We start from the raw sequence: 54946 nt of genomic DNA, 5'->3' as shown, positions 1-54946 counted from the left end.
CCCGATCCTGCGCGCCTATCAGATCGACCCGGTGTTCTTCGGCGTACTGCTGACGGTCAACCTCGCCATCGGCGCCAACACGCCGCCGCTCGGCATCGACCTGATGGCGGCCTGCCGGGTCGGCGGCATCCCGATGTCGGCTTCGTTCCGCTATCTGCTGCCGTTCATCGGCTCGATGGTGGCGGTGCTGCTGCTGATGGTGCTGTTCCCCGGCATCGTGCTCGGTCCGGCGCGCCTGTTCGGCCACTGAAAATATCTAGATAGTCAGGAGAGTGTGATGGCACTGCCAGCATCTGCGCGCGTCGATATCGAGCGCTATTGGGCGACCCTCGCGCGTTCGGCCGAGATCGGCCCCGGGCGGCCGGGCGGCCTCTCGCGTCTCGCGCTCGGCGATGCCGACAAGCAGATGCGCGACGAATTCGTCGGCTGGTGCCGCGAGGCCGGGCTGACGGTCCGCATCGACGGCATGGGCAATATCTTCGCCCGCCGCTCCGGCCTCGACGACAGCCTGCCGCCGGTGGTGATGGGCAGCCATCTCGACACCCAGGTCAATGGCGGGCGCTTCGACGGCATCGCCGGCGTGCTCGGCGGGCTCGAGGTTTGCCTGGCGCTCGACGCGCTCGGCCACCGCACCCGCCGGCCGCTCGAAGTGGTCAACTGGACCAATGAGGAAGGCAGCCGCTTCTCGCCGCCGATGGTCGGCTCCGGCTGCTTCGTCGGCGCCTATGGGCTCGACTGGGCGCGCGAGCGCCGCGACGATGACGGCAAGTCGATCGGCGAGGAGCTGGCGCGGATCGGCTATCTCGGCGAGATGGAAGAGAAGCCGCACGCCTTCGACGCCTATTTCGAGTTCCATATCGAGCAGGGCTATTATCTCGATCGCGACGGCATGCAGGTCGGTGTCGTCACCGGCGGCTTCCCGAGCACCGGCATGCTGGTCGAGTTCCGCGGCGAGACCGCCCATACCGGTCCCTGGCCGATGGAGCGGCGCAAAAACGCGCTGATCGCCGGCGCGCGCCTGCTGGTCGCCGTCGACGAGCTCGGCTGGGAATATGCTGGCAGCGGCGGCAAGGCGACGGCGGCACGGCTGATCGCCTGGCCGAACAAGCCCGGCATTCTCTCCGACTGGGCTCAGACCGTCTGTGACGTCCGCCATCCCGACCCGGAAACCGCGCTGGTGATGGCCGAGCGGATGCGCCGTGCGGTCGGCGAGGCGGCTGCGCGGGCAGGGTGCACTGCCGAAATCCTCGATGTCTGGAACTGGGGTGGGGCGATCTTCGCTCCGGAGCTGATCGATCAGGTGCGCAGCGCCTCGCTCGCCATGGGTTACCGGACGCAGGACATCCTCAGCCAGGCCGGGCACGACGCCTATTTCGTCGCCCGCCATGCGCCGACCACGATGATCTTCGCGCCCTGCAAGGGCGGCATCACCCACAACAACGCCGAAGACTGCGACCGGGGCGATCTCGAGCCCGGCCTCAACGTGCTGCTCCAGGCGGTGGTCGCGCGCGCCGACCGCTAGAGCCTCGGTCCGAAAGGCAGAGTCCGCTTTTCGGATGAATACGGTGCCATGAGACAGAGATGGATCGCCGTGCGTCCGGAAGGACACGCGGCGATCTGAGCGTGCTGTCGTTCCCGCCGCATGGTCATGCCGGCCTCGAGGGCTCGAGCCGGAATGCCGCGCCTCCAGAGCATTTCCGCGCTTCGCTGAACCGCGAGAAATGCTCTAGCTCTTTGTTTTATCGCATTTTCTTCACGCGAACCGGTGCCCACTTCGCTCGAAAATGTTCTAAGGGCAAGCCTCCTCAGTCGAAGGCGAGCTGTACCTTCATCGCCTTCGACTTGTCGGCGGCGAGGTCGAAGGCCTCGACGGCACGCGCGATCGGGATCGAGGCGGTGAGCAGCGGCGAGAGGTCGATCCGGCCCGACGCGATCAGCGCCACCGCCCAATCGAATTCCTCATGGAAGCGGAAGGAGCCGCGCAGCTCGAATTCCTTGGCGACGACGACGTTCATCGGCAGGGTGAAATTGCCGCCGACGCCGATCTGCACGATGACGCCACCGGGGCGGACGACGTCGAAGGCGCCGGTCAGGGCGTGCTGGTTGCCGGAGGCTTCGAACATCACGTCGAAGCTGCCCTTGTCGGCGCCGTAATCGGCCTTGAGCCGGTCCGGCTCGGCCATGACGTTGATCGCGGTGGTCGCGCCCATCTTGAGGGCGATCGGCAGCGGTCCGTCGACCACGTCGGTGACGACGATCTCGCCGGCGCCGGCGGCGCGGGCCGCGACGACGGTCAGCACGCCGATCGGCCCGGAGCCGGTGACCAGCACGCGTTTGCCGAGCAGCGGGCCGGCGCGCTTGGCGGCATGCAGGCAGACCGCGAGCGGCTCGGCGAAGGCCGCTTGCGCTGCGCCGACATGGGCGGGGAGCTTCACCGCCTGGCGCTCCTCGATGACCAGCTGCTCGCGGAAGCCGCCCTGGACGTGGGGAAAGCGCATGGCGCTGCCATAGAACAGCATGTCGAGGCAGTGCTGCTGCTGGCCGGCCTGGCAATAGCGGCAGCGCCCGCAGGAGCGGCTCGGATTGACCGCGACGAGATCGCCCGGAGCGACGCGCGAGACCTCGGCGCCGACCGCCTCGACGATGCCGGCGATCTCGTGGCCGAGGATCATCGGCTCGCGCACGCGGATCGTGCCGAAGCCGCCATGCAGGTAGTAATGCAGGTCGGAGCCGCAGATGCCGCCGGCCTTGACGCGGACGCGGACGTCGAGCGGGCCGAGGTCGGGAGTGGCTGTCTCCTCGACACGGAGATCCTTCTCGGCATGGATGACGACGGCGCGCATGGAAGCTCTCCCTGTGGGACCAACGGCTATGCGGTCCCGGCGATTGTCTAATCGTTTTAAAACGCTTACCCAAGCCGGGACGAGGTGCCAAGCTACGAGACCGGGAGGATAGGATGTCGCTCAATCTGTTCAAGCTCGATGGGCGTATCGCCCTGGTCACGGGCTCCGGCCAGGGCATCGGCCTCGCCATGGCCGAGGGCTTGGCGGCGGCCGGAGCGCATGTCGTCCTGAACGGACGCGACAAGACGAAGCTCGAAGCGGCGCAGGGCGCGATCGCCGCCGCCGGGCACAAGGTTTCCATCGCCCCCTTCGACGTCACCGACCAGAAGGCGGTCGAGGCTGGCGTCGCGGCGATCGAGGCCGAAATCGGGCCGATCGGCATCCTGATCAACAATGCCGGCACGCAGAAGCGCGGCGCCTTCGTCGACTTCCCGGCAGAGGACTGGCATTTCCTCGTCGCCACCAACCTGCATTCGGTATTCTACGTCACCCAGGCGGTGGCGAAGCGCATGGCGCCACGCAATCGCGGCAAGATCGTCAGCATCGGCTCGGTGATGAGCAAGCTCGGCCGGCCGACCATCGTGCCCTATACCGCGACCAAGGGCGCGGTCGCGCTGATGACGCAGGGCCTCGCCGCCGAGCTCGGCAAGCACAACATCCAGGTCAACGCGATCGGCCCGGGCTATATCGTCACCGAGCTCAACAAGGCCCTGATTGCCGACGAGACCTTCTCGAACTGGGTCAAGAGCCGCACGCCGGTCGGGCGCTGGGGCGAGACCAGGGAGCTGATCGGCGCGGCGATCTTCCTGTCCTCGGAAGCCTCGGATTATGTCAGCGGCCATCTGCTGATGGTCGATGGCGGCCTGACCAGCGTGGTGTGAGCGGGCGCAGCAGCGCCGTCAGCGCCGCGCAGCCACATAGGGCACGAGCTCCGTCAGCGCCGAAATGGTGAGATCGGCGGGCTCGCCGAGCTGTTCGGGCTGCATGCGCAGCGCCTTGAACATCGCCGCCGGGCCGATCGCGCCGCTCGTGAGTTCGGCGCGCAGCGCGGCGGGCGTGATCCGCTCGATGCGGGCGACGGTGAGGCCATAGGCCTTGGCGCCGGCGATGTCGAAGCCGTTGGAGGAGACGAACAGAATCTCCTCTCGGGAGAGGTCGAGCCTGTCCTCGACGAGGCGGTAGCCGCGCGGATCGGGCTTGTAGGCCCTGATCTCGTCGACGCTGATCACCGTCTCAAGCAGGCCGTCGATCCCCGCCTGCCTGGTAAGGTTGGTCAGCATGGACGGGCTGCCATTGGAGAAGATGGCGAGCCGTGTCGGCGCGAGGCCTTTCAGCGCGTCCAGCGCTTCCGGGTAGAGGGCGAGCGCGTCATAGGCGGCGGCGATGCGGGCGATGAGCTCGGGCGTCGCTTCGAGCCCGAGCGTCTTCAGCGTGAAGTCGAGCGAGGCCCGGGTGACGCTCCAGAAATCCTCGTAGCGGCCCATCAGCGAGCGCAGCCAGGTGTATTCGAGCTGCTTCAGCCGCCAGATCTGCGTGATCGTGCCGCCATGGCCGGGAAAGGCCGCCTCGGTCAGTCCGGCGACGGACTGCACGTCGAAGAGCGTGCCATAGGCATCGAACACCACTGCCTTGATCGTCATACGCGCTCTCCTGCCTCCGCTTGCGCCACCTTAGCGCTCGCCTTGGCCGCGCGGAGCGTGATATCCGCACAAACACCTTTTCGCAGATGCACAGGTTGCCAAGATGTCCAGCCGTCCCGTCATGCTGATGATCCTCGATGGCTGGGGCTGGCGCGACGACGCGAACAACAACGCGGTTCGTCTGGCGAATACGCCGAATTTCGACCGGTTCTGGACGTCCTCGCCGCATGCCTTCCTGCGCACCAGCGGGCTCGATGTCGGCCTGCCAGAGGGCCAGATGGGTAATTCCGAGGTCGGCCATCTCAATCTCGGCGCCGGGCGCGTCGTGATGCAGGACCTGCCGCGCATCAACCAGGCGATCACCGACGGCACGCTGAAGCAGGCGCTCGCGGCGAGCGGCCTGATCGCGAAGCTGAAGGCGAGCGGCGGCACCTGCCATCTCATCGGCCTGGTCTCGCCCGGCGGTGTGCATGCCCATCAGGACCATGCCGTGGCGCTGGCGAAGCTGCTGGTCGAGGCCGGCATTCCGGCCGTGATCCATGTCTTCACCGATGGCCGCGATACGCCGCCGCGCTCGGCCGGCGACTATGTCGCGGCGCTTCAGGCGGCCCTGCCGGAGCAGGTCAAGGTCGCGACCCTGTCCGGGCGCTATTACGCCATGGACCGCGACAACCGCTGGGAGCGGGTCGAACTCGCCTGGAAGGCGATGGCGCTCGGCGAGGGCGAACAGATGCCCGGCGCGGCCGCGGCGATCGAGGCGGCCTATGCCGCCAATGTCAGCGACGAATTCATCAAGCCGGCGGTGATCGCGGGATTCGGCGGCATGAAGGATGGCGACGGGCTGCTCAGCTTCAATTTCCGGGCCGACCGCATCCGCGAAATTCTCGCGCCGCTGCTCTTCGCCGAGTTCAGCGGATTCCCGCGGCCGAAGGCGCCGAAGCTCGTCGCTGCGGTCGGCATGACCTCCTACAGTTCCGAGCTCGATCCGCTGATGCCGGCGCTGTTTTCCCCGCAGAGCCTGGCGAACGGGCTCGGCGAGACCGTCGCCAGGGCGGGGCTGAAGCAGATCCGCTTCGCCGAGACCGAGAAGTACCCGCACGTCACCTATTTCTTCAATGGCGGGCGCGAGGAACCCTATGAAGGCGAGGCGCGCAGCATGACGCCGTCGCCCAAGGTCGCGACCTATGACCTCCAGCCGGAGATGTCGGCGCCGGAGCTGACGGAGAAGGTCGTCGCCGCCATCGAGAGCGGGACCTATGACCTGTTCGTGCTGAACTTCGCCAATCCCGACATGGTCGGCCATACCGGCGTGCTCTCGGCCGCGGTCAAGGCGGTCGAGACCGTCGATGCCGGCCTCGGCAAGATCGCAGACGCGATCCTCGCCAAGGGCGGCGCGCTCTTCGTGACGGCTGACCACGGCAATTGCGAGCTGATGGTCGATCCGGTGACCGGCAATCCGCATACCGCCCACACCACCTTCCCGGTGCCGGCGATGGTGATCGGCAGCGGTGCCAAGGCGCTGGCCGAGGGGCGCCTCGCCGATGTCGCGCCGACGCTGCTCGCCTTGCTCGGACTGAAGCAGCCGGCAGAGATGACGGGTTCGTCGCTGCTGCGCTGAAGGCCTGGATCGCCGCGCCTCCGTTCGGACGCGGTCACGGTGATCTATCTCAGTGTTATCGCATCGGAGTTTTCCGAAAAGTGGAGTCCACATTTTCGGTCCGATGCTATGGCGCGGCTTTCTGGAGTCAGCCGGGAGCACCGGCCGCCGCATCAGGGCGGCCGCCCTGATCCTGGAAGAATGAAGCCTGGGCAGCGAGGGCGCGGCTTGCGGCGCGCAGCGATTCCGCCTCGCCGCGCCCTGCCTCGTCGAGGCGGCTCGCGAGTTCGTCCAGGGCCTGCACCGCTCTGCCGGGCTGCTCTGCCGCATTGGCGATGCGCGCCAGCGCCAGCCTGATCGCGTGCGCGGTGGCCGGGGCGAGGTCGGTTTCCGCCAGCATGGCGCGCAGGCGCAGCACCGCCATGCCGACCGCGAACACGGCGATGCCGCCATCCTCCTGCGTGCCCGCCCGCTCGCCCGCCTGTTGCGACAGGCGCACCAGCCGCAGCAGCCGGTGATTGAGCCGGGCCCGCCAGGTCGCGGCGCGCAGCGCCGCCTCGGGCGCGCTGCAGAGATCCTGCAACTCCCTCAGCATCATGCCGGCGAGCACCTGCAGGCGCTGGCGTGCATCGGTCGGGAAGATGGTGCGGAAGGCGATCAGGGTCAGGAGCGGCGCCGACACGACGGCGAGCGCGGTGAAGACGGTGCCGGCGAGGTCCCCCTTGAGCGGCAAGGCGGGCTGCGACAGCAGCAGCAGGGCCATGCAGTAGTCGATCGAGCCGAGCATCGTGCGGCGATGGGCCATCGGCAGGGCGCCGAGCATGATGAAGGGCATCAGCATCAGGACGAGCTCGAGCTCGCTCGTCGCATGCGGCCAGACCAGCCAGCGGCAGGCGAGCGCTGCGAGGGCGCCGCAGGCCTGGCCGACCAGCACCTTGCGCATGATCAGCGCCGGATTCTCCCAGGTCGAGAACAGCGTCACCATCACCGAAGTTCCGAGCAGCAGCAACGCGCCGGCCTGCCAGCCGGTGACCACCCAGAGCGTGCCCAGCCCCAGCATGATGCCGCCGGCGCGCAGGGCGGCCTGCCGGGCGCCGACCCAGTCGCGATGCAGGATGACCGGATGCTCGATGCGCGCCGGCCGGATTTCGCCGTCGCTGACGCCGATCCGCTCCTTCGCGGCGGCCTCCAGGCGCAGGATCGCATCCCGCAGGGGCGGGTGCTCGCTCGCGAGATCGGCCGCCTGTTCGAGCAGGGGCAGAATCTCGGTAACCGGGGCCGCGCCTTCCAGGGCGCCGGCCGCCTGTTCGAGCAGTTTTCCGACCGGCTCGGCTCGCAGCGTTTCCGGTGCGGTCCTGAGCCAGACAAGGGCCGAGACCAGCGCCGAGATCAGGCTGCGTATGCTGCGGGCCGAGCGGCGCGAGCGGAGCGAGCCGGCGCCGTGAGGTTCGAGCGCTTCGTCGAGCAAGGCGAGCTGTCGCAAGGTCTGCCGCTGCTCCTCGGCGCCGGGCCGCGTCCCCGAAAGCAGGCTCGTGAGCTGCCGCAGCACGCGGATGGCCAGTTGCCGCGCTTCGCCGGCGACGGCGTCCTCGCCCTCCTTCGGTGCGAAGAGAAGCCCGACGACCAGGGCCGTCACGATCCCGGTCAGCACGGTCAGCAACCGGTCCATAGCCAGAAGGAGAACATGGTCGGGGTGGCCGATATCGAGCAGCACCACCATTGCCGCCGAGAAACCGGCGATGAGGGCGCCATAGGAGACGAAGCCGCGCAGCAGATTGCCGGCAAAGGCGCAGAGCCCGACCCAGAGCGCCAGCCCGAGCATGACCGGCAGCGGCAGGCCGCCGGAGAGCAGCATCAGGACGACGCCGACCGCCGTGCCGGCGAGCGTGCCGACGCCGCGGAAGAAGGCCTTTTCCAGGAGCATGTTGCGGGCCGGCTGGGCCGAGGCGAAGACGGTCATCGCCGACCATTGCGGGTGCTCGAGCCCGAGCGCCCAGGCGGCCAGCAGCGCGAGGCAGGCGGCGAAGCAGGTGCGCAGCGTGAAGCCGAGGCGCCCGGTGTCGAAACCGAGCCTGGCGAGGGCGGGAAGCGGGTTCATGTGAGTTTTTATCAGATCGCGCGTGCCGCGGCGTGCGGCACGGTCCGCAGCGAGGCTTCTACCATCGCAGCCAGTTTGTCATCGCATGGCGGGGAAAGTCGGATTCACATTGCCGAGCGCGGGGTCAGAAATTGTAGGCGGCTTTCAGCTTCACCAGGTGCTGGCTGAAATTGCTGATGTCGAGATCGCCGGGCTGGCCCTTGGCCTTGCCGGCGAGCTGGACATTATAGGCCGCCGAGATGGCGAGCGCCTTCGTCGCCTGCCAGTAGATGCCGGGGCCGGCGAAGGTGGCGTAGCCGAGATTGTCGCCAAGGCCGAGTTCGTTCTGACGGCGCTGATGGCGGATCTCGCCGCTGAGATAGAGCCCGTCGGCGACCTGCCAGGCGAGCGAGCCGGCGAGCGTCAGGGTCGATGAGCGCTGATTGGGGCTCGGGCCGGTCCAGGTCAGATCCTGCGAAAGGTTGAGGGCGGCATAGAGCTTGCCCCGGATGAGCGCCGTGTCGGCATAGAGGCGCAGGCCGGCGTTGTAGGTGGGGAAGGGGCCGGCACCGGTCGGGTCGGTGCGATTGAAGCTGGGATCGACGACGATGGTGAGGCCGAGGCCGTGCAGGTCGCGGCCGAGCAGGCGGTATTTCATCTCCAGGCCCGCGCCGAGCCCGCGCGCATCGGCCTTCGTGCCGGCGATGGTCGCGTCGGTGAAGCCGCCGAGCAGGTAAGGGCCGATCTCGACGCAAGGCCAGAGGCCGTAGGAGCCCTGCAATTGTAGTCCGTGCACGGACTGCCGGCCATCGCGCGCGCCGAAGCCGCCGCCATAGCTCAGGCTGGCGCCGAAGGAGCCGGGGTCGGCGACCTCCGAGCCGGTGGTGAAGCCGAAGGCGTCGATCGGGATGCTGTCGCTTTCGGTGCAGGCCGAGAGCGCAGGCGGGGCGGCCGGTGCCGGCTTCCGAGCGGGCAGGTCGGCGGCTGGTGCGGGCGCCAGGGCGGCCGAAGCGGCGAGGGCGAGGAGAGCGAGCCGGAGCGGCATGCGGCGGGCGCTTTCGAAAGGGCGGCGAACCGGGCCAGCATGCGCCCGCGCATTCGCTGCCGCGAGAGGCCGGCCGGCGCGATTGCTGCATTGCGCCGGATAGTTGCCGCTGCGCAACATCGGCTCGCGCAGGGGCGGCCTCGTGGCGGCCCCGAACTCAGGCGGTCTCGGCCAGCCCCTGCAGCCGCGCGAAAGCGACCGGAGCGATCTCCGCCAGCTCCGCGACCGGTTTCCAGGCGGCGGCATGAACCTCCTCCTCCTGCGCGACCAGCGGCAAAGCGGGGTCGGCCAGGAAGAGGTATTGCAGGTCGTGATGGATATGGGCGGGTTCGCCGCGCGAGGGCTTGCCGGGAACCTCATGGCTGTCGATGGCGAAGGGCAGGTCGCCGCTGCGATGCCAGGGGTGCAGGGAAAGTCCGGCGACGCCGGTTTCCTCCACCGCCTCGCGGGCCGCCGATTCGTGGAAGCGCGGCGCCGGCTCGTAATGCCCGCCGGGCTGGAGCCAGCGGCCGATCACGACATGGTCGATCAGCAGGATGCGGGCGTGGTCCGGCGAGAGCACGAAGGCGCTGGTGGTGACGTGCCCGGGAAAGGTGTCGCGCTCGGCGAGGGCATGACGCTCGCCGATCTGCCAGCGCAACAAGGCCAGATGCTCGCGGGGCCCGGCGATCTCGGAGCGATAGCGCGTCACCAGCGGCTCGAACCGGCCGAGAAAATCGTGGACGGACATAGGGAAACCTTAGGGCAGCGGCAGGCGGTAGCGCTCGAAGCCGCCATTCTTGGCGCCGTCATAGCCGACGATGACATCCAGTCGGTTGCCACGCTGGCCGAGGATCGTCACCGCCTCCGCCTTCAGGCCGGGGCGGGCCGGCAGGTCGCCGAGCAGCCTGGTGGCCTCGGGTTTGATCGGGTCGACCAGCAGGAGCGAATAGGCGAGCGACTGCTCGGCAGCCGGCCCGACCAGGACCAGAAGTCGGCCGTCAGGCAGGGCGGCGAGGTCACGGATGCCGCGGTCGCGGTCGGCGGGAATGGCGATCACGGTCGGCGCGACCGTCGCCGGAGCGTGGCCGGGGGCGAACAGGGCATCGACAGGCGCGCCGACCAGGAAGGCCTTGCCCGCGATCGAGGGAGCGCGCAGGCCGGCCCAGAGGATCGGGCCGGTGACGGCGACGCCTTCGAGATTCATCCCGTTCTCGTCATTGAGGGCCTTGCCGAAATAGGGCGCGGCGTCTCCGGCCTGACGCAGCATGTCGCTCAGGCGATAGGTGAGCTCGATTTTCCCGGACGGAGAGCCGGCTTCGTCGACCCGGAGCCGGGCGAGATGGAAGGCCGAAAGCCGGAACTCGCCCTTCTGACGCGAGCAGCCATGCGAGCCGGCGACATAGAAGGCTCCGGCGGAGAAGGTGACCGCCTCGCCGTCGAGTTCCGCGAATTCGCCGGCTTCCTTGCAGATGCCGTCGGGCGGCGTGCCGAGCGTGGCGCTGGAGGCCGCGTCGCCGATCAGGGGCACGGTCGCGCCGGGGGTGACGCGGTTCTCGGCGATCTGGGCGAACTGCGCGAAGGAGCCTTCGTCATTGATCACGAGGCAGCGCAGCGTGCCGGTCGCCGAGGGCATGCAGGCGAGGCCGCTGAGATCGACCGCCGTCTTGCCGGGCTTCTTGCCGGCGAAATCGCCATTGCTGCGCAGGCGCTGCTCCGGCGTGAGCGTGTTGGCGTCCGCCATGGCAGGGCTGAGCAGGGCGGTGGCGAGCAGAATGGCGAGCAGGCGAGACGGCATGGCGAATCCAGGCGGCGAATCGAGCGGGCCGGACTGGCGGACGCCCGAAATTAGCTGACCCGCAGCCTCGCCGATTGCAAGGCTGCGGGTCAGCTTAGAATGAATGCATCGCTGCGGCGAGCCGCCGAATCCGGGTCATGCTGTCGAAAAGGCCCGGTTCTCCGTGATGCGTCATTAGCGTTGCCGTGGCCGGCTTGCGGGCCGGCTGCGCTAGCCGCGCTTGCGGCTCCAGTCCTCATAGAGCCCCGCCTCGTCGACGGGGCGCAAGGGCCGCAGCGGGATGGACTGGGCCTGCGGCTCCCTGGCCATCTCGGCATAGATCTTGGCGGTGGACAGGCCGAATTCCTCACCATCCTCGTTCGAATAGGCGAAGAAGGCCGCCTTGACGCCGGTCAGGTGCATGGCGGCGAGGCACATCGGACAGGGATGGCCGCTGGCATAGATGGTCGCGCCGTCGAGGCGCGGCGTGCCGAGCTCCGCGCTCGCCTGGCGGATCGCTTCGAGCTCGGCATGGGCGGTCGGGTCGTTCGTCTCGTGGGTGCGATTGACGGCGCGGGCGAGAATCTTGCCGTCGCGCACCAGCACGGCGCCGAAGGGGCGTCCGCCCTGTCCGATATTGTCGCGGGCAAGCGCCACCGCCTCGCGCATGAAGCTCTCGTCGGACATGGGCTGCCTCCGATCATCATGGCCCGGGCCGGGGACGAGCCCGGCCCGGAGCCTTTGTCAACTTACCGGCAGGCGCCAAGATGGCGGTGCCTGTCGCGGGCTTCAGCCGAGCTTGCCATAGGCGGGGACGGTGAGGAAATCCTCGAATTCCGGCGCGAGCGAGAGCTTGGCGAAGAGTTCGATCGCCTCCGGGAAGCGGCCCTTGTCATAGGCCTCGGCGCCGAGCTCGCCGCGGACGCGCTCCATTTCCTCGGCGAGGCAGCGCTTGAACAGGTCTGCGCTGACCTTGGTGCCGCCGTCGACCTCGACGCCGTACTGGACGAACTGCCAGATCTGGGCGCGGCTGATCTCGGCCGTCGCCGCATCCTCCATCATGTTGTAGATCGGCACGGCGCCGCGCCCACGCAGCCAGGCCTCGAGATATTGCACGCCGACGCGGATGTTCTCGCGGAAGCCGGCCTCGGTGCGGCTGCCCTCGTGCACTTCGAGGAGATCCGCGCGGCCGACATTCACATCCTCGCGCTTCTTGTCGAGCTGGTTCGGCTGCGGCATCAGCCGGTCGAACACCTCCATCGCGACCGGGACGAGGTCGGGATGGGCGACCCAGGTGCCGTCATGGCCGTCGCCGGCTTCGCGCTCCTTGTCGGCCTTGACCTTGGCGAAGGCGGCGGCATTGGCTTCGGGGTTGTTCTTGACCGGGATCTGCGCCGCCATGCCGCCCATGGCGAAGGCGCCGCGGCGATGGCAGGTCTTGATCAGCAAGAGCGAATAGGCGCGCAGGAAGGCCTTGGTCATCACCACCTGAGAACGGTCGGGCAGGACGAAGGCCTTGTTGCGGGCGAGCTTCTTGATGAAGGAGAAGATGTAGTCCCAGCGGCCGCAGTTCAGGCCGGCCATGTGGTCGCGCAGCTCGTAGAGGATCTCGTCCATCTCGAAGGCGGCTGGCAGGGTCTCGATCAGCACGGTCGCCTTGATCGTGCCGGTCTTGAGGCCGAGCGCGTTCTGGGCGGCGACGAAGACGTCGTTCCAGAGCCTGGCCTCGAGATGGCTCTCGAGCTTGGGCAGGTAGAAATAGGGGCCCGAGCCCTGGGCCAGCGCCGCCTTGGCGTTGTGGAAGACATAGAGGCCGAAATCGACCAGGGACCCCGAGGCGATCTCGCCGTCGATCTCGATATGGCGCTCGGGAAGATGCCAGCCGCGCGGCCGAATGATCAGGACGGCGGGCTTGTCCTTGAGCTTGTAGGCCTTGCCGGTGGTGGCGTCGGTGAAGTCGATCTTGCCGGCCCAGCGGTCCCTGAGATTGATCTGGCCTTCGACCATGTTGGCCCAGACCGGCGAGGAGGCGTCCTCGAAATCGGCCATGAAGACCTTGGCGCCGGAATTCAGCGCGTTGACGATCATCTTGCGGTCGACGGGGCCGGTGATCTCGACACGGCGATCCAGCAGATCGGCCGGGATCGGCGCCACCTTCCAGTCGCCTTCGCGAATATGCCGGGTCTCCGCCAGGAAGTCGGGCGTCTCGCCGGCGTCGAAGCGCTTCTGGCGCTCGGCCCGCAGCGCCAGCAGGCGCTTCCTGGTTTCGTTGAAGCGGCGCTGCAGATCGGCGACGAAGGCGAGCGCCTCATGGCTCAGGATCTCGTCATAGCGCGCGGCGAGCGCACCCTTGACGACGACGCCCTTCGGCAGGGACAGACTGGGCTCGGTGGCGGACATGGCGGGCTCCTCTCGGCGGACCAATGCGTGCTGGAGGCCACTATGTCCCTGGATTATTTTATCCGGTAGGCGTCAGATTGCCGAGGATTTTTGCCGCTTTGGAAACAATAAGCCGCCGCCCTTGGAAGGGCGACGGCCGGTCCGGACGCGCGGGATGCGTTCAGAACTTGTAGGTGATGCCGGTGCCGAAGATCCAGGGATCGATCTTCACCTTGCCGCTGACGGCGCCGCCATTCACCTTGACCTTGGGCTCGAGGAAGAGCTTCTTCACGTCGAAATTGATGCCCCAATGCTTGTCGAGCATGATGTCGACGCCGGCTTGCAGGGCGAAGCCGAACGAATCCTTCAGGTTGAAGCTGGTGAAGCCGCCCTTGGCCTTCTCGTCGAAGAAGACGGTGTAGTTGATGCCCGCGCCGACATAGGGCTTGAAGGCGCCGATCGGATCGAAATGATATTGCAGCGTCAGCGTCGGCGGCAGCAGCCAGGCCGAGCCGATGCGCGCGCCCGCGAGCGCGCCGGCGCCCTTCACATTGTGCGGGGTGACGCCGAGGATGAGTTCGACCGCGAGGTTGCGGGTGAAGAAGTAGGTGATGTCGAGCTCGGGCACGACCGAGGTCGAGATCGAGACGTCGCCGCCGACGATCGGCGCGCCGCCCATCCGCAGGCTGGCCGATTCCTGCGGCATCACGACGAGGGCGCGTCCGCGGATCATCCAGGGGTTCCAGGGGTCGATGGCGGTCATCGTGGGGGCGGTCTTGCGCGAAGGCAGGTCGGCGGCGGTGGCGCCGAGCGACGTCGCGCCCAGGAGCGCGGCTGCGAGCGAGGCGAGGGCGATACGAGACGTCATCGGAGAGATTCCTGCACGGAGGGGCCGCATGAGGCGGTGCAGACCGCTTCGATCATGAGCCGGGGCGGCTGATCCTTGACCTCTGTCAAAGATCTGGATGCGGGCGGGCGAACCGCGATCGACGTGGCATTTTTGTGACGGCGGCGGCGCGAGAACCGCTCTGAGGCCGACATAGGCGGAAGGCCGGCGGCCATGGACGCCGGTCGACGACCAGAAGGATGCCCTTATGACCGCCCTCCGCCTCGGACTCTTCGCTGCCGCCCTCGCTGCCGGTTTCGTCGCCGGACCGGCCATGGCGCAGAATCGTTGCGCCGTGACCGACCCGACCGGCACGCCGCTGAACATCCGCGAGACGCCCAATGGCGACATCATCGGCCGCGTCACCAACGGCGTCGGCGTCAGGGTGGTGAATTCGAGCTTCGACGAGCGCGGCCGGCCCTGGGTGCTGATTCGTCCGCGCGGCACGAGCCAGGTCGTGGGCTGGGTCTATCGGGAGTTCGTTTCTTGTTACTGAGGTGGTCGCAGGGCGACAGGCTGACGTTACAAACGCGGGGAACCCTCTCCTGTAAGGAGAGGGCAGGGAGAGGTGTAGGCCCTGTGACCAGTTCCGCGAGCGCTAACCGCGCGATTGGGTTGAAGCTAACGACATTCCTCCGAACGCCTCACCCCTACCCCTCTCCTTACAGGAGAGGGGATCCTGCGCCCTATCCTGCCAGTTCCCCGAACCGCTTCAAAAACGCTCCCTGCGCCACTTCCGTCGGCTCGGGCTTCAGCAGGTCCAGCACCTCGCGCGGCAGCGCCTGAGGCCTGCCGAAGATGCGCAGCGCCTCGGCCCGCTCGAAGCCGGCGAGTTCGGTCGCCTCCAGGAAGGCGGCGACGTGGTCGGCTTCCTTGGTCTTGCGCTTGACCAGCGCCGGGGTCGACGCCGGCAGAGAAAAACGCAGATGGATCGCGCCGAGCAGGCGCAGCTCGACGCCCTTATAGGCATCGCCCATCACCGCCTTGAACGGTGAGATCATGTCGCCGATGACGTATTCCGGCGCATCATGCAGCAGCGCCATCAGCCGCCATTCTCGCGACCAGTCCGGGTTGAGATGGCCGGCGATCGCCTCGACCAGCAGGGAATGCTGCGCGACCGAGAAGGAATGGGCGCCGCGCGTCTGGCCGTTCCAGCGAGCGACGCGGGCAAGGCCATGGGCGATGTCCTCGATCTCGACATCGAGCGGCGAGGGGTCGAGCAGATCGAGCCGCCGGCCCGACAGCATGCGCTGCCAGGCGCGCGGGGAGGCTGGGGGCTTCGCCATGGTCAGTCGGCCGGCGCTGTTTCTGTCGATGCGATGGACTGGTGCGACGCCCTGATGTCGTCAAGGCCCGCGCGCGGCCGTCCGTCCGGCAGGAAGTTGTCGTCGCTCAGCCAGGCTTCGATGGCCTGCCGGTGCAGAGGCCATTCGTCATCCAGGATCGAATGCCAGGCGATATCGCGTGGCGCTCCCTTGACGATCGCGGCGCGGCGCCAAACGCCTTCCTGACGAAAGCCATAGCGTCCGGCGGCACGTAACGAAGCCGCATTGCTCGCAGCGCAACGCCAGACCATCCGCCGGTAGCCGAGATCATCCATGGCGTGCCGGATGAGAAGGTAGATCGTTTCGGTCGCCGCGCGGGAACGCTGCAGGCGTGGAGAGAACCAGATGCTGCCGATCTCGATGGCGGCGTCGAGAGGATAGACGTCGCAAAGGGACAACCAGCCCTCTGCACGGCCGCTGGAATGCGGCCGCACAGCCCAGAATGGCTGACCATCGCGGGACGACAGATCCGTGATCAGCGCGGACAGGGCTTCGATCGTCGCAGGCGGCCCATAGCGCAGGAACGACCAGGACGCCTCGGCATCTGCCGCCGCCTCCCACAGCTCGTGCAGATGGTCCTGTCCCAGCGGCTCGAGCGTGACGTGATACCCCTGGTGCACGCAGCGCTCGGGAAGGGGCCAGTGTCGCGCTGTCTGCGCATCGTCGGACATAGTGCTTGCCCCGCCTAGCGGCTGTCGCGCGCCAGAGCCGCGCATTCCTGCCAGCGGAAACAGCCGGTGAGGTGGTCGTTGACCATGCCGCAGGCCTGCATCACCGCGTAGACGATGGTCGGGCCGCAGAAGGTGAAGCCGGCAGCCTTGAGCTCCTTTGAGATCGCCTTCGACACGGCGGTCTCCGCCGGTACGCCCTCATGGGTCCGGAAGGCGTTCTGGATCACCCGGCCGTCGAGATGTTTCCAGAGGAAGTCGGTGAAGGGCTGCTTCTCGCTGATTTCGAGATAGGCCCGTGCATTGCGGATCGTGCCCTCGATCTTGCCGCGATGGCGGACGATGCCGGCGTCGGCGAGCAGGCGCCGGACATCGGCCTCGCCGAAGCGCGCGACCTTCTCCGGCTCGAAACCGGCGAAACCGGCGCGGAAGGCGTCACGCTTGCGCAGGATGGTGATCCAGGACAGGCCGGCCTGGAAGCCGTCGAGCATCAGCTTTTCCCAGAGCGTGCGGGAATCGTATTCTGGAACGCCCCATTCGGTGTCGTGATAGGCGAGGTAGAGCGGATCGCTCCCCGGCCAGATGCAGCGATATTTGCCGTCTGCTCCCTGGACCGCCTCGCGCCCGCCGGTGAGGTCGTTCATGCCGCCGCTCCGAATTCGGGCTCGCCGGGGAAGGGGAAGCGGATGAAGGCCGGCTTCTCAAGCGTGAAGGCGAGGCCGCCGGCATCGAGTCCGTGGCCGGCGGCGAGCGCATCCGCCACTCGGTCGAGCCGGAGCAAAGCGAGGCCGCGGCCTCCCGCGCAGGAGCCGACGCGGCCGAGCAGCTTGCCGCCGGCGCTGGCCTCGACGCCGTCCTCGGGATTCAGGCCCTCGCTGAAGACCACCGGCACGACCCGCGAGCGCGCCGTGCCGCGATGCTGCATGCGCGAGACCACTTCCTGGCCGATATAGCAGCCCTTCTTGAAGGAGACGCCGCCGAGCTGGTCGAGCAGCGCCTCATGCGGAAAAGTGTCGCCATAGACGAAGTCGCGCCCGCCATCGGGAATGCCGAGGGCGATGCGGCGGGCGTGATAATCCTCCATCGCGCCGCCCGCGATCTCCTCGACACCGTCGAGATCGGTGATCGCGCGGTCGCCGAGCTCCGGCAGGCGCGGATCGGCATAGCGCAGGCCGAGATCATCGGGCAGCCGGCCGCCATCGTCCGCGACGATGACGGCGGTGCTTTCGGTGAGGTCGTCGAGCGCCACCTTGGCGCGCAGCTTGTAGAGTTTCAGGCGCTTCATCAGATCGGCGGTCTGGAGGAGCGGGCAATCGAGCAGGAAGCCGCCGCCATCCTCCTCCGGCACGGCGACGATGAGAAAATCGCCGATGATCTTGCCCTGCGGTGTCAGCAGCGCGCCATAGCCGGCGCGCTCGCTGCCGACCTCGTCCATCTCGTTGGTGACGATGTTCTGCAGGAAGTCGCGGGCATCGTCGCCGCTGACGCGGATGACGCCGCGGTCTACCAGTCTGATCGCCGGCATGTCGAACCTTACGCTTCGTGGTGGCTGCGGCTGGGCGCCGTTCGTTGGGGATAGTTAGGTCGCTTCGGCGGCATGCTCAACCGGCCGCGTGCCGACAACCGCGATGGCGAGGCGGTTTTCCCTAGACTCCGCAGGAAACGGGCGCCTGGCGGCCGGGGCGGGGCGAGCCCGACGCACCTTCGCATATTCAGCTGACAATGGCCTGTTTCCTGCCAGAATGGGCCCGCCGACGTCATGGAGCACTCGCCATGCCGAAGCCGCCCTTCGATCAAGCGGAGCTGTTCGCCGATGCGGCACGACGGGCCGCTTCGTTCCGGGAGACCTTGCCGAACCGGCTTCAGCGGCCGCTGGCCGATTATGCCGGGATGCTGCGCCGCCTTGCGGCACCGACGCCGGAAACGGGCCTGCCGGCCGACGAAGTGATCGCGGTGCTCGACGCGCAGATGCAGCCGGGGCTTCACGCGATGGCGGGCGGGCGCTTCTTCGGCTGGGTCATCGGCGCGTCGCATCCGGTCGGCGTTGCGGCAGACTGGCTGACCAGCGCCTGGGGGCAGAATGCGGGCAACCATCAGGCCTCACCGGCGGCCGCGGCAGTTGAAACGGTCGCCGCAGGCTGGCTGCTCGACCTGCTCGGACTACCGCGGGAAGCGTCCGTCGGCTTCGTCACCGGGGCGACGGTCGCCAACTTCGTCTGCCTCGCGGCGGCGCGCAGCGAGGTGCTGCGGCGCGTCGGCTGGGATGTCGAGGCCGACGGCCTGTTCGGGGCGCCGCCGATCAAGGTGGTGATCGGCGACGATGCGCACACCACGGTGTTCTCGGCGCTGCAATTGCTGGGGCTCGGCCATGACCGCGTCGTCAGGGTCGCGACCGATCCACAGGGGCGGATCGAGGCCGAGGCCTTCGCGGTGGCGCTCAAGGCCGGCGAAGGACCGGCGATCGCGGTGCTGCAGGCCGGCCAGATCAATACCGGCGCCAGCGATCCTTTCCGCCGGCTGATTCCGTTCGCACACCGGCACGGGGCCTGGGTGCATGTCGACGGCGCCTTCGGGCTCTGGGCGCGGGCCAGCACGCAGACGGCCCAACAGGTCGATGGTGTCGATGAGGCCGATTCCTGGGCGACGGACGGGCATAAATGGCTGCAGACGCCCTATGATTGCGGCTATGCGATCATCCGCCACGGAAAGGCGCATCGCCGCGCCATGACGGCGGCGGCGAGCTATCTGCCCGAGGTCGCCGATGGCGAGCGCGACCCCAGCCATTTCGTGCCGGAGTTGTCGCGGCGGGCGCGGGGCTTCGCCAGCTGGGCGATGATCCGCCATCTCGGCCGCTCCGGCATCGCGGCGATGGTCGCCCGCCACTGCGCCTTGGCGCGCCGGATGGCCGAGCGCCTCCAGGCCGAGCCGGGTATCGCGATCGTCAATCAGGTCTGCCTGAACCAGGTCGCGGTGCGCTTCGGGAGCGATCTGCCCATGGCGGAAGGCGATGCGCTGACGCAGGCCGTGATCGCCCGCCTGCAGGCCGACGGCACCTGCTTCGCCGGCGGGGCGAAATGGCGCGGCCTCGCGATCATGCGGCTCTCGGTGATCTCCTGCGCGACCGACGATGAGGATGCCGACGCCGCGGTCGCGGCGATCCTTTGCGCCTGGCGTGCCTGCCGCGGCTGAGTTTTGCGGCGGCCCTGTCGTGCTCGCCGCCTCCAATTCGACGTGCCGACGACGGCGGTTTCCGCTGCTGCAAAAAAAATGCGCCGGGCTCTGAAAAAAATTTCGGCGGCCTGTCGATCTCGCCGCGCCTCGTTCGACGTGAAGACAGAGGGCAGGAATTCTCCTGCTCCGGACATCAGGGCAAAGCGAACCCCAAGGGCAGGAGAAGACGGATGCGCGTGATGGTTCTGGTCAAGGCCGACAAGGACAGCGAAGCCGGCGTGATGCCGAGCGAAGATATGCTCACCAGGATGGGCGCCTATAACGAGGAGCTGGTGAAGGCCGGCGTGATGCTGGCGATGGACGGGCTTCATCCGAGCGCGAAGGGGCTGCGCATGCGCTTCTCGGGCGCGGAGCGGATGATCACCGACGGCCCGTTCACCGAAACCAAGGAGCTGCTCGCCGGGTTTTGGATCTGGCAGGTCCGTTCCTTCGACGAGGCGATCGAATGGCTGAAGCGCGCGCCCTTCGACGGCGGCACCGAGATCGAGCTGCGGCCGGTCTTCGAGATGGAGGATTTCGGAGAGGTGCTGACGCCGGAACTGCGCGAGCAGGAAGAGCGGGTGCGCGCCGAGGCGGCGAAGCTCGCCAGCTGAACGAGATCCCTTTTAAAAGGACGGCTGTGGCGCAGCGCGGCCGATCCATCGTCCACTTAAGGAGAAGTCCGATGCGTTTCATGATTCTGGTCAAGGCGACCAAGGACAGCGAAGCCGGCGCGCCGCCGAGCCAGGAACTGCTCGAAGCGATGATGGCCTATAATGAGGAGTTGGTGAAAGCCGGCATCATGAAGGGCGGCGATGGCCTGCAGCCGAGCGCCAAGGGCGTGCGCGTGCAGTTCGACGGGGCAAAGCGCGCGGTCGTCGACGGCCCCTTGGCCGAGACCAAGGAGCTCGTCGCTGGCTACTGGCTCTGGGAATGCGCCTCGCTCGACGAGGCGATCGCCTGGGTCAAGCGCTGCCCCAATCCGATGCCCGGCCCTTCCGAGATCGAGATCCGTCCGCTCTACGACCTCGCCGATTTCGGCGAGATCGTCACGCCGCAGACCGAGGCGACCTGGCAGCGGCTCAAGAGCGAGATCGGCGATTAGAGGCGTTAAGCCGCCCGGCGGCCGCCGTGGCCCGGGCGGCTTGCCAGCCGGCGATCCTGGTGCTGTCTATCGCAGCCGATGTCGGCGAGCGATACACACCGCACTATCGAGACGGTCTTCAGGATCGAGACTCCCAAGCTGATCGCTGGGCTGGCGCGCGTCACCCGCGATGTCAGCCGGGCGGAGGAGCTGGCGCAGGACGCGCTCGTCGCGGCGCTGCAGCAATGGCCGGGCGAGGGCGTGCCGCGCAATCCCGGCGCCTGGCTGATGCAGGCCGCCAGGCACCGCGCCCTCGATTGGCTGCGCCGCGACAAGATGCTGAAGCGCAAGCACGAGGAGATCGGCCGCGATCTCGACGAGGAGGCCGATCCGATCGCCGAGATCGAGGAGGCGCTCGACGACGAGGTCGGCGACGACCTGCTCAGGCTGATCTTCACCGCCTGCCATCCGGTGCTCGCGATCGAGGCGCGACTCGCGCTGACGCTGCGCCTGATCGGCGGCCTGACCACCGAGGAGATCGCCCGCGCATTCCTGGTGCCGGAACCGACCATGGCGCAGCGCCTGGTGAGGGCGAAGAAGGCGCTGGCCGAGGCGAATGTGCCTTATGAGGTGCCGCATGGGCCGGAGCTCGCAGAGCGGCTCGGCTCGGTGCTGGAAGTCGTCTACCTGATCTTCAACGAGGGCTATGCCGCGACCACCGGCGAGGATTGGGTGCGTCCGGGGCTATGCGAGGAGGCGATGCGGCTCGGCCGCATCCTGGCGGGGCTCGCACCGCGGGAGCCCGAGGTGCACGGCCTCGTCGCCCTGATGGAACTACAGGCCTCGCGCCTGCGTGCCCGAATCGGCCAGGACGGCCAGCCCGTGCTGCTGCTCGACCAGAACCGGGCGCTCTGGGACCATCTGCTGATCAGTCACGGCCTCAAGGCGCTGGAGACGGCGCGGGGGCTGGCGCCGTCGCCGGGGCCTTACGTCCTGCAGGCCGAGCTAGCCGCCTGCCATGCCCGGGCCGGTAAGGCGGAGGAGACCGACTGGGCGCGGATCGCTGCGCTCTATGGCGCGCTCGGCGCGCTGACGCCCTCGCCGGTGATCGAGCTCAACCGGGCCGTGGCGGTCGCGATGGCGGAAGGGCCGGCCGCCGGGCTCGCGCTCGTCGATGCGCTGGCCGCGGCACCGGCGCTGAAGAACTACCATCTGCTGCCGAGCGTGCGGGCCGATCTCCTGGCCAAGCTCGGCCGCCATGGCGAGGCGCAGGCCGAGTTCAGCCGCGCTGCCGGCATGACCAGGAACCGGCGCGAGCGCGATCTGCTGCTGGGCCGGGCGGAGACGGCGCGAAAGGCGGCCGGCTGAAGGTCCTGCCGTCATTCACGGGCGCAGCGAAGCGCGGACCCGAGAAATTCATGACGAGAAGCACAGGCCGGAGCCTCTTCCGGCCTGAGATGCCCCGGGGCAAGCCCGAGCATGACGTCCTGTATTAGTGGCGCGTGCCGGTGGTGAAGATGCCGGTGCGAAGCTTCTCGGGCAGGGCCTGGGCGAAGACCGCCGTCGCTTCCTCGCCATAGGTCTCGACCAGCGTGCGCATCGCCGCGAACAGCGCGGCATGGGCGAGGGCATCGGAATCGAGCCCGTCCTGCCGGCCCTCGGCGAAGGCATCCTCGATATAGCAATAAGCGACGCGGCGGGCGTCGCTCACATCTTCGGCGAGCAGCGGATCGAGCGGCAGATCGTCGGAGAGAACGGACATGAAGTCTTCAAAACCCGGCAGGCGTCAACGGGGTGCATTCCCGATCCGGTGCGCGAGAGAACGCATCCGTCTCGAAGCAGTGATGCCATAGTTTATAGGCGGGGGCGGCGGGGGGCGCCATCATGGTCTTTAAGAAAGGTTAATTCCCTGGGGAGAGTTTTGGCGAATTGCGACGATTGAACGCGGCTTATCCGCCGAAGCGCCCGGCCAGGGCCCGTGCCAGCTTCTCGCCTTCGCCGGCGAGCCGGCTCGATGCCTCCTGGCTGCCCTCGCCGCAGACCCGATGCGTCGCGGAATAGGCCCGAAAACCGCGGTTATAGGCGCTCGCCAGCCGCTCGCGTCGCTGCGGGCTGCGACCCTCCGATTCGAGCAGCGCCGCCATACGCTCGCGCCAGTCCTGCGCCTCGCGGGCGCCGCACAGGGTCCGCAGATAGGCGAGCGAGCCCATGATCTCGGCGAGCTTGAGCAATTGCGGCTCGTAGGGCGGGGGCGGCGCCTCGGGCTCCGGCGCTGGCGCTTCCTGGCGCTGCGGGGCGGGCGGCGACTGTCGCGGCTGACCCAGAGCCGGCCCGCTGGCGAGGAGCGCGCAGAGCAGGGTCGAGCCGAGGCGCCGCACCGTCATGGGCCGCCGGTCTCTCTCGAGAAGATCGCGGCGGCGCGGCGCAGCACGTCGCCGAGCTCGCGCGTCGTCGGAATGCCGCCGAGCCGCAGCGGATCGGCCCACATCACCGCGCCGGCTTCCGGCCCTGGCTTCGGCTCGCCTTCGAGCCATTCGCCGACGAAGGAGGCGACGACGAAGTGATGCGTAACCACCCCTTCCGGATCGCGCCCCATGATCTCGACATGGCGGTTGAAGCCGATGATCCGGGCGCTGACGCCGACCTCTTCCGCCAGCTCGCGCAAAGCGGCCGCCTCGAGGTTCTCGCCGAGCTCGACCTTGCCGCCGGGCAGCGACCAGAGCTGGTCGGCCGGAGGCTTGGTGCGGGTCGCGAGCAGCACCTTGCCGTCACGGAAGACGGCGACCGAGGCGGCCAGCACCGGCCGCACCGGCTGCCTGCCGGTCGCCGGGAAGGGGATGACGCGGCCGCCCTGCGCGCTCAAACGTGCTGCCCGCCATTGATGTGCAGCTCGGCGCCGGTGACATAGCTCGAGGCGTCGGTGCAGAGGAAATAGATCGCCTTGGCGACCTCCTCGGTTTTGCCGAGCCGCTGCATTGGCAGCTTCTCGACGATCTTGTCGGTGCCGGGCGAGAGAATCGCGGTGTCGATCTCGCCGGGCGAGATCGCGTTGACGCGGATGCCGAGCGGGCCGAAATCGGCGGCCATTTCGCGGGTCAGGCTGGCGAGCGCCGCCTTCGAGGTGGCGTAGGCCGCGCCGGCGAAGGGGTGGACGCGCGAGCCGGCGATCGAGGTGACGTTGACGATCGTGCCCTTGGCCGCCTTCAGCTCGTCGAGCAGGCCGCGCGCCAGCATGATCGGCGCGAAGAAATTGACCTGGAAGACCTTGTGCCAGTCGTTGAACGAGGTCGTCGCGGCGCCGAGGCGCGCGCCGCCCTGTCCCTTCGGCGAGATGCCGGCATTGTTGACCAGCGCATGAAGCTTGCCGCCTTCGGCGGCGAGACGCTTCTTGATTTCGGCGATGCCGCGCATCGTGTCCTCGGGGTCGCCGAGGTCGATCTGGACATGGTCGTCGGCGCCGGAGGGCCAGGGGCATTTCTCCGAGAAGGCCTGGCGCGAGCAGGACAGGATGCGCCAGCCCGCCATGGCGAACTGCATGACGGTGGCGTGGCCGATGCCGCGGCTGGCACCGGTCAGCAGCATGACCGGGCGCTTGCCCGGCTCGGTCTTCGGAAAGTCGAATTTGGGCATGGCCATGGAACGAGACTTCCCTCAGGGATAGAGCCGGGTCTTCGTCCAGGCCTCGCCTGGCGAGGCGCGGCGGAAGACGATGCGGTCATGCAAGCGGAAGGCGCCGTCGCGCCAGAATTCCATATAGATCGGCGCGATCCGGAAGCCGGTCCAGTGCGGCGGACGCGGAATCTCGCCGACCCCGAACTTCAGCGCATGGGCGGCGACCGCCTTTTCAAGAGCAAACCTGCTCTCCAGAGGCCGCGACTGCTGCGAGGCCCAGGCGCCGATCCGGCTGTCGCGCGGGCGCGATTGGAAATAGGCATCGGCCTCGGCATCGCCGACCACCGAGACCGGACCACGGATCCGGATCTGGCGGCGCAGGCTCTTCCAGTGGAACAGCACCGCGGCCTTGCTCTGGCCGAGCAGTTCCTCGCCCTTCTGGCTCTGCGTGTTGGTGTAGAAGACGAACCCGTCCGGGCCGCGCCCGTTCAGCAGGACCATGCGGCAATTTGGCAGACCGTCGGCGTCGACGGTCGCCAGCGCCATGGCGTTGGGGTCGTTCGGCTCGGAGGTTTTGGCCTCCTCGAACCAGCTCTCGAACAGGGCGAAGGGCTCGCTGGCCTCGGTGAAGTCACCGCTCGTTAACGCATTCACGTGCTTAATCCTCGGAGGTTTCAGGAAGCGTCGGGCGAGCGCGATCCGTAATGCGGTTTGAGTTGCGAGACATATATAGACCCGTGCGGCGTGCGGGCCAGAGCCCCTGTGAGCGCAGCCCGGTTGCGCGCCGGGCATCCTTGGCCGGCGCGCTGCTGCTGGCGCTGGCCTCGGCCGGCTGCTCGATGTCCTTTCCGATCCTCGGGCTGTCGAGCAAGGCCGAGGACGAGGTCGCCATGACGACCTCTTCGGTGCTGCCGGCGCGTGGCGGGCCGGAGCGCGGCCCGCTGGTCGCGCTGGCGCCCGATCTCGGCCCGGAGGACTGGCGGCGGGCCGAAGGGGCGATGGCGCTGGCGCTCGACCCGCAGGGCAATGGTGCGCCGGTCTCCTGGGACAATGCCCAGAGCGGCATGAAGGGCACCTTCACGCCGGTCGGTGGCCCCTTCCTCAAGGAAGACGAGATCTGCCGCGCCTTCCTTGCCTCGATGGCGCTGCAGAGCGGTCCGGTCAGGCTGCAGGGCACGGCCTGCCGACCTTCCGGTGGGGAATGGGCGGTCAAGGACGCCAAGACCTGGAAAGGCACGGCCTGAGCGCAGTCCCCCTGTTGCCAACGCGCCACAGTCACCCCATCTAGGAAGCGCTTCCGGCGTGCTGGGAGACTCAATTCATCAGGGGTGCATGTATGCGTGATCCGTATCAGGTTCTGGGCGTGGCGAAATCGGCGAGCGATGCCGAGATCAAGAAGGCGTATCGCCGCCGCGCCAAGGACCTGCACCCCGACCGTAACCAGAACGATCCCAAGGCGCAGGATCGTTTCGCCGAGCTGAACGGCGCCTATGAGATTCTCGGCGACGAGGCTAAGCGCAAGCAGTTCGACCGCGGCGAGATCGATGCCGAGGGCAAGCCGAAATTCTCCGGCTTCGAAGGCATGGGCGCCGGCCGCGGCGGCGGGCGCCAGGGAGGCTTCGAGTATCATTTCGGTCAGGGCGGCTCGCCCTTCGGCCAGGGTGGGGATGCCGGCTTCGACCCGGCGGACATCTTCGGCTCGCTGTTCGGCGATGCCGCGCGTCGCGGCGGTCGTGGCCGCGCGAGCCCGCCGCCGAAGCCGCCGGAGCAGAGTTTCACGCTCGAGGTCGCGCTGGCCGATGCGGTGAAGGGAGCGACGCGCCGGGTCAAGCTGCCGGGCGGCCGGGAGGTCGAGGTGACGATCCCCGAAGGCGTCGCCGACGGCAAGGTGATGCGCCTGCGCGGGCTAGGCCAGCCGCATCCGCTCACCGGTGAGAGCGGCGACGTCCTGATGACGATCAAGGTCAGGCCCGACCCGCGCTTCACCATAGACGGGCATGATCTGCGCAGCCGCGTCGCCGTGCCGCTCGCCACGGCGGTGCTCGGCGGACCGATCCATGTGCCGACCCTGTCCGGAACGGTCGAGATGAAGGTACCGCCGATGACCGGCACGACACGGCAGTTCCGCCTGCGCGGCAAGGGCCTGCCGACCGAGAAGAAGGGCGAGTTCGGCGACCTCTTCGTCGCGCTCGACATCGAGATGCCGGCGGAGGATGCCGAGCTGACGGCGCTGATGAAGGCGCGGGCTGGCTGACCGGATTGCGCCGGGCGAAACCCTCACGCCAGCAGTCGCGATAGGACGGGGGACCGGGCGGCATGGCCGGCCGGTATCCTGCTCCGGCCGAATCCGTCTCTTATCCAAAGCGTTGGAACCGGCCCGCAGCGAAAAGCGGTTCCCAGTTCTCACCGCCTGCTCTAAGAGACCCTCCGGTTCGTCCAGTTTGAAGGTCCGAGATGGCTGATTCCAGCAGCGTCGCCCCCACCGCCAACCTGCTCAAGGGCAAACGCGGCCTCGTCATGGGCGTCGCCAACAACCGTTCGATCGCCTGGGGCATTGCCAAGGCGGCCGCCGATGCCGGCGCCGAGCTCGCCTTCACCTATCAGGGCGATGCGCTGAAGAAGCGTGTCGAGCCGCTGGCGAAGGAGCTTGGCGGCCATGTCGTCGGCCATTGCGACGTCACCGACGGCGCGACGATCGACGCGGTCTTCGCCGAGGTCGAGAAGCTCTGGGGCAAGCTCGACTTCGTCGTGCACTGCATCGCCTTCTCCGACAAGGACGAGCTGACCGGCCGCTATGTCGAGACCAGCGAGGCGAATTTCACCAAGTCCTTGCTGATCTCCTGCTATTCCTTCACTGCGATCACGCAGCGTGCCGAGAAGCTGATGAGCGATGGCGGCTCGCTGCTGACGCTGACCTATTACGGCGCCGAGAAGTGGATGCCGCATTACAACGTCATGGGCGTCGCCAAGGCGGCGCTGGAATCGAGCGTGCAATATCTCGCCGCCGATCTCGGCCCTTCCAAGATCCGCGTCAACGCGATCTCGGCCGGACCGATCAAGACGCTGGCCGCCTCCGGCATCGGCGATTTCCGCTACATCCTGAAGTGGAACGAGTACAACTCGCCGCTGCGCCGCACCGTGACGATCGAGGAGGTCGGCGAGACCGCGGTCTTCCTCGTCTCCGACATGTCGCGCGGCATCACCGGCGAGATCATGCATGTCGACGCCGGCTATCATGTCGTCGGCATGAAGGTGCCGACCGCGCCGGACATCTCGCTCGACAAGGGCGAGTGAGCCGGGCCAGTTCGGCCTCTCTGCCGTTTTCCAGGAAACATTGCGTCATCCCGAGGCTGCGCATGCGCTGGCCCGGATGACGGTCGCGGTCACGCGGATCTAGCGGGCAAGCGCAGCCTGCAATCGCAGTGTTCCGGCCTCGTCCTGGCCGATATCGTCGTCGCCGAGCGCGGCCAGCAAGTCCGGGACGCTGCGTCCGGCAATCCGCATTCCCGGCGCGATCTCGGCGAGCGGCGCCAGCACGAAGGCGCGTTCGGCGATGCGCGGATGCGGGACCTGCAGGCCGGGCCGGTCGATCGTCTGGCCGCCATAGGTCAGGATGTCGATGTCGAGCGTGCGCGGCCCCCAGCGCTCGCCACGTTCGCGACCGCTCTCGCGCTCGATGGCGAGGCAGAGGTCGAGCAGATCCTCGGCCGGTAGCGAGGTTTCCAGCAGCACGGCCATATTGCGGAATTCCGGCTGGTCGAGCTTGCCCCAGGGGGCGGTGCGCCAGACAGAGGAGGTCGCCTTGACCGACACGGCAGGGTGAGCGCGCAGCCGTGCCAGGGCCGCGGCGAAGGCTGCGACGGGATCACCGATATTGCCGCCCAGGCCGAGCGTCGCTTCAAGCCTCACGCTGGAAGTCCAGCTTGATGCCGACCGATTCCATCCGGCCGGGGATGGGCGGCGAGGGTTTGCGCAGGGTGACCGAGACGCGGGTCACCGGCGGATATTGTGCCAGGATCGCGTCGGCGAGCGCGCGCGCCGCGGCTTCCAGAAGCTTGAAGCGCCGAGCCGAGAAGGTGCGGGTGACGAGCGCGACCACCTCGCCATAGTCGACGGTGTCGGCGAGGTCGTCGCTGACCGATGATGTGCGCAGGTCGCAGTCGAGGACGAGGTCCATCGAGAAGCGCTGGCCGAGGCGGCCCTCCTCGGCGAAATGGCCATGATAGGCGTAGAGGTCGAGCGCCTCGATGAAGATCTGACCGGTCGCGCTCATGCCGTCCTCCTGATCGCGGCCCAGATCTTGAGCGCGTCGACATGTTCGTCGATGTCATGGGCCCGGATGATCGCGGCGCCGCGCATCACCCCGTAGAGATGGGCGGCGAGCGTGGCCGCGAGCCGCTCGGCCGGGATTGTCTTGCCGGTGACGAGGCCGAGCGTCGACTTCCGCGAGGCGCCGAGCAGGACCGCGCAGCCGAGCGCCTCCGGCAGCCGATCGAGCTTCTCGATCAAGGCGAGGTTCTGCTCCGGCGTCTTGCCGAAGCCGATGCCGGGATCGACGACGATCTGCCCGCGCGGAACTCCGGCCGCGACGGCGATGCCGATGGATTTTTCCAGGAAACGCAGCACTTCGGCGAGGATGTCGAGGCTGGCATCGACGCTGTCGCGATTGTGCATCAGCACCATCGGTGCGCCGAAGCGGGCGGCGACCCCGGCGATGGCCGGCTCGCGCTGGCAGCCCCAGACATCGTTGACGAGCGCGGCGCCTGCCTTCAGCGCCGCCTCGGCGACCTCGGCCTTGTAGGTGTCGATCGAGATCGGCACCGGGCTCGCGGCGGCGATGCCGGCGACCACCGGCAGGACGCGGGCCAGCTCGGCCTGCGCATCGAGGCGCTCATGGCCGGGCCTGGTCGATTCGCCGCCGATATCGACGATGTCTGCGCCCTGCTGCGCCAGCTTCAGGCCATGCGCGACGGCGATGGCGGGATCGGCGAAGAGGCCGCCATCGGAGAAGGAATCGGGCGTGACGTTGACCACGCCCATCAGCAGGGGGGCGGTTCCGAAGGCGAGCCTGCGGCCGTCCGGCAAGGTTAGAGAGGTGTTCATGCGGCGACCTGGAGGGCGAGAGCCGCCTATACACAGGCTGCGCTGTCCCGGCCACCGGAAAGCTCGCATGCATGTGAGGCAGCCCTGCGGCGCTTTCGCCGCTTTGACGCTGCGGGCGCGAGCGTGCATGAGGCAGGGCATGATACGCATGTCGCTTCCTGGTCGCCTTTTCCTCGTCCGCCATGGCGAAACCGATTGGAACCGTGAGGGCCGTCTGCAAGGCTCGCAGGACATCCCGCTGAACGCGCTCGGCCGGATGCAGGCGGCCGAGGTCGCCGACCGGCTGCGGGCGCTGAAGCCGGAATTCGCGACAAGTGCCTATGTCGCCTCGCCGATGCATCGGGCTCGCGAGACGATGACCATCCTGCGCAACGAGCTTTCCCTGCCGCCCGAGGATTACCGCATCGACGATCAGCTCAAGGAGCTGACCTTCGGGGATTGGGAGGGCTTCACCTGGCGCGAGATCCGCAAGAGCGAGCGTGAGCTCGCCCAGGCGCGCGAGCGTGACAAATGGGGTTTCGTGCCGCCCGGCGGCGAGAGCTACCGAATGCTGGCGGAGCGCATCCGCCCGTCTCTGGAGGCGATGGCACCGGACACCGTGATGGTCAGCCATGGCGGCGTGGCGCGCGCCGTGCTGGCGCTGATCGGCGCGGTCGACCCGGCGGAAGCCGCGAAGGTCGAGATCTGGCAGGGCAAGATCCTGGTCGTCGAAGGCGACAAGGCGAGCTGGAAGTAACCGAAAGCTGCGCTCCGCGATGAGCCCTTAACCGCGTTTCGGCTTGTCCCTCCGGCGTTCATAGGGCATTCATCGCGAACTGAGCAGTTACGCTCGACGGGGAGCCGCGCGGCTGCGGCGTTCAAGGTCTAAGGTTCGAGCGGGCGCGGGCGCGAAGGGGATGCGTCCGCATTGGCGTGGATGAAGGTGCGGCTTTAGCCGCCGGAGGCCGGGATGCGCAGCGGGTTTTCCGGGCCCGAACGCAACGGCGTCGGTGGTCGCCGCTGCGGGGCAGAATGAACGAAATCAGCGCAATTTCCGCCGATGATGAGCTCGCCCAGGGTGCAAGGCCTCTGGCCATGCTGGCCGGCGAGAAGCTGCCGGAGCTGATCCGCGACGAGGTCCTCGCCGAGATATTTGCCGCGACGGTCGCGAGTCGCCCTGACCATCCGGCGATGATCTCCGGTGCGCGCCGTCTCACCTATGCCCAGGTCTGGGAACAGGCGCAGGCGCAGGCGCGTGGTCTGGCTCTCGCCGGCATCGGCCCGGGCGACATGGTCGGGCTCTGGATGTCGCGCGGCATCGATCTTCTGGTGGCGCAGATCGCGATCACCCTGTCAGGCGCCGCCTGGCTGCCCTTCGATGCCGAGGCGCCGGTCGAGCGCATCGCGACCTGTCTCGACGATGCCAGCGCCAAGGGGCTGGTGACGCAGGCCGACTGGAAGGCGAGGGCGGCTGCCACCGACCGCACCATCTGGTCGCCGCAGGAGCTCGCGGCCGCGAGCGACGGCACCTTGCCGCCGGCCCGGCCGGCCGGGCTGACGCCCGACCATCCGGCCTATCTGATCTACACTTCGGGCTCGACGGGCGTCCCCAAGGCGATCGTCATCAGCCATCGCAATATCTGCCACTTCCTGCGCTCGGGGAACGTGCTCTACGGCATGGGGCCGGACGACATCGTCTTCCAGGGCGCCTCGGTTGCCTTCGACCTGTCGATGGAGGAGATCTGGACGCCCTATCTCGCAGGCGCGACGCTTTTCGTGGCCTCGCCGGAGATGATGGGCGATGCCGAGAAGCTGCCGGCGATCCTGACCGAAGCCGGCGTCACGATGATCGACACGGTGCCGACGCTACTCGGCATCCTGCCCGCCGACATTCCGTCGCTGAGGCTGATCATTCTCGGCGGCGAGGCGCTGCCGCCGGGGGTCGTGCAGAAATGGTCGAGGCCCGGCCGGCGCATTCTCAACAGCTACGGCCCGACCGAGGCGACGGTGGTCGCGACGGCAGCACTGGTCGAGCCCGGCCAGCCCGTGACGATCGGCCGGCCGATCCCAAACTACACCGCCTATATCGTCGACGAGGAGATGAAGCTGACCGGTATCGGCCAGCAGGGCGAGCTTCTGATCGGCGGCCCGGGCGTCGCCAAGGGCTATCATCTGCGGCCCGAGCTGACCGCCGAGAAGTTCATCGCCAATCCGTTCGGCGGTACCGAGGATCCGATCCTCTACCGTTCGGGCGACGCCGTCAGCCTCGACGAGAACGGCAACATCGTCTTCCACGGCCGCATCGACGACCAGGTCAAGATCCGCGGCTTCCGCGTCGAGCTCGGCGAGATCGAGACGGCGCTGTCGGACGAGGCCGGCATCAGCCAGGCCGCGGTGGTGCTGCGCACCGATGACGGCATCGAGCGGCTGGTCGCCTTCCTGGTCGGCGAGCCTGGCGTGCAGCTCGAGGGCGCGGTGCTGCGCGCCTCGCTGCGCGAGAAGCTGCCGCCCTACATGATTCCGGCGCATTTCGAGCCGATCGGCTCGCTGCCGCGCATGGTCTCGGGCAAGGTCGACCGCAAGATGCTCAAGGCCGCGCCCTTGACGGCGCCGGCGGCGAGCGGCGAGCAGGAGCCGCCGCGCAACGCGACGGAAGCGACGCTGCTCGACGCCGCCAAGCGTGTGCTCGGTGCTCAGGCCCTGCCGCTCGAGGCGGACTTCTTCGTCGATCTCGGCGGCCATTCGCTGCTGGCGGCGCGCTTCATCTCGATCGTGCGCGAGACGCCGGCCTATGCCGGCATCACCCTGCAGGACGTCTACGGCGCGCGCACCTTGCGGGCGATGGCGGCGCTGCTCGACAGCCGGGGTGCGCAGGTCGCCGAGGATCTCTCCTTCACGCCGCCCTCGCTGCTGCGCCGCTTCCTCTGCGGCCTGGCACAGGCGGCGGCGCTGCCGATCATCATCAGCCTGTCGACGGCGCAATGGCTCGGCATCTTCGTCAGCTACATGCTGCTCTCGGGCGAGGAGCTCTCGCTCGGCGGCCAGGTGCTCGCGCTGCTCGGCATCTATGTCGCGATCACCATCATCACCGGTTTCATCTCGATCGGGCTGAAATGGCTGGTGCTCGGCCGGACCAAGCCGGGCGTCTACCCGCTCTGGGGCGTCTACTACTTCCGCTGGTGGTTCGCCTCGCGCGTCGCCGGGCTCGTCCATATCAAATGGCTGCAGGGCACGCCGGTGATGCGCTTCTACTGGCGCCTGCTCGGCGCCAAGGTCGGGCGCGACGTTATCATCTCCGACTATGAAGCCGGCGCGGTCGATCTGATCGAGATCGGCGACTATACGACGCTCGGCTCGAAGACGACCTTCGCCAATGCCGAGGCGGTCGGCGCCAATCTGATCATCGGGCGGGTCAAGATCGGCAAGGATGTCTATGCCGGTTCCTCCGTAGTGTTCGGCCATGACTGCGTCGTCGGCGATCATGCCGAGATCGGCGACCTGACGCCGATCGCGCCGGGGATGCAGATCGGCGAGGCCGAGATCTGGGACGGCTCGCCGGCGCGCAAGACCGGAATGGTCGATGTCGCGGCGCTGCCCGAGCAGGCGCAGGCGAGCGGCAAGCGCCGCGCCGCGCTGACGCTGTTCTACATCGTCATGCTGATCGTGCTGCCGCCGATCAGCCTCTTGCCGATCTTCCCGGCCTTCTGGCTGTTCGACAAGATCGACAACTGGGTCGCGACCTGGTCCGATGTCAGCTATCTCTGGTATCTGCCGTTCCTGACCTGGCCGACCGCGATCGGCCTGATCTCGATCACGGTGTTCCTGATCATCGCGCTGCGCTGGCTGATCCTGCCGCGGGTCAATTCCGGCTCCTATTCGATCCATTCCGGCTTCTACGCCCGCAAATGGACGGTGGCGCTGGCGACCGAGGTGACGCTGGAGACGCTCTCCTCGCTGTTCGCGACGATCTATATGCGCTTCTGGTACCGGATGATGGGCGCCGGCATCGGCCAGGGCTCGGAGATCTCGACCAATCTCTCCGGCCGCTACGACATCACCGGCATCGGCGCCGGCAACTTCATCGCCGACGAGGTGATCTTCGGCGACGAGGACATGCGCCGCGGCTATATGCGGCTCGACCTGACCCGCACCGGCGACCAGGTCTTCGTCGGGAACGACGCGGTGGTGCCGCCCGGCGCCGTGATCCCCGACAAGGTGCTGATCGGCATCAAGTCGAAGCCGCCGGCCAACGAGCTGATGTCGCCCGGCGACACCTGGTTCGGTTCGCCGCCGATCAAGCTGCCGACCCGGCAGAAGGTCGATCTGGGTGCCGACTGGACCTACAAGCCCTCGCTCGGCAAGAAGCTGGCGCGCGCCGGCTTCGAGGCGCTGCACACCTCCTTCCCGGCGATGCTGTTCATCACCTTCGGCACCATCGCCGTCGATCTCGTGCTGCAGCAGAAGATCTTCGACCGCGACTGGGTCGGGCTCGGGCTCGCCTTCATGGGCTGCGCGGTCGTCATCGCCATCCTGCAGGCGCTGATCTGCGCCCTGATGAAATGGCTGCTGATGGGCGTCTACAAGCCGGTGATGAAGCCGATGTGGTCGTTCTGGGCGATGCGGACCGAGGCCGTCTCGGTGCTCTATTGGGGCCTCGGCGGCAAGGTGCTGCTCGACTATCTGCGTGGCACGCCGTTCCTGCCCTGGTTCCTGCGCCTGTTCGGTGCGCAATACGGCCAGGGCGTCTGGCTCGACTCGACCGACATCACCGAATTCGACTGCATCAAGGTCGGTGATTTCTGCACGGTCAACGCCCATTCGGCGCTGCAGACCCATCTCTACGAGGACCGGGTGATGAAGGTCGGCCGGGTGCATCTCGGCAAGGGCGTTTGCGTCGGCGCGGGGGCGACCGTGCTCTACGACACCCATGTCGGCGACTACGCCCAGATCGGCCTGCTCACGGTGATCATGAAGGGCGAGAACCTGCCGGCGAATACGCGCTGGGAAGGCGCTCCCGCCGTGCCGGCCAAAGCGGCGCATTAGCGACTGCTGAGCCGGGCCGCACAGCCGGTCCGGACGCGACGCGAATCCGGAGACGCTCGTAAGGCGGCGCTGGAACTCATGAAAAAGGGCTCGCCGGGCATGGCCTGGCGAGCCCTTTGCGTTGCGGTTGCAGAGCGTCTCAGCCGATCGTGGCGACGCACTCGATCTCGATGTCGAAGGGCAGGGGCCAGGGCTTGATGGCGAGGCTCGTCCGCGCCGGGAAACCGTCGGCGAAGCGGGTCCGGTAGACGGCGTTGACGCCGGCCATCAAGGCGGGATCGGTGACGTAGACCGTCGCCTTGACGACGGCGTCGAGCGAGGAGCCGCCATGGCGCAGCGCAACGTCGAGCGCGTCGAGCGCGGCGCGAGTTTGGGTCTCGATGTCGCCGGTGACGATCTCGCCGGTCACCAGGTCGACCGGCGGCATGCCGCAGGTGAAGAGCAGGTCCCCGGCGCGGGCCAGCGCCGAGGTCGGGGCGCCGAGCCGGCGGATCGCCTCCGAAATGACGGGGACTTCGATGATTTCTCGTTTCATGGCAGGCATGGCCTTCTCGATCGGGTTCCCGGCAAGGCTAGAGCGCTTTGAGCGGGGCGTCAGATAGATATTGGCTATCCGAAGCAGAGGCCGCCCCGGCGCCCGCCGGATCGGCTGCCAGAAGCTGAGCTTCGAAGACACGCTGGAACGCCGCCTCGGCAGCGCTCGGTTCCATCGCCGGGTTGGTGATGAAGTAGAGATCGGCGCCAAGATTCTCGTCCGGAGAGGAGAGATCCCAGAGCGTGCCGGCGGCGAGTGCATCCTGCACCGAGGCAACGGGCAGGATGCCGATGCCCATGCCGGCCGCGATCATGCGGGCGACCTCCTCGAGATGCGGGCTTGAGCCGATGATTCGGCTGCCGAGGCCGACGCCCTGGCGCAGCGACACCATCGGCTCGAGGGCGCCGTCCTGACCGCAGGCGAGCGCGATGAAGGGCTCGTCCTTCATGTCGGCGAGCGGGATGTCCTTCAGCCCGTAGAGCGGGTGGTCGCGCCCGCACAGGATGCCGAACTCCTCACGCAGCAGAAACCGGCAGGTCAGCCCGGCCAAGGGGTTCGGCAGAAGGCAGATGCCGAACGGGCTGAGCTTTTGCGAGACGGCACGGACGATGTCCTGGCTGGTCGCGACGTCGATGCGGACATTGACCGACGGGTGCTGGCGATTCAGCAGGGTCAGCGAGCGATCGAGCACCGGCATGACGACATGGGTGACGACCAGGACGCGGACGAGGCCGGTGAGCTCGTCATGCTCCTCCGACAGCTTGTCGCCGATCCGGGCGACGCTGCGATAGATGTCGACGCATTCCTTGTAGAGCAGCTCGCCGCGCTTGGTCAGCACGAAGCGGCGGCTGTCGCGCTGGATCAATTGGCTGCCGAGCGTCTCCTCCAGCCGCTGCAGCGCGGCGCTGACCGAGGGCTGCCGCACCAGAAGACGGTCGGCGGCCTTGGTGATGGAACGCTCCTCGACGATCACCAGGAAGGTGTGGAGCAGGTTCCAGTTCAGGTGGTGCAGCTTGGGGCGTGTCGCATTCAACGGAGCTCTCCCGCGCCTCGCGGCGAGGCTCAACGGCGGATCGGCCACATATCGCCCCCGATGCCCGGAGGAGGCAACGGCTTTCTCGGGGGAGCGTCGCGTGGCGGTCCGGAAGCAGCGGCTTGCCGCTCCGGCTCAGGCGAAGGAGGGGGCCAGGATCGCCCGCGTGCGCAGCCAGCTCTCGCGATCGGGCGCGCAGAGCAGGCCGAGCGTCGGGTTTGCCGGTTCGTAGACGCTGCCGTCGAGCATGCGGACATGCCCGCCGGCTTCGGCATAGAGCAGCGAGCCCGGCGCATGGTCCCAGGGGCTGAGGCGGCCATAGAGCAGGAAATGGCCGTTCCCGGCGGCGGCGAGCCGGTATTCATGGCCGCAGCAGCGCAGCGAGGAGACATTGGCGAAGGCGGGCATGCGGCCCGGCAACTCGCTGCGCAGCGGCTCCGGGAAATATTGCCAGCTCATCATGCCGGTCATCTCGGAGGGAGCCGCGCCCGGCGCCACCCGCAGATCGCGGCTCTTGCCGTCCGTGCGGGCAAGCCAGGCGCCTTCGCCGCGCAGCGCCATGGCGCTGTCCTCGACGACGGGGTCGTGGATCACCGCCGCGACGACCTCGCCCTTGACCAGTGTCGCCGCCATCACCGCGAAGAGCGGAAGGTCGGAGGCGTAGTTCAGCGTGCCGTCGATCGGGTCGATGACGAAGGCGAGCTCGGCATCGGCCAGCCGTTCGAGCAGAGCGGGGTCGGCGGCGGCGGCCTCCTCGCCGACCAGCGTGGCGCCCGGAAAGGCGCGGGCGAGCTCGGCGCTGATGAAGCGCTCGGCCGCCTCGTCGGCCTCGGTGACGAGGTCGGTCGCCGAGCGCTTCTCGCGGATCTCGCCTTCGGCGAGATTGCGGAAGCGCGGCATCACCTCGCGGCGGCCGGCCTCGGCGAGGATGCGCGCGACCGTCTCATGGTCCTGGCGTGAAAAGAGCATCGTGGTCCGGTCTCGAATGGCGTGATCGTGCTCGCGGCCTTCAGCCGAGGTCGAATTCGACGAGGATGGGCTGATGGTCGGAGACCTTGGTCTCGACGTCGCAGATGACGGTGCGGGCGCGGGCGGCGAGATCGGGCGTCGCCAGGACGTAATCGAGGCAGCCGGGCTGGCCATAGGTCTGGTCGAAGAGATTGGCGGTCGGCGGATGCGGCGCCTCGCCCATCACCGAGGGCCAGAGATCGACGAGCGGCGGAACCTCGCCCTCGAAGGGCGCCATCAGGCGCGCCAGAACCGGGTCGTCGGGCCGCATGTTGAAGTCGCCGGTGAGCACGGCGCTCGGCGAGCTCGGCGTCATCCTGTAGGTGTGCGGTCCGGCGGAACGGGGCTTGGCGTGACGGGCGAGGGCCATGCGGTGGGCCTCGCGGATGCCCTCGACCTGCGCGGCGCGCAGTTTCGAAGATGAGTATTCGAGATGCGTCGTCATCAGCCGGACCGGGCCGAGCGGGGTCGACGCCATCGCCTCGATCATGATGCGCGGCATGTTGCGCGTCTCGGCGGCCTCCCAGGGCAGGAGATGGCGCAGGATCTGCGCGACCGGATAGCGCGTCAGCAGCATGTTGCCGAAGCGCCGGCGGCCGCCCTTGCCGTCATCGACGTCGACGCCGATGCCCTCGATTGCGGTGAAGCCGGGCAGCAATTCGCCGAAGCGGGCGAACTGGTCGGTCTCGTCGTTGAAGTCGAGCTCGGGGAAATTGTCGGCGACCTCCTGCAGGCAGAGCACGTCGAAATCGGCCATCTGCCGGGCGTGGGCGATGACGCGCGCCGGGTCGACGCGGTTGTCCATGCCGCGGGCCCACTGGATGTTCCAGGTGATCAGTTTCATTGGAATAGCCGTCTCGTCACTTGATGCCAGCGCGCATGAAGCTCTGCACGAACTGACGCTGGAACAGCAGGAAGCCGACCAGGAGCGGGGCCGAGGTCATCAGGGTCGCCGCGCAGATCACGGCCCAGTCGATGCCCTGATCGGTCGAGGAAAAAACCTGGAGGCCGACGGTGAGCGGCCGCGCCTCGACCGAGTTCGTCACCAGCAGCGGCCAGAGGAAGTTGTTCCAGTGATAGCTGACCGAGACGAGGCCATAGGCGATATAGGTCGGCCGGGCGAGCGGGACATAGACCTTCATCAGCACCTGGAGCGGGCTCGCGCCCTCGACGCGGGCGGCGTCGTCGAGCTCCTTGGGCACGGTCTTGAAGGTCTGCCGCAGCAGGAAGATGCCGAAGGCCGAGGCGATATAGGGCAGGGCGATCGCGGTGATGGTGTCGACCAGGCCGAGCTTGGCCATGGTGCGGTAGTTCTCGACGATCAGCGCGTCAGGCATGATCATCAGCTGGGCGAGGATCAGCGCGAAGGCGACGTCGCGCCCCCAGAAGTCCTGGCGCGCCAGCGCATAGGCCGCGAGCGTGCCGAGCACGAGCTGGCAGACCAGGATCAAGGTCACCAGCACGAAGGTGTTGAGGAAATAGCGGGCGAAGGGCGCTGCCGCCCAGGCGCGGGAAAAATTCTCCAGTGTCAGCGGCGCGGTCAGCTCGAAGCGCGTCGTGAACTCGCTGGGATGGAAGGCCGCCCAGACCGCATAGGCCAGCGGCAGCACCCAGATCAGCGCGAGCAGGATCGCGCCGCAGGATTCCAGCGTCAGCGAAAGGCCTTTGGGCGCGTAAGGATCGGCGCGGCTGATGCCGCCGGCGGGCAGCTTTGCGGGCTTTGCGGCGGCGCTCATCGATAATGCGTCCTGCGTTCGAGCCAGCCATACTGGATGAAGGCGATCAGGGCGAGCAGGGCGAGCAGCACGCAGGTCAGCGCCGCCGCATAGGCCGTGTCCCAGAAGCTGAAGCCGACCTGGTAGATGTAGTAGAGCAGCAGCGTCGTCGCATTGTCCGGGCCGCCACGCGTCATCACGAAGAGATGGTCGACCATGCGGAAGGCGTTGATCATCGCGTTGATCAGGACGAACAGCGTCGTCGGCATCAGCAGCGGGAACTGAATCCGCCGGAAATAGGTCCAGCGCGAGGCGCCCTCGATCGCCGCCGCCTCGCCGAGGCTGGGCGGGATCGTCTGCAGCGCCGCGAGGTAGAAGATCATGAAGAAGCCGGCTTCCTTCCAGATCGCGACGATGGTCACGGCGTAGAGCGCGGTGTCCTGCGAGCCGAGCCAATTGGTCGAGCGGCCGCCGAAGAAGGCGACGATCTGCTCGAGCAGGCCGTATTGCGGGGTGAAGAAGAACAGCCAGATGTTGGCGACCGCGATCATCGGCAGCACGGTCGGCGTGAAATAGGCCATCCGGACCCAGGTTCGCGCCAGGATACGGTCGTTGACCCAGACCGCCATCAGCAGGGCGAGCGCGATCGAGGTCGGCACCGTGCCGAGCGCGAACCAGAGATTATTGCTCATCGCCTTCCAGAAGATCGGGTCGGCGAGCATCTGCTGGTAGTTGTCGAGGCCGATGAACCGCGCGGGCCTGCGCCCGCGCGGTGTCGAGTAGAAGGAATCGATGAAGCTCGCGACGGCGGGCCAGTGCGTGAAGAGGGCGAGGCAAGCCATGGCCGGCAGCAGCAGCAGCCAGCCATGGAGGGTCGCGGTCGCGCGGGTGTTCATCGTCCGCTTCGTCGTCCGGTCAGCGATAGGGCTTGAGGATGCGCTCGGCCTCGGCCTGCGCGTCCTCCATCGCCTTCTGCGGCGCCTTGGTGCCGGTCAGCGCGGCCTGGAGGCCGTCATTGAGGGCCTTGGTGACGCGCTGGTTCTCATGGGTCGAGAGCTCGGCGACGGCGTGCGGAAGCTGGTCGCGAGCGACCAGGGCCGGCGGGAACTCGGCGGCGTATTTCTTCATCGCGGCGGTCTCGTAGGAATCCGGCCGCACCGCGACATAGCCGGTGTCGATGCTCCACTGCGCCGCGCGCTCGGGCGTGGTGATCCAGCGCACGAACTTGAAGGCGGCTTCCTGCTCGGCCTTCGAGGCCTTCTTGGAGATGTAGAAATTGCCGCCGCCCGTCGGGCTGCCGAGCCGCTTGCCGGCCGGCAGCAGGCCAACGCCGAAGGGGAACTTGGCGTTGCTCCTGACATTGGTCAGGTTGCCGGTGGTCGTCCACATCATCGCGACCTTGCGCTCGAAGAAGTCGCGCGGGGTGGTGCCCCATTCGACGATGCCGGTCGGGTGCACCTTGTGCTTCTGCGCGAGGTCGACCCAGTACTGCAGCGCCTCGACCACGGCCGGGTTGGCATAGTCGGTCTTGTCGCCCGCCGCATTGGCGAGGATCGCGCCGGCCTGCGTCGAGAGGCCCTGGAACAGCCAGTAGGGGAAGCCGGAGGAGGGGATCTGGATGCCCCATTGCGTAACGTTGCCGGCGGCGTCGCGCTTGGTCAGCTTCTGGGCGAAGGCGAGCTGCTCGGCCCAGGTCTTGGGCGGGGTCTCGGGATCGAGCCCGGCTTCCTTGAACAGCTCCTTGTTCCAGTAGAGGACCACTGTGGAACGCTGGAAGGGGATGCCCCAGGTCTTGCCGCCGGTCTGGCTGTTCTCCATGAAGCCGGGGAAGAAGCTGGCGAGCCACTTCTTGTCCTCGTCGGTCTTCACGAACTGGTCGAAGGGGACGATGGCGTCCTCGTCGATCAGCGTGAACATGTCCGTCGAGAGCAGCACCGAGAGCACCGGCGGCGTGCCGCTCTTGTGCGCGGTCAGCGCCTTGACGATCGTCTCCTGATAGGTGCCCGCATAGATCGGGTTGACCTTGATCCCGGCGTTCTCGCCGGCGAAGCCACTGGCATAGGCGTCGATCAGCTTGGTGATCGGCCCGCCGACGGCGACCGGGTAGAAGAACGAGATCTCGGCGGCCTGCTGCGCGCGTGCCAGCGCCGGCATCGCCACCGAACCGGCCAGCGCCATGGCGCCGGTCATGAATTCACGTCTGTCCATGTTCTGAACTCCCTGTTGTCGTGCGATCGCCCGGCTTCTGCGGCCGGATCACCCCGGAACCACCCTTCGCTCGGTCGACTGGTCGAACCAGTGCAGCAGCGATTGTGACAGCTTGATGTAGACCTTGTCGCCGGCCAAGGCCCGGACCTTGCCGGGGCGCCGGACGATGAAGGGATGGCCGTCGATGCGGGCCTCGATCAGCGTGTCGGCGCCGAGATACTCCACCGCGACCACCTCGGCCGCGATGCCGTTCTCGGCGAGCTCGCTCACTTCGGGGCGGATACCGACGCTCAGCCTGGCGGAATCGAGTCCGGGAGGCGGAGCGATGTCGCCGCCGCCGGAGAGGAGCGCCGTCAACGGCACGACGTTCATCGGCGGCGTGCCGACGAAGCGCGCGACGAAGATGCTGGCCGGATTCTCGTAGAGCTCGTCGGGCGGCGCGTCCTGCTCGATGCGGCCATTGCGCATCAGCACGACCTGGTCGGCCATGGTCATCGCCTCGACTTGGTCATGGGTGACATAGACCATGGTCATGCCGAGGCGCTGCTGCAATTCGCGGATCTCGCGGCGCATCTCGACGCGCAGCTGGGCATCGAGATTGGAGAGCGGCTCGTCCATCAGGCAGACCGGGGCTCGCGCCACGATGGCCCGGCCGAGCGCGACGCGCTGCTGCTGGCCGCCGGAGAGCTGCGAGGGCTTGCGGTCGAGCAAGGCTCCGAGGCCGAGGATCTCGGCGGCGCGGGCGAGGCGCTCGTCGCGCTCGGCGCGCCCCAGCTTGCGGACCTTGAGCCCGAACAGGATGTTCTCGGCCACCGAGAGATGCGGGAACAGCGCATAGTTCTGGAAGACCATGGCGATGCCGCGACCCGAGGGCGGCGCCTGGGTGACGTCCTTGCCGCCGATGGCGATGACACCCGAGCTGGCATCCTCCAGCCCGGCGATCAGCCGCAGCGTCGTCGACTTGCCGCAGCCGGATGGGCCGAGCAGCGCGACGAGCTTGCCCTCGCCAACGGTGAAGGTCACCTGGTCGACGGCGGCGGTTCCGCCCCAGTTCTTAGAAACGGCCTTGAGCTCGACTGATACCATACGCTGACCGGCTCTTCCCGATAGACATTGCCTCTGCCCGGCCGAATCCGCAGCGTCCTGCATCTTTTTCCCCGGCGTGCGCGAGCATGCCGGTATTTTGCCGGCGCACAAGCCTTCCTCCACAGGGAGTATCGCGTGCCGGCGTCGCCTCGGCTGGGAGACCGACTGCCTTCATAAAGCTGTTGCGTGCCGGTGCAAGTGTCCGCTACGCTTATTCCAAGCGATGAGAGAAATGGATCAGATGTTCCATTTTCTTGGAATAAGGTCGCATAGGGAGACGGTGTTGCGGGCCGAACGGCAACAGAGCTTGCGCTCGGGCGAGGCGATCAGCGTGCGCGGTCTGCACGTTGGCTACGGCAATACGCGTGTCCTCCACGGCATCGATCTCGATTTCTCGCCCGGCAGCTTCACCGCGCTGCTCGGCTCATCCGGCTGCGGCAAGACCACGATGCTGCGCTCGCTGAGCGGCTTCGTGCCGGTCCAGTCCGGCTCGATCATGGTCGGAGGGCGCGATGTCGCCGGGCTGCCGCCTGAAAAGCGCGGCATGGCGATGGTCTTCCAGTCCTATGCGCTCTGGCCGCATATGACGGTGCTCCAGAATATCGGCTACGGGTTGAAGCTGCGCGGCGTGCCGAAGGCCGAGATCGCCGCCAAGGTCGCCGCGATGCTCGAATTCCTCGGCCTTTCCGGCTATGAGGGCCGCAAGGTCACGGCGCTCTCCGGCGGCCAGCGCCAGCGTGTCGCGCTCGGCCGGGCGCTCGCCATCGATCCCGGCATCCTCCTGCTCGACGAGCCGCTCTCCAATCTCGACGCCAAGATCCGCATGACGATGCGGCATGAGATCCGGGCGATCCAGCAGCGCCTCGGCGTGACGGCCGTCCATGTCACGCATGATCGCGAGGAGGCGATGACCATGGCCGATCGGCTGGTCATCATGGAGGCCGGGCGGATCGCCCAGGTCGGCACGCCGGAGGAGGTCTATGATCGCCCGGCCAGCGCCTTCGTCGCCAATTTCATGGGGGCGGAGAACATCCTGCCGCTGCGCGTCGAGCATTCTGCGGGCGGCGCCTCGCTGTTCGCCGGCGATGCCGCGGCCGAGCTGCCGCCGGCCCTGCGCGACGCCCTGCCTGCCGGCCGGGCAATGGCCTATTTCCGCGACGATGTCGCGCGCCTCGATGCGGCCGATGCGCCGTCGGCGGGGGATCTGGTGATGGCGGGCCATGTCGCGGCCCGTGCCTATCCGGGTGGGGTCTATCGCTACCGCGTCAAGACCGACGACTGCGAGGTCACGGTCGACGACGCCACCCGTCACGAACTCGGAGCGAAGGTCGGGCTGCGCATTCCCGTGCAGCGCCTTCACATCTTCCCGGCATCCGAGGCCGGGCTTGCTGCCTGACAGGGGTTGATCACATGCGCACGCTCACGATTGCCTGTTCGATCGCAGCGCTGATGGCGGCGACGCCGCTCTCGGCGCAGACACTCAACGTCGCCACGGCCGGCGACCAGAACATGGTCGACTATGTGAAGGACTATCTCGGGCCGATGTTCGAGAAGGCCCATCCCGGGGTGAAAGTGGTCTCGGTCGGGACCGGGCCGGGCGATTCCGGCTCGCAGAAGATCTATGAGAAGCTCGACGCCCAGAAGGCCTCGGCCGCCACGGATTTCGACGTCGTCGTGATCCACCAGAAGGCCGCGGGCACGATGGTCAAGGAAGGGCTCCTCGCCAAGTACACTGGCGGGGTCGACACCGCGAAGCTCGTCTCCAGCGAGGCGGCGAAGAACGCGCTCGGCGCCGACGTCTCCGGCTATGTCCTGCCGATGTTCCAGTCGCAGACGGCGCTGGCCTACAATGCCGATCTGTTGAAGACTCCGCCGAACAGCTTCGCCGAGCTGAAGGACTGGGTGAGCAAGAACCCGAAGCAGTTCGGCTATAACGGCATCAAGGGCGGCATGTCCGGCGTCGCCTTCGTCACCGGCTGGGTCTATGCCTTCGGCGGCGATGCCGACAAGCTGGTCAAGGGTCCCTATGATCCGGCGGTGAAGGCCGGCTGGGACGGCGCGCTCGCCGATCTCAAGACCTTCAACAAGAACGCGGTCATCACCCCCGGCAATGCCGGCACGCTCGACATGCTGAACCGCGGCGAGATCGCCATGGGGCCGGTCTGGGTCGACATGTTCTATTCCTGGCAGGCCGACGGCAAGCTGCCGCCGAACATGAAGCTGAAGCTCGCCGCGCCGGGCATGCCGGGCCAGCCGATGTATTACGCGGTGCCGGAGAAGACCGCGCACCGCAAGCTGGCGGAGGCGTTCATCGCGCTCGCCACCAGCCCGCAGGTCCAGGCCGACGGCATCGTCAAGCGCTTCAACTGGTATCCGGGCATCGACGCCAAGAACCTCGAGGGCAAGCTCGACCAGGCCGCCTGGAACAAGCTCTTCACCGACATCACCCCGGCCGATCTCAGCTCCAAGGCGAAGCCGTTCCCGATCGCGCCCTATTTCAACGACATTCTCGAAAGCTACGAGAAGAAGGTCGCGAACTGAGCCGTCCCCTTAATCGCGGCCCGGCTTCCGCCGGGCCGCATCTTTCCAGATGGCGCCCAACATGCTGTCTCAACGCCAACTGGCGCTGATCCTGATCGCTCCCGGCCTGTTCCTCGTCGCGGCGCTGTTCCTCTACCCGCTCGGCTTCTCGCTGATCTCGGCCTTCACCCGGCCGGACGGCTCGCTGACGCTGGAATGGTTCGCCAAGGCCTTCGAGCTCTATTCGGGCGACATCCTGTTCACGATCATCATCGTGGTGACCTCCTGCGTGCTGACCGGGCTCGCCGCCATCGCGATCGCCGGCACGCTGACGCTCGGCGAGAACCGCTGGGTCGTCGGCACGTTGCGGGCGCTCTATCGCTGGCCGCTGTTCATTCCGTTCATCGTCGCGGCGCAGTGCATGCGCACCTTCCTCGCCAAGAACGGGCTGATGAACAACACCTTCGTCTCGCTCGGGCTGATGGAGCCCTTGAGCGCGACGAGCTTCCTCGACTGGCGCGGCATCATCGCCACCTTCGTCTGGAAGCAGACGCCTTTCGTCGCGCTGCTGCTCGCCGGCGCGCTCGCCTCGATCGACCGGGCGACGCTGGAGGCCGGCCGCAATCTCGGCGCCTCGCGACCGCGCGTGCTCTTCGAGCTCGCTCTGCCGCAGGTGATGCCGACGCTGCTGGTCGCGCTCGTTTTGTCCTTCGTGACGATGCTCTCGGTGCTCTCGGTGCCGATGATGGTCGCCGGCTCGCAGCCGACCATGCTGACCGTCGACATGGCCTTCCGGATCAACGCCTATGGCGACTATTCGACCGCCAACGCCCTCGGCGTGATCACCTATCTGATCAGTGCCGGTGCCGCGATCCTCTATCTGAAGCGCGGGCTGGCCAAGGAGGGCGCGCCATGATGCGGCTCGCTTCCGCCGCCAGGGCGACTTTCGCCGCGGCCATCCTCACCGCCTTTGCCTTCGTCCTGATCGGCCCGCTCGCCAATCTCGCGCTGTGGTCCGTGGCCGAGCGCTGGTATACGCCCTACAAGCTGCCGGTGACCTATGGCACGCGCTATTGGGAGCAGGTCTTCCGGCCGACCGGCGACGCCATGGCTTCGCTCGGCACCAGCGTCTGGATCGCGGTGCTGACGGTGATCGTCGCGCTCGCCTTGTCGATACCCGCCGGCTACGCGCTGGCGCGGCTGAAGCTGCCGATGCGGGCGGCCTTCATGGTGCTCTTCCTGCTGCCGCAGGCCTTTCCGTCGGTCGCGATCTACATCAACGTCGCCCGCGTCTTCTACCAGCTCGGCATCAACGGCACGGTGCTGGGCGTGGTGCTGGTCCATGCCGCGCATGGGCTGGTCTATTCGGTCTGGATCGCGGCAGCAGCCTTCGCGGCGGTCGACAAGGACCTCGAACTCGCCGCGCGCAATATCGGTGCCTCGCCGCTGCGGACCTTTTTCACGGTGACATTGCCCTTGGCGATGCCGGGCATCATCGCCAGCGGCATCTTCGTCTTCCTGGAATCGCTCGACGAGTTCACCGGCACCTTCTTCGTCGGCGTGCCGCAGGTCACGACGCTGCCGTTGCTGCTCTACAATGCGGCGATGGGCGGCAACTACCAGGTCGCATCGATCACGGCGCTGATCCTGCTCGTGCCTTCGGTGCTGTTCATGCTGTTCATCGAGCGCTTCCTGCGCGCGGACGTGCTGGCGAAGGTCGGCGCGTGAGGCCGGCCCCGCTACTCCCCCCAGGACAGCAGGATCTCGCCGGCGATGGGCTTCACCGCCCTGATGTCGGCATCGCTTGAGGAAAACTCGCTGTCGCCGGAGACGCGATCAAGCGCCGCGGCATTGGCGCCTGGCGTATCGTGGAAGCGGACGAGCAGCCGGCAGCCGCCGCCTGCCTTGGCCAGCTTCCCACCTCGCCAGTCGGTTGCGGTGCCGGCATAGTCCCAGCCGAAGCCGAGGATGGTGAAGGGGCCGCCATTGGCCTTCTCGACCGTCGCGAGCGAGGTGCCGATGCCGATAGGCGTGCCGTCCGGAGTCTGGACGACCTGCGTCGAGCCTTCGCGGATATAGATCGTCGCCGGGCGCCGCCGTTTCGCGCCGTCATGCCAGATCAGTTCGATGCGGCGCTTGCCGTCGCCCGGGAAGATGATGGCGCCTTGCTGCTTCTCGCCCTCGCCGACCTCGATCCGCGCCCGCCGGACATTCGCCTTGCCGAAGGCCCGGATCAGCGAGGCCTCGTCGGCATTGCGGGCGAAGGGGCCGGTGCAATTGAGCGGGGCGGACTGCGCGAAAGCCGGGGCGGCGGCGAAGAGCGCGGTGGCGGCCACGGCGTGTCGTAACCGGAAGGGAGAGCATGGGCGCGGAGCGGAACGCATGCTCTATTTAGCGTGCCTTCCGCGAGGGAAGATAGGCCCGTCCTTCAGATGCGTCGCGCCCACTTCCGGCGAACTTTTCAAGCCCCGCAACGTTTCAAGCGGTGAAGGGAGCCTCAGATGACGATGTACCACCAGGCCGCAGGCGAGCCCGGCGGCGATCCGCTGCCGCCCATGCCGCCGCCCGAACTGCCGCCGCTGACGCCGGGCGAGGTGCCGCCGGCGCCGCCGGTCGAGACGCCGCCCGATGCCGAGCCGATCGGCATTCCGACCGATCCGCCGCCGGAGCTGCCGCCGAACGCGCCGCCGGAAACACCGCCGGCGACGCCTGTCGACCTGCCGCCGGCACGCGATCCGCGCCAGCCGCAGGAGTGAAGGGCCCGTACGGGTCCTCGGTCAAACCAGTCTCAGAGCGCCGGCGTGTTGCCGTCGCCGAGATCCCAATAGAGCCCGGCCATCATGGCGAGCGCCTCGCGGGCGATCGCGACCGGCAGGTGCTCATTGGGGGCGTGCTGCGAGCAACCCGGATAGGAGTGTGGCACCCAGATCGTGCGCAGGCCGAGGATCTCCGAGAAGATGTCGTTCGGCAGCGAGCCGCCGAGATTGGGCAGCAGGGCCGGCTTCTTGTTGGTCGACTTGGCGATCGAGGCCAGCGCCCAATGCACCCAGGCATCCTCGGGGTCGAGGCGGGTCGCGTTGAAGATCTCGTCACGGGCGAGCGTGACCTCGACCATGTCGAGGCCCTGGCGCTTCAGATGGCGGCGCAGGGCCGGCAGCACCTCGTTCGGGTCGACGCCGACGACGAAGCGCAGCTGGCAGCGGGCCCAGGCGCTCGGCGGCACGGCGTTGACCGGGGTTTCCGGCACGCCCGACTTCATCGCCAGAACGTCGAAGGAGCACCAGCCGAAGACCTGCTCGGCCGGCGACAGGCCGGGCTCGCCCCAGTTCGGATCGATGGTCGGGCCGTCCGGGCCGCCATCGACCTCGCAATCGGCGAGCGCCTTGCGGACCGGCTCGGGCAGCTCCTTCGGCACCCATTCATGGATGCGGATCTGGCCGGTCGGGCCGGCGATCGAGGCGATGGCATGGGCGAGCTGGATCGCCGGATCGGAGAGGATGCCGCCCCAGTTGCCGGAATGGTGGCCGCCCTCGCGGGCATTGATCGAAAGGTCGAAGGTGACGCCGCCGCGCGAGCCGAGGAAGATGGTCGGGCGCTCGGCATTGAGGCGCGGTCCGTCGGAGCCGATCAGCACGTCCGACTTGAACAGCTCCTTCTGCTCGGTGCAGAGCTCGCGCAGGCCCGGCGAGCCGCATTCCTCGCCCATCTCGATCAGGTACTTGGCGTTGAAGCCGAGCTTGCCGCGGGTCTCCAGGACGGCGCGCAGGGCATTGATGTTGATGACGTGCTGGCCCTTGTTGTCGACCACGCCGCGGCCGTACCAGCGGTCGCCGCGCTCGGTCAGTGTCCAGGGTGACAACCCCTCGCTCCATTGAGCGTCGAGGCCGCGGATGACGTCGCCATGGCCGTAGCCGAAGATCGTCGGCAAAGACGGGTCCTCGATGCGCTCGGCGAAGAGGAACGGTCCCTTGGCGCGCGGATGGGTCAGCGTCCTGCAGGTGAAGCCGAGGCCTTCGAGCAGCGGGCGCATCTCGTTTTCGAGATAGTCGCTGAGCACGGGCGCGCGCTCGGGATTCTGGCTCTCGGTCGGCATGGCGATGAGACGCGAGAGGTCGCGCTTGAGACTGCCGGAATCAAAGTAGTCCTGGGCATGCGCGACGGCCTGGGCGCGGGTCATGGGAACGTCTCCTCGCTGGGAATTCTGCCTGTCCCGGCCTCATCCTGAGGAGCCGTGCAGCGGCGTCTCGAAGGATGCTCCAGTGTGCTCTGGAAGCATCCTTCGAGACGCGATCTGCGATCGCTCCTCAGGACGAGGGCCGAGGGGAAAATGGACATGTCAGGCGGCGGCGGTGCTCGCCGGTTCGTCATAGAGATGGCAGGCGACGAGGCCGGCCGCGTCCTGGCGCAATTTCGGCTCGACGCTGGCGCAACGCTCCGTCCGTGCCGGGCAGCGCGGGTGGAACGGGCAGCCGCTCGGCGGGTTGAGCGGGTCCGGGAAGGCGAGGCCGAGCCCGGTCTCCGGGATGCCCTTGCCGGGCTCCGGCGTCAGCACGGAAGCGAGCAGCGCCTTGGTGTAGGGATGGCGCGGCGCCTTGAAGAGCGTCGCCGTATCGGCGAGCTCGACGACGCGGCCGAGATACATCACCGCCACCCGCGTCGCGATATGCTCGACGACGACGAGGTTGTGGCTGATGAAGACATAGGTCAGCCCGAGCTCGCTGCGCAGATCGTTGAGCAGGTTCAGAATCTGCGACTGCACGGAGACGTCGAGCGCCGAGGTCGGCTCGTCGCAGACCACCATCTCCGGATTGAGGATCAGGGCACGGGCGATGGCGACGCGCTGGCGCTGGCCACCGGAGAGCTCGCGCGGATAGCGGTCGGCGAAGCGGCGGGGCAGGCCGACCTTGTCGAGGATGGCGATGGCGCGCTCGCGGCGTTCCTTGGCGGTGCCGATGCCCTGGACGGCGAGCGGCAGCGCGACGATCGAGGCGATGGTGCGGCGCGGGTTCAGCGAGGAATAGGGGTCCTGGAACACCGGCTGGACCCGCTTGGCCATGCCGAGCCGGCCGAGCTTGCCGACATCTTCGCCGGCGAGTGCGATCTCGCCGCTGGAGGGCGGCAGCAGGCCGAGCAGCATGCGCGCCAGAGTGGACTTGCCGCAGCCGGATTCGCCGACGATGCCGAGCACCTCGCCCTTGGCGATGGCGAGCGAAACGCCGTTGACGGCGTGGAGCTTGCGCTTGCCCTTGAACACGCCCTGGCTGACCGAGAAGGAGCGGGTGAGGTCACGCGCCTCGAGCAGGATCGGATTGGTCGCGCTCATGCCGCGTCCTCCAGGATGCAGCGCCAGCTATGCCCGTCCGGCCGCTGTCGCAGCGGGGGCGCCTCGGCACAGGCGGGTTTGGCGTGCTTGCAGCGGTCGCGGAAGCTGCAGCCCCTGATCTCGCCGACCAGGGAGGGAACGACGCCCGGAATGACGCCGAGTTTGCCGCCGGGCTCTGTACGACCCGGCACCGGGATACAGTCGATCAGCCCCTGCGTGTAGGGGTGGCGCGGATTGCGGAAGATCGCCTCGGTCGGACCTTCCTCGACGATCTGGCCGGCATACATCACCCCGACCCAGTCGGCGATGCGGGCGACGATGCCGAGATCATGGGTGATCAGCACCATGGCGATGCCGAGCTCCTTCTGGAGATCGGCGAGCAGGCGCAGGATCTGGGCCTGGATGGTGACGTCGAGGGCGGTGGTCGGCTCGTCGGCGATCAGGAGGTCGGGCGAGCACATCAGCGCCATGGCGATCATGACGCGCTGGCGCAGGCCGCCGGAGAGCTGGTGCGGATACTGGCCGAGGCGCTGGGCGGCATTGGCGATGCCGACCTTGCCGAGCAGCAGGATCGCGCGCTCGCGGGCCTCGGCCTCGCTCGCCTTGCGGTGCAGCTTGTAGGCCTCGGTCATCTGGTCGCCGATGGTGTAGGCGGGGTTCAGCGCCGTCATCGGTTCCTGGAAGATCATCGCCATGCGGTCGCCGCGCAGCGCGTTGATGCGCTTGGCACCGGCCTTGGCGAGGTCCTCGCCGGCGAAGGAAAGGCGCTTCGCGCTCTTCTTCGCCGCCTTGGGCAGGAGGTCCATGATCGCGAGCGAGGTCATCGACTTGCCGCAGCCGGATTCGCCGACGAGACAGAGCGTCTTGCCCTTCTCGACGGTGAAGGAGAGTTCGCGCACCGCGTGCAGCGGGCCGCGCGGGGTCGCGATGTCGACGCTGAGGCCGTCGACCTGGAGGATGGCTTCGCTCATCAGGTGCGCCCCTCCGGCGAGATGACGTCGCGCAGGCCGTCGCCGGCGAGATTGATCGCGAAGATCAGCAAGGCGAGCGCGCTGCCGGGCAGGGCGATGAGCCAGAACGAGAAGAACATGTAGGCCTTGGCTTCCGAGATCATCAGTCCCCAGGAGGGCAGGGGCGGCTGCACGCCGAGCCCGAGGAAGGACAGCGCCGCCTCGAGCAGGATGGCGCTCGCCGCTTCCAGCGTCGCGACGACGATGAGATGCGGGGCGATGTTGGGCAGCACCTCGCCGAGGATGATGCGGCTGGTCGAGGCGCCGGCGGACTGGGCCGCGGCGACATAGTCGAGCGAGCGGACCTGCTGGGTCGCGCTGCGCATCACCACCGCGAAACGGTCCCATTTCAGCAGGCCGAGCACGAGGATGACGATCCAGAGCGAGGAGCCGACGATGGCGACGACGGCGAGCGCCACCAGGATCACCGGCATGGAGAGCCGGGTGGTGACGAGGAAGGTCATCACCATGTCGATCCGGCCGCCGAAATAGCCGGCGAGCAGACCCATGGTGGTGCCGATCAGCCCGGAGATGATGACGACGCTGATGCCGATCAGCAACGAGATCCGGGCGCCGTAGAGCAGGCGCGAGAGATAGTCGCGCCCGAGCGGGTCGGTGCCGAGCGGATGCACCCAGTTGCCCTTCTCATACCAGAAGGGCGGGATGTTCCGTGCCGTCAGGTTCTGCAGATAGGGATCGTGCGGTGCCAGCAGCGGGGCTGCGAGCGCGATCAGAATGAACAGCACGAGCAGGCCGAAGCCGAAGACGAAGGCCTTCTGGCCGAGGAAACGGCGCAGCAGCTTGCGACCTTCGGAGAGCTCGGGCGCTTCGGCGACGGAGAGGGAGGTTTCGCTCATGGTCAGGCCACCCGGATGCGCGGATCGAGCCAGGCATTGGCGATGTCGGCGGCGAGCGTCAGCAGCACATAGACGACGGAAAGCAGCAGGACGACGACCTGCATGACCGGGAAATCCTTGTAGGTGATGCTCTGATAGGCGAGGTAGCCGAGGCCATCGAGCGCGAAGATCGTCTCGATCACCACGGAGCCGCCGAGCAGGAAGCCGAGCTGCACCGCAGCCAGGGCCACGACGGGAACGACGGCGTTGCGCAGCGCATGCTTGAAGATGATCTTGCCGGAGGGCAGGCCCTTGGCCCGGGCGGTGCGGATATAGTCGGCCGAGAGCACTTCGATCATGCCGGCGCGGATCAGCCGCATGAAGGCCGGCGCGGCATAGTAGCCGAGCGCCACGGTCGGCATGATGTAGTGCTGCCAGGTCGCGGAGCCGGAGACCGGCAGCCAGCGCAGGGTGATCGAGAACAGCATCACCAGGATCAGCGCGAAGAAGAAGTTCGGCATCGCCTGGCCGAAGACCGCGACGGCGAGCGCCACCCGGTCGATCCAGCTATTGGCGTAGATCGCCGCGAGCACGCCGAGCGGGATCGAGATCAAGAGCGCGAAGGCGAGCGAGGTCAGGCCGAGGATCAGCGTCACCGGCATCTTGGCCAGGACCAGCTCGGAGACGTCGGTCTTGAAATAGATCGAGGTGCCGAAATCGCCGCGCAGCGTCTTCCAGAGCCAGTCGAGATACTGGACGAGGAGCGGCCGATCGAGCCCGTAGGTCTTGCGGATCACGTCGATGTCCGCCTGCTGCGCGCCTTCGCCGGCGATCGCGACCGCGACATCGCCGGACAGTCGCAGCAGGAAGAAGGCGATGGCCGAGACCGCGAGCGCGACCATCAGTGCCAGGCCAAGACGTTTGAGTATGAAGCCGAGCATGGGGCTTCCTTCGAATTTTGACGGTTCAATTCAAAGCGTCATCCCAGCGGCAGCGAAGCGGAGAGCCGGGATCCATGCCGGAACGGTTCGGGCATGGATCCCGGGTCGACGCGACTTCGCCGCTTGCCCGGGATGACGGGACTGGTTGGAGGAAAACGGCTGGACTTACTTCCAGCCCATTTCCCAGAAGCGGACCATCTCGTCCGGATAGGCCTTGAAGTTCAGGTCCTTGTTGGCGACGTAGTAGACCGGCAGCGAATAGAGCGGCGTCGCATAGGCCTTGTCGGCGATGATCTTGAGCGCGCCCTTGTAGGCTTCCTTGCGGACCGCCGGATCGACCGAGTTGTTGCCCTTGTTCAGGAGGTCGCGGACCGCCGGATCACGGGTGATGTCCTCGCTGCGGAAGGCGAAGTAGTTCGGGGTCGCGGCCGAGACGTCGTTGACCGAGAAGGAGCCCCAGGTCTGGTGGGTCAGCATCGCCTTGTTGGTGGCGATCTGCTCGCGCATCGCGGCATATTGCAGGAAGCGCAGATTGGTCTTGATGCCGACGGCCTGGAGATAGCCGATCAGCGCCTCGGTCTGGTTGCGCTCGCGATAGGCGACGATGTCCAGGGTCAGGTCCTTGACGCCGGCTTCGGCCAGCAGGGCCTTGGCCTTGGCGGGATCGTAATTGTAGCGCGCCGCGCCCTCGTCGGTGCAGCCGAACTGCGAGGGGAAGCAGATCGTGTTGATGACGCGCGAGCCTTCGCCGACGATGTTCTTGACCATCGCCTCACGGTCGATGGCGTGGATGATCGCCTTGCGGACGCGCTCATCCTTCAAGGCCGGCGCCGGGGTGCCGTCCTGGATGTTCATCTGCATGAAGACGATGCGCATCGTCTCGCCGGAGACGACCTGCAGGGTCGGCACGGTCTTGAGCTGATCGGCCTGGTCCTTGGGGACGTGCATGATCAGGTCGCCGCCACCCGAGAGCATCTCCGCCATCTGGGTCTGGCGATCCGGGATGAAGCGGATGTCGATCTTGCCGATCTTCGGCTGCGGCTTCGGCGAATCCTTGAAATAGTCCTTGTTGAGCTCGAGCGTGATCGACTTGCCCGGGACGTAGTTCGAGACCTTGTAGGGGCCCGAGCCGACCGGCTTCTCGTTCTGGCCCTTGGGGCCGACCTTCTCGTAATACTCGTTCGGATGGATCACCACCGGGCCGGCGAGATATTCGATCGCGGCCGGGAAAATCTCCTTGGTGGTCAGGCGGACCTTGTACTTGTCCAGCTTCTCGGCCTTCTCGATCCAGTTGACGTTGCCCTGGGTGACGACCTTGTTCTCGGGCTTGGAGATGAAGTTCAGCGTGTAGACGACGTCGTCGGCGTCGAACTCCTCGCCATTGTGGAACTTCACGCCCTCGCGCAGCTCGAACTCGATGGTCTTGTCGTCGATCTGCTTCCAGCTCTTGGCGAGCTGGCCCTTGTACTCATTGGTGTTCGGGTCGCGGTAGATCAGCGTGTCCCAGACATTGGCGCCGATGATCACGCCGATGCGGACATTGTTGAAGAACGGGTCGACGTTCTCGGGCGCCTGATCATAGGCGAAGCGGACCGTGTTGGCGGCCTTCTGGGCGGAGGCCGGCATGCTGGTCAGGGCCGCCATGGCGGTACCCGCCAGCGCGACGGCCAGCGTCTTCATCGAGATTCGCATTCTTATCCCCTCACGGCTTCATCGAGCGTGCTGACAAAGCTCCGCCACGGCTGGACTGCCGCAGTTTTGCTTTATTCGAAATCTGCCCAAGGATTGAGCTTGCCGCCATAAGAATGAATCGAAGGGATCGTTGCCGAACCGGCAAAGCTTCTCTAAAGCCGCGCCATGCAGACAGCGGCCCTCCGATATTTCCTGGCTGTGGCGCGGACCGGCTCGGTCAGCGCGGCGGCGCAGCGCCTGCGGGTGGCGGCTTCGGCCGTCAGCCGTCAGATCGCCAATCTCGAAAAGGAGCTCGACGCCGACCTGTTCGAGCGACGCTCGCACGGCATGATCGTGACTCAGGCGGGCCAGACGCTCGCGGCCTATGCCCAGCGCCTCGAGCTGGAGGCCGAGCAGGTCGTCAACGAGATCCGCGAACTGCACGGCGCCGGCCGGGGGCTGATCCGCCTGGGCGTCACCGAGGGCTTCGCCGTCTCCTTCATTCCCGAGACGATCTATGCCTTTCGGCAGCACTATCCGGACGTCGCCTTCGACATGAAGGTGATGTCGCCCCAGGTCGTGACCGAGCAGGTCCGCACCGGGGCGATCGATCTCGGCCTGACCTTCGTGCTGCAGCAGGAGCGTGGCGTCACCATCAACTGGCAATGTGCGACGCGAACCTACGCGTTCGTTGCGCCGCATCATCCACTGGTGCAGCAGGAAACCGTGCGAATCGAGGACATCTTCGCCCATCCCGTCGCGGTGCTCGACAGCGAGGCGACCGTGCGCAAGATCGTCGACATCTATTTCTCG

At 67.5% G+C, this 54946-nt stretch carries 56 protein-coding genes (2 of these 56 running past the window's edge); 20 read left to right on the top strand and 36 right to left on the bottom strand.

Translation table 11 applies throughout. The features are described 5' to 3' along the window. Together J0J10_RS12465 and J0J10_RS12460 are read left to right on the top strand one after the other, a co-directional pair. On the top strand, positions 1-250 hold the 3' end of the coding sequence (locus J0J10_RS12465) for a TRAP transporter large permease (RefSeq protein WP_291646871.1). It extends 1037 nt beyond the left edge of the window; only the last 250 of its 1287 coding nucleotides appear in the window; its start codon lies beyond the left edge, outside the window; the stop codon is at positions 248-250. Between the two features lie 27 nt (positions 251-277). Continuing rightward, entirely contained in the window at positions 278-1522 is a 1245-nt protein-coding gene (locus J0J10_RS12460; protein ID WP_291646870.1) for a Zn-dependent hydrolase, read from the top strand. A gap of 283 nt (positions 1523-1805) precedes the next feature. Here J0J10_RS12460 and J0J10_RS12455 read toward each other — a convergent pair whose 3' ends face one another. Further along, complete coding sequence (locus J0J10_RS12455; protein ID WP_291646869.1) at positions 1806-2843, bottom strand: L-idonate 5-dehydrogenase; 1038 nt, start codon at positions 2841-2843, stop codon at positions 1806-1808. A 113-nt stretch (positions 2844-2956) separates the two neighbouring features. Between J0J10_RS12455 and J0J10_RS12450 the strand changes: the two genes are divergently transcribed. Continuing rightward, entirely contained in the window at positions 2957-3724 is a 768-nt protein-coding gene (locus J0J10_RS12450; protein WP_291646868.1) for an SDR family oxidoreductase, read from the top strand. An 18-nt stretch (positions 3725-3742) separates the two neighbouring features. Here J0J10_RS12450 and J0J10_RS12445 read toward each other — a convergent pair whose 3' ends face one another. Further along, positions 3743-4483: a haloacid dehalogenase type II gene (locus J0J10_RS12445; RefSeq protein ID WP_291646867.1), complete on the bottom strand. Its 741-nt coding sequence runs from the start codon at positions 4481-4483 to the stop codon at positions 3743-3745. Between the two features lie 103 nt (positions 4484-4586). Between J0J10_RS12445 and gpmI the strand changes: the two genes are divergently transcribed. After that, positions 4587-6101 (top strand): 2,3-bisphosphoglycerate-independent phosphoglycerate mutase, encoded by a 1515-nt coding sequence (gene gpmI, locus J0J10_RS12440; RefSeq protein WP_291646866.1) that lies wholly within the window; start codon positions 4587-4589, stop codon positions 6099-6101. Between the two features lie 127 nt (positions 6102-6228). On the opposite strand, the gene J0J10_RS12435 is transcribed toward gpmI, so the two are convergent. From J0J10_RS12435 to J0J10_RS12405, 7 genes are all read right to left on the bottom strand, one after another. After that, the gene (locus tag J0J10_RS12435; protein WP_291646865.1) at positions 6229-8178 is read right to left on the bottom strand and encodes an FUSC family protein; all 1950 of its coding nucleotides are present in this window, start codon (positions 8176-8178) and stop codon (positions 6229-6231) included. A 124-nt stretch (positions 8179-8302) separates the two neighbouring features. Then, complete coding sequence (locus tag J0J10_RS12430; RefSeq protein WP_291646864.1) at positions 8303-9202, bottom strand: hypothetical protein; 900 nt, start codon at positions 9200-9202, stop codon at positions 8303-8305. A gap of 157 nt (positions 9203-9359) precedes the next feature. Further along, entirely contained in the window at positions 9360-9932 is a 573-nt protein-coding gene (locus tag J0J10_RS12425; protein WP_291646863.1) for an NUDIX hydrolase, read from the bottom strand. A 9-nt stretch (positions 9933-9941) separates the two neighbouring features. Beyond that, complete coding sequence (locus J0J10_RS12420) at positions 9942-10979, bottom strand: DUF3616 domain-containing protein (protein WP_291646862.1); 1038 nt, start codon at positions 10977-10979, stop codon at positions 9942-9944. A 210-nt stretch (positions 10980-11189) separates the two neighbouring features. Further along, positions 11190-11645 carry a nucleoside deaminase gene (locus J0J10_RS12415; RefSeq protein WP_291646861.1) on the bottom strand — a complete coding sequence of 152 codons (456 nt, stop codon included), beginning with the start codon at positions 11643-11645 and terminating at the stop codon, positions 11190-11192. A gap of 102 nt (positions 11646-11747) precedes the next feature. Next, a complete protein-coding gene (gene aceB / locus J0J10_RS12410) occupies positions 11748-13358 on the bottom strand; it encodes a malate synthase A (protein WP_291635987.1) in 1611 nt (536 codons plus the stop codon). A gap of 160 nt (positions 13359-13518) precedes the next feature. Beyond that, the gene (locus J0J10_RS12405; RefSeq protein ID WP_291646860.1) at positions 13519-14205 is read right to left on the bottom strand and encodes an OmpW/AlkL family protein; all 687 of its coding nucleotides are present in this window, start codon (positions 14203-14205) and stop codon (positions 13519-13521) included. A 226-nt stretch (positions 14206-14431) separates the two neighbouring features. On the opposite strand from J0J10_RS12405, the gene J0J10_RS12400 reads away from it, so the two are divergent. Further along, on the top strand, positions 14432-14719 hold the full coding sequence (locus tag J0J10_RS12400; protein WP_291635990.1) for an SH3 domain-containing protein: 288 nt from the start codon (positions 14432-14434) through the stop codon (positions 14717-14719). Between the two features lie 190 nt (positions 14720-14909). On the opposite strand, the gene J0J10_RS12395 is transcribed toward J0J10_RS12400, so the two are convergent. From J0J10_RS12395 to ygfZ, 4 genes are read right to left on the bottom strand one after another with little or no spacing between them, the layout of a single operon-like run. Then, complete coding sequence (locus tag J0J10_RS12395; protein WP_291646859.1) at positions 14910-15509, bottom strand: HD family hydrolase; 600 nt, start codon at positions 15507-15509, stop codon at positions 14910-14912. A gap of 2 nt (positions 15510-15511) precedes the next feature. Continuing rightward, positions 15512-16219 (bottom strand): GNAT family N-acetyltransferase, encoded by a 708-nt coding sequence (locus J0J10_RS12390; RefSeq protein WP_291646858.1) that lies wholly within the window; start codon positions 16217-16219, stop codon positions 15512-15514. 14 nt (positions 16220-16233) lie between these two features. Then, positions 16234-16860 (bottom strand): DNA-3-methyladenine glycosylase I, encoded by a 627-nt coding sequence (locus tag J0J10_RS12385; RefSeq protein WP_291646857.1) that lies wholly within the window; start codon positions 16858-16860, stop codon positions 16234-16236. Continuing rightward, the gene (gene ygfZ / locus J0J10_RS12380) at positions 16857-17741 is read right to left on the bottom strand and encodes a CAF17-like 4Fe-4S cluster assembly/insertion protein YgfZ (protein ID WP_291646856.1); all 885 of its coding nucleotides are present in this window, start codon (positions 17739-17741) and stop codon (positions 16857-16859) included. Before ygfZ ends, J0J10_RS12385 begins: the two co-directional genes overlap by 4 nt. Positions 17742-17989: 248 nt before the next feature. Between ygfZ and J0J10_RS12375 the strand changes: the two genes are divergently transcribed. The 4 genes from J0J10_RS12375 (at position 17990) to J0J10_RS12360 (ending at position 21878) form a co-directional block, all read left to right on the top strand. Beyond that, complete coding sequence (locus J0J10_RS12375) at positions 17990-19405, top strand: pyridoxal phosphate-dependent decarboxylase family protein (protein ID WP_291646855.1); 1416 nt, start codon at positions 17990-17992, stop codon at positions 19403-19405. A 212-nt stretch (positions 19406-19617) separates the two neighbouring features. Continuing rightward, positions 19618-20040 (top strand): YciI family protein, encoded by a 423-nt coding sequence (locus J0J10_RS12370; RefSeq protein ID WP_291647040.1) that lies wholly within the window; start codon positions 19618-19620, stop codon positions 20038-20040. A gap of 71 nt (positions 20041-20111) precedes the next feature. After that, positions 20112-20531: a YciI family protein gene (locus J0J10_RS12365; protein ID WP_291646854.1), complete on the top strand. Its 420-nt coding sequence runs from the start codon at positions 20112-20114 to the stop codon at positions 20529-20531. A 78-nt stretch (positions 20532-20609) separates the two neighbouring features. Then, on the top strand, positions 20610-21878 hold the full coding sequence (locus J0J10_RS12360; protein ID WP_291646853.1) for an RNA polymerase sigma factor: 1269 nt from the start codon (positions 20610-20612) through the stop codon (positions 21876-21878). Positions 21879-22002: 124 nt separating this feature from the next. On the opposite strand, the gene J0J10_RS12355 is transcribed toward J0J10_RS12360, so the two are convergent. The 5 genes from J0J10_RS12355 to pdxH all read right to left on the bottom strand — a co-directional run bounded on the left by J0J10_RS12355 (position 22003) and on the right by pdxH (position 24776). Then, positions 22003-22272 carry a hypothetical protein gene (locus J0J10_RS12355; RefSeq protein ID WP_291636005.1) on the bottom strand — a complete coding sequence of 90 codons (270 nt, stop codon included), beginning with the start codon at positions 22270-22272 and terminating at the stop codon, positions 22003-22005. Between the two features lie 187 nt (positions 22273-22459). Then, a complete protein-coding gene (locus tag J0J10_RS12350; RefSeq protein ID WP_291646852.1) occupies positions 22460-22894 on the bottom strand; it encodes a TIGR02301 family protein in 435 nt (144 codons plus the stop codon). Next, positions 22891-23373 carry an NUDIX hydrolase gene (locus tag J0J10_RS12345; protein WP_291646851.1) on the bottom strand — a complete coding sequence of 161 codons (483 nt, stop codon included), beginning with the start codon at positions 23371-23373 and terminating at the stop codon, positions 22891-22893. The genes J0J10_RS12350 and J0J10_RS12345 overlap by 4 nt, the downstream gene beginning before the upstream one ends. Beyond that, positions 23370-24146 carry an SDR family NAD(P)-dependent oxidoreductase gene (locus J0J10_RS12340; protein ID WP_291636012.1) on the bottom strand — a complete coding sequence of 259 codons (777 nt, stop codon included), beginning with the start codon at positions 24144-24146 and terminating at the stop codon, positions 23370-23372. The genes J0J10_RS12345 and J0J10_RS12340 overlap by 4 nt, the downstream gene beginning before the upstream one ends. Positions 24147-24161: 15 nt before the next feature. After that, the gene (gene pdxH / locus J0J10_RS12335) at positions 24162-24776 is read right to left on the bottom strand and encodes a pyridoxamine 5'-phosphate oxidase (protein ID WP_291636013.1); all 615 of its coding nucleotides are present in this window, start codon (positions 24774-24776) and stop codon (positions 24162-24164) included. 140 nt (positions 24777-24916) lie between these two features. Here pdxH and J0J10_RS12330 point away from each other — a divergent pair, with 140 nt between their 5' ends. The 3 genes from J0J10_RS12330 (at position 24917) to fabI (ending at position 27416) form a co-directional block, all read left to right on the top strand. Beyond that, the gene (locus J0J10_RS12330; protein WP_291646850.1) at positions 24917-25366 is read left to right on the top strand and encodes an RT0821/Lpp0805 family surface protein; all 450 of its coding nucleotides are present in this window, start codon (positions 24917-24919) and stop codon (positions 25364-25366) included. Positions 25367-25458: 92 nt separating this feature from the next. Further along, the gene (locus tag J0J10_RS12325; RefSeq protein WP_291646849.1) at positions 25459-26376 is read left to right on the top strand and encodes a DnaJ C-terminal domain-containing protein; all 918 of its coding nucleotides are present in this window, start codon (positions 25459-25461) and stop codon (positions 26374-26376) included. Between the two features lie 200 nt (positions 26377-26576). Next, positions 26577-27416 carry an enoyl-ACP reductase FabI gene (gene fabI / locus J0J10_RS12320; RefSeq protein WP_291636019.1) on the top strand — a complete coding sequence of 280 codons (840 nt, stop codon included), beginning with the start codon at positions 26577-26579 and terminating at the stop codon, positions 27414-27416. A gap of 99 nt (positions 27417-27515) precedes the next feature. On the opposite strand, the gene folK is transcribed toward fabI, so the two are convergent. The 3 genes from folK to folP are packed head-to-tail and all read right to left on the bottom strand — an operon-like array spanning position 27516 to position 29225. After that, complete coding sequence (gene folK, locus J0J10_RS12315; RefSeq protein ID WP_291646848.1) at positions 27516-28031, bottom strand: 2-amino-4-hydroxy-6-hydroxymethyldihydropteridine diphosphokinase; 516 nt, start codon at positions 28029-28031, stop codon at positions 27516-27518. Next, entirely contained in the window at positions 28021-28395 is a 375-nt protein-coding gene (gene folB / locus J0J10_RS12310; RefSeq protein WP_291646847.1) for a dihydroneopterin aldolase, read from the bottom strand. The genes folK and folB overlap by 11 nt, the downstream gene beginning before the upstream one ends. Continuing rightward, positions 28392-29225 carry a dihydropteroate synthase gene (folP, locus tag J0J10_RS12305; protein WP_291646846.1) on the bottom strand — a complete coding sequence of 278 codons (834 nt, stop codon included), beginning with the start codon at positions 29223-29225 and terminating at the stop codon, positions 28392-28394. The genes folB and folP overlap by 4 nt, the downstream gene beginning before the upstream one ends. 148 nt (positions 29226-29373) lie before the next feature. Between folP and J0J10_RS12300 the strand changes: the two genes are divergently transcribed. Continuing rightward, positions 29374-29961, top strand: coding sequence for a histidine phosphatase family protein (locus J0J10_RS12300; protein ID WP_291636031.1), 588 nt, complete (start codon positions 29374-29376; stop codon positions 29959-29961). A 275-nt stretch (positions 29962-30236) separates the two neighbouring features. Next, positions 30237-34247 carry a Pls/PosA family non-ribosomal peptide synthetase gene (locus tag J0J10_RS12295; RefSeq protein WP_291646845.1) on the top strand — a complete coding sequence of 1337 codons (4011 nt, stop codon included), beginning with the start codon at positions 30237-30239 and terminating at the stop codon, positions 34245-34247. Positions 34248-34386: 139 nt separating this feature from the next. Here J0J10_RS12295 and J0J10_RS12290 read toward each other — a convergent pair whose 3' ends face one another. From J0J10_RS12290 to J0J10_RS12255, 8 genes are all read right to left on the bottom strand, one after another. Continuing rightward, positions 34387-34782, bottom strand: a complete 396-nt coding sequence (locus J0J10_RS12290) for a RidA family protein (RefSeq protein ID WP_291634213.1) — start codon at positions 34780-34782, stop codon at positions 34387-34389. 37 nt (positions 34783-34819) lie between these two features. Beyond that, a complete protein-coding gene (locus J0J10_RS12285) occupies positions 34820-35815 on the bottom strand; it encodes a LysR family transcriptional regulator (RefSeq protein ID WP_291646844.1) in 996 nt (331 codons plus the stop codon). A gap of 135 nt (positions 35816-35950) precedes the next feature. Next, positions 35951-36784 (bottom strand): inositol monophosphatase family protein, encoded by an 834-nt coding sequence (locus tag J0J10_RS12280; protein WP_291646843.1) that lies wholly within the window; start codon positions 36782-36784, stop codon positions 35951-35953. Positions 36785-36824: 40 nt separating this feature from the next. Further along, positions 36825-37667 (bottom strand): endonuclease/exonuclease/phosphatase family protein, encoded by an 843-nt coding sequence (locus tag J0J10_RS12275; protein ID WP_291646842.1) that lies wholly within the window; start codon positions 37665-37667, stop codon positions 36825-36827. A gap of 16 nt (positions 37668-37683) precedes the next feature. Next, entirely contained in the window at positions 37684-38559 is an 876-nt protein-coding gene (locus J0J10_RS12270) for a carbohydrate ABC transporter permease (RefSeq protein WP_291634221.1), read from the bottom strand. Next, positions 38556-39434, bottom strand: coding sequence for a carbohydrate ABC transporter permease (locus J0J10_RS12265; RefSeq protein WP_291646841.1), 879 nt, complete (start codon positions 39432-39434; stop codon positions 38556-38558). The genes J0J10_RS12270 and J0J10_RS12265 overlap by 4 nt, the downstream gene beginning before the upstream one ends. A 19-nt stretch (positions 39435-39453) precedes the next feature. After that, complete coding sequence (locus tag J0J10_RS12260; RefSeq protein WP_291646840.1) at positions 39454-40746, bottom strand: ABC transporter substrate-binding protein; 1293 nt, start codon at positions 40744-40746, stop codon at positions 39454-39456. 48 nt (positions 40747-40794) lie between these two features. Then, positions 40795-41832: an ABC transporter ATP-binding protein gene (locus tag J0J10_RS12255; RefSeq protein ID WP_291646839.1), complete on the bottom strand. Its 1038-nt coding sequence runs from the start codon at positions 41830-41832 to the stop codon at positions 40795-40797. A gap of 283 nt (positions 41833-42115) precedes the next feature. Between J0J10_RS12255 and J0J10_RS12250 the strand changes: the two genes are divergently transcribed. From J0J10_RS12250 to J0J10_RS12235, 4 genes are all read left to right on the top strand, one after another. Beyond that, complete coding sequence (locus J0J10_RS12250; RefSeq protein ID WP_291646838.1) at positions 42116-43228, top strand: ABC transporter ATP-binding protein; 1113 nt, start codon at positions 42116-42118, stop codon at positions 43226-43228. 14 nt (positions 43229-43242) lie between these two features. Then, complete coding sequence (locus J0J10_RS12245; protein ID WP_291646837.1) at positions 43243-44373, top strand: ABC transporter substrate-binding protein; 1131 nt, start codon at positions 43243-43245, stop codon at positions 44371-44373. Between the two features lie 64 nt (positions 44374-44437). Then, complete coding sequence (locus tag J0J10_RS12240) at positions 44438-45268, top strand: ABC transporter permease (RefSeq protein ID WP_414644950.1); 831 nt, start codon at positions 44438-44440, stop codon at positions 45266-45268. Beyond that, entirely contained in the window at positions 45268-46080 is an 813-nt protein-coding gene (locus tag J0J10_RS12235) for an ABC transporter permease (protein WP_291634432.1), read from the top strand. The genes J0J10_RS12240 and J0J10_RS12235 overlap by 1 nt, the downstream gene beginning before the upstream one ends. Positions 46081-46091: 11 nt before the next feature. Here the strand turns inward: J0J10_RS12235 and J0J10_RS12230 are convergent, their stop codons facing one another. Beyond that, complete coding sequence (locus J0J10_RS12230; RefSeq protein ID WP_291646836.1) at positions 46092-46688, bottom strand: hypothetical protein; 597 nt, start codon at positions 46686-46688, stop codon at positions 46092-46094. A gap of 165 nt (positions 46689-46853) precedes the next feature. On the opposite strand from J0J10_RS12230, the gene J0J10_RS12225 reads away from it, so the two are divergent. Then, on the top strand, positions 46854-47108 hold the full coding sequence (locus tag J0J10_RS12225) for a hypothetical protein (RefSeq protein WP_291634238.1): 255 nt from the start codon (positions 46854-46856) through the stop codon (positions 47106-47108). A 32-nt stretch (positions 47109-47140) separates the two neighbouring features. Here J0J10_RS12225 and J0J10_RS12220 read toward each other — a convergent pair whose 3' ends face one another. The 6 genes from J0J10_RS12220 to J0J10_RS12195 form a co-directional block, all read right to left on the bottom strand. Continuing rightward, positions 47141-48529: a M20 family metallopeptidase gene (locus J0J10_RS12220; RefSeq protein WP_291646835.1), complete on the bottom strand. Its 1389-nt coding sequence runs from the start codon at positions 48527-48529 to the stop codon at positions 47141-47143. A gap of 159 nt (positions 48530-48688) precedes the next feature. Next, positions 48689-49675: an ABC transporter ATP-binding protein gene (locus tag J0J10_RS12215; protein WP_291646834.1), complete on the bottom strand. Its 987-nt coding sequence runs from the start codon at positions 49673-49675 to the stop codon at positions 48689-48691. Further along, positions 49672-50646: an ABC transporter ATP-binding protein gene (locus J0J10_RS12210; RefSeq protein WP_291646833.1), complete on the bottom strand. Its 975-nt coding sequence runs from the start codon at positions 50644-50646 to the stop codon at positions 49672-49674. Before J0J10_RS12210 ends, J0J10_RS12215 begins: the two co-directional genes overlap by 4 nt. Next, positions 50646-51542, bottom strand: a complete 897-nt coding sequence (locus J0J10_RS12205) for an ABC transporter permease (RefSeq protein WP_291634246.1) — start codon at positions 51540-51542, stop codon at positions 50646-50648. The genes J0J10_RS12210 and J0J10_RS12205 overlap by 1 nt, the downstream gene beginning before the upstream one ends. Before the next feature lie 2 nt (positions 51543-51544). Beyond that, on the bottom strand, positions 51545-52462 hold the full coding sequence (locus tag J0J10_RS12200) for an ABC transporter permease (protein WP_291634248.1): 918 nt from the start codon (positions 52460-52462) through the stop codon (positions 51545-51547). 165 nt (positions 52463-52627) lie between these two features. Beyond that, positions 52628-54142: an ABC transporter substrate-binding protein gene (locus J0J10_RS12195; protein WP_291646832.1), complete on the bottom strand. Its 1515-nt coding sequence runs from the start codon at positions 54140-54142 to the stop codon at positions 52628-52630. A 177-nt stretch (positions 54143-54319) separates the two neighbouring features. Here J0J10_RS12195 and J0J10_RS12190 point away from each other — a divergent pair, with 177 nt between their 5' ends. After that, positions 54320-54946, top strand: partial view of a LysR family transcriptional regulator gene (locus J0J10_RS12190; protein WP_291646831.1) — the 5' portion only. 342 nt of this gene lie beyond the right edge of the window; only the first 627 of its 969 coding nucleotides appear in the window; it begins with the start codon at positions 54320-54322; its stop codon lies beyond the right edge, outside the window.

The organism is Allobosea sp. (genome assembly GCF_017308075.1).
Classification (GTDB): domain Bacteria; phylum Pseudomonadota; class Alphaproteobacteria; order Rhizobiales; family Beijerinckiaceae; genus Allobosea.
Note: the sequence above shows the minus strand (reverse complement) of the source record. Positions and strands in the feature narration are given on the sequence as shown.

What these genes read in the sequence shown, in the direction of transcription:
- J0J10_RS12460 (WP_291646870.1), top strand. Translation starts at nt 278, where the DNA reads ATGGCACTGCCAGCATCTGCGCGCGTCGATATCGAGCGCTATTGGGCG.
- J0J10_RS12455 (WP_291646869.1), bottom strand. Translation starts at nt 2,843, where the DNA reads ATGCGCGCCGTCGTCATCCATGCCGAGAAGGATCTCCGTGTCGAGGAG.
- J0J10_RS12450 (WP_291646868.1), top strand. Translation starts at nt 2,957, where the DNA reads ATGTCGCTCAATCTGTTCAAGCTCGATGGGCGTATCGCCCTGGTCACG.
- J0J10_RS12445 (WP_291646867.1), bottom strand. Translation starts at nt 4,483, where the DNA reads ATGACGATCAAGGCAGTGGTGTTCGATGCCTATGGCACGCTCTTCGAC.
- gpmI (WP_291646866.1), top strand. Translation starts at nt 4,587, where the DNA reads ATGTCCAGCCGTCCCGTCATGCTGATGATCCTCGATGGCTGGGGCTGG.
- J0J10_RS12435 (WP_291646865.1), bottom strand. Translation starts at nt 8,178, where the DNA reads ATGAACCCGCTTCCCGCCCTCGCCAGGCTCGGTTTCGACACCGGGCGC.
- J0J10_RS12430 (WP_291646864.1), bottom strand. Translation starts at nt 9,202, where the DNA reads ATGCCGCTCCGGCTCGCTCTCCTCGCCCTCGCCGCTTCGGCCGCCCTG.
- J0J10_RS12425 (WP_291646863.1), bottom strand. Translation starts at nt 9,932, where the DNA reads ATGTCCGTCCACGATTTTCTCGGCCGGTTCGAGCCGCTGGTGACGCGC.
- J0J10_RS12420 (WP_291646862.1), bottom strand. Translation starts at nt 10,979, where the DNA reads ATGCCGTCTCGCCTGCTCGCCATTCTGCTCGCCACCGCCCTGCTCAGC.
- J0J10_RS12415 (WP_291646861.1), bottom strand. Translation starts at nt 11,645, where the DNA reads ATGTCCGACGAGAGCTTCATGCGCGAGGCGGTGGCGCTTGCCCGCGAC.
- aceB (WP_291635987.1), bottom strand. Translation starts at nt 13,358, where the DNA reads ATGTCCGCCACCGAGCCCAGTCTGTCCCTGCCGAAGGGCGTCGTCGTC.
- J0J10_RS12405 (WP_291646860.1), bottom strand. Translation starts at nt 14,205, where the DNA reads ATGACGTCTCGTATCGCCCTCGCCTCGCTCGCAGCCGCGCTCCTGGGC.
- J0J10_RS12400 (WP_291635990.1), top strand. Translation starts at nt 14,432, where the DNA reads ATGACCGCCCTCCGCCTCGGACTCTTCGCTGCCGCCCTCGCTGCCGGT.
- J0J10_RS12395 (WP_291646859.1), bottom strand. Translation starts at nt 15,509, where the DNA reads ATGGCGAAGCCCCCAGCCTCCCCGCGCGCCTGGCAGCGCATGCTGTCG.
- J0J10_RS12390 (WP_291646858.1), bottom strand. Translation starts at nt 16,219, where the DNA reads ATGTCCGACGATGCGCAGACAGCGCGACACTGGCCCCTTCCCGAGCGC.
- J0J10_RS12385 (WP_291646857.1), bottom strand. Translation starts at nt 16,860, where the DNA reads ATGAACGACCTCACCGGCGGGCGCGAGGCGGTCCAGGGAGCAGACGGC.
- ygfZ (WP_291646856.1), bottom strand. Translation starts at nt 17,741, where the DNA reads ATGCCGGCGATCAGACTGGTAGACCGCGGCGTCATCCGCGTCAGCGGC.
- J0J10_RS12375 (WP_291646855.1), top strand. Translation starts at nt 17,990, where the DNA reads ATGCCGAAGCCGCCCTTCGATCAAGCGGAGCTGTTCGCCGATGCGGCA.
- J0J10_RS12370 (WP_291647040.1), top strand. Translation starts at nt 19,618, where the DNA reads ATGCGCGTGATGGTTCTGGTCAAGGCCGACAAGGACAGCGAAGCCGGC.
- J0J10_RS12365 (WP_291646854.1), top strand. Translation starts at nt 20,112, where the DNA reads ATGCGTTTCATGATTCTGGTCAAGGCGACCAAGGACAGCGAAGCCGGC.
- J0J10_RS12360 (WP_291646853.1), top strand. Translation starts at nt 20,610, where the DNA reads ATGTCGGCGAGCGATACACACCGCACTATCGAGACGGTCTTCAGGATC.
- J0J10_RS12355 (WP_291636005.1), bottom strand. Translation starts at nt 22,272, where the DNA reads ATGTCCGTTCTCTCCGACGATCTGCCGCTCGATCCGCTGCTCGCCGAA.
- J0J10_RS12350 (WP_291646852.1), bottom strand. Translation starts at nt 22,894, where the DNA reads ATGACGGTGCGGCGCCTCGGCTCGACCCTGCTCTGCGCGCTCCTCGCC.
- J0J10_RS12340 (WP_291636012.1), bottom strand. Translation starts at nt 24,146, where the DNA reads ATGGCCATGCCCAAATTCGACTTTCCGAAGACCGAGCCGGGCAAGCGC.
- J0J10_RS12325 (WP_291646849.1), top strand. Translation starts at nt 25,459, where the DNA reads ATGCGTGATCCGTATCAGGTTCTGGGCGTGGCGAAATCGGCGAGCGAT.
- fabI (WP_291636019.1), top strand. Translation starts at nt 26,577, where the DNA reads ATGGCTGATTCCAGCAGCGTCGCCCCCACCGCCAACCTGCTCAAGGGC.
- folB (WP_291646847.1), bottom strand. Translation starts at nt 28,395, where the DNA reads ATGAGCGCGACCGGTCAGATCTTCATCGAGGCGCTCGACCTCTACGCC.
- folP (WP_291646846.1), bottom strand. Translation starts at nt 29,225, where the DNA reads ATGAACACCTCTCTAACCTTGCCGGACGGCCGCAGGCTCGCCTTCGGA.
- J0J10_RS12300 (WP_291636031.1), top strand. Translation starts at nt 29,374, where the DNA reads ATGTCGCTTCCTGGTCGCCTTTTCCTCGTCCGCCATGGCGAAACCGAT.
- J0J10_RS12295 (WP_291646845.1), top strand. Translation starts at nt 30,237, where the DNA reads ATGAACGAAATCAGCGCAATTTCCGCCGATGATGAGCTCGCCCAGGGT.
- J0J10_RS12290 (WP_291634213.1), bottom strand. Translation starts at nt 34,782, where the DNA reads ATGAAACGAGAAATCATCGAAGTCCCCGTCATTTCGGAGGCGATCCGC.
- J0J10_RS12280 (WP_291646843.1), bottom strand. Translation starts at nt 36,784, where the DNA reads ATGCTCTTTTCACGCCAGGACCATGAGACGGTCGCGCGCATCCTCGCC.
- J0J10_RS12275 (WP_291646842.1), bottom strand. Translation starts at nt 37,667, where the DNA reads ATGAAACTGATCACCTGGAACATCCAGTGGGCCCGCGGCATGGACAAC.
- J0J10_RS12270 (WP_291634221.1), bottom strand. Translation starts at nt 38,559, where the DNA reads ATGAGCGCCGCCGCAAAGCCCGCAAAGCTGCCCGCCGGCGGCATCAGC.
- J0J10_RS12265 (WP_291646841.1), bottom strand. Translation starts at nt 39,434, where the DNA reads ATGAACACCCGCGCGACCGCGACCCTCCATGGCTGGCTGCTGCTGCTG.
- J0J10_RS12260 (WP_291646840.1), bottom strand. Translation starts at nt 40,746, where the DNA reads ATGGACAGACGTGAATTCATGACCGGCGCCATGGCGCTGGCCGGTTCG.
- J0J10_RS12255 (WP_291646839.1), bottom strand. Translation starts at nt 41,832, where the DNA reads ATGGTATCAGTCGAGCTCAAGGCCGTTTCTAAGAACTGGGGCGGAACC.
- J0J10_RS12245 (WP_291646837.1), top strand. Translation starts at nt 43,243, where the DNA reads ATGCGCACGCTCACGATTGCCTGTTCGATCGCAGCGCTGATGGCGGCG.
- J0J10_RS12235 (WP_291634432.1), top strand. Translation starts at nt 45,268, where the DNA reads ATGCGGCTCGCTTCCGCCGCCAGGGCGACTTTCGCCGCGGCCATCCTC.
- J0J10_RS12225 (WP_291634238.1), top strand. Translation starts at nt 46,854, where the DNA reads ATGACGATGTACCACCAGGCCGCAGGCGAGCCCGGCGGCGATCCGCTG.
- J0J10_RS12220 (WP_291646835.1), bottom strand. Translation starts at nt 48,529, where the DNA reads ATGACCCGCGCCCAGGCCGTCGCGCATGCCCAGGACTACTTTGATTCC.
- J0J10_RS12215 (WP_291646834.1), bottom strand. Translation starts at nt 49,675, where the DNA reads ATGAGCGCGACCAATCCGATCCTGCTCGAGGCGCGTGACCTCACCCGC.
- J0J10_RS12210 (WP_291646833.1), bottom strand. Translation starts at nt 50,646, where the DNA reads ATGAGCGAAGCCATCCTCCAGGTCGACGGCCTCAGCGTCGACATCGCG.
- J0J10_RS12205 (WP_291634246.1), bottom strand. Translation starts at nt 51,542, where the DNA reads ATGAGCGAAACCTCCCTCTCCGTCGCCGAAGCGCCCGAGCTCTCCGAA.
- J0J10_RS12200 (WP_291634248.1), bottom strand. Translation starts at nt 52,462, where the DNA reads ATGCTCGGCTTCATACTCAAACGTCTTGGCCTGGCACTGATGGTCGCG.
- J0J10_RS12195 (WP_291646832.1), bottom strand. Translation starts at nt 54,142, where the DNA reads ATGAAGACGCTGGCCGTCGCGCTGGCGGGTACCGCCATGGCGGCCCTG.